The organism is Pseudomonas sp. 22490, assembly GCF_052044465.1.
Classification (GTDB): Bacteria; Pseudomonadota; Gammaproteobacteria; order Pseudomonadales; family Pseudomonadaceae; genus Pseudomonas; species Pseudomonas aeruginosa.
On sequence record NZ_JBQENS010000035.1, the window covers coordinates 1 to 54,407 of the forward strand.

Genomic DNA, 54,407 nt, shown 5'->3' on the forward strand with positions numbered 1-54,407 from the left:
AGAAGAAGCCCAGCGGGTTGATGTCGTAGCTCACCAGCAGGTTCTTGGTCTGCTGGTAGTGGTCGAGCATCATCTTGTGCGTCTCGCGACCGACGCCGGACTTCTTGTAGCCGCCGAACGCGGCGTGGGCCGGGTACAGGTGGTAGCAGTTGGTCCACACGCGACCGGCCTTGATCCCGCGGCCCATGCGGTAGGCGCGGTTGATGTCGCGGGTCCAGAGGCCGGCGCCGAGGCCGTACTCGGTGTCGTTGGCGATGGCCAGGGCCTCGGCTTCGTCCTTGAAGGTGGTGACGCCGACCACCGGGCCGAAGATTTCCTCCTGGAACACGCGCATGCCGTTGTGCCCCTTGAGCAGGGTCGGCTGGATGTAGTAGCCGCTGGCCAGGTTGCCTTCGAGCTTCTCGACGCTGCCGCCGGCGAGCAGCTCGGCGCCTTCCTGCTGGGCGATGTCGAGGTAGGAGAGGATCTTCTCGTACTGCTGCTGGGAAGCCTGGGCGCCGACCATGGTCTCGGTGTCCAGCGGGTCGCCGCGCTTGATCGCCCTGACCTTTTTCAGCACCTCTTCCATGAATGCCGGGTAGATCGACTCCTGGACCAGCGCGCGGGACGGGCAGGTGCACACCTCGCCCTGGTTGAAGAAGGCCAGCACCAGGCCCTCGGCGGCCTTCTCGATGAACGCCGGCTCGGCCTGCATGATGTCTTCGAAATAGATGTTCGGGCTCTTGCCGCCCAGCTCGACGGTGGAGGGAATGATGTTCTCCGCCGCGCACTTGAGGATGTGCGAGCCGACCGGGGTGGAACCGGTGAAGGCGATCTTGGCGATGCGCTTGCTGGTGGCCAGGGCCTCGCCGGCCTCCCTGCCGAAGCCCTGGACGACGTTGAGCACGCCCGGCGGCAGCAGGTCGCCGATGAGTTCCAGCAGCACGCAGATACCCAGCGGGGTCTGCTCGGCCGGCTTGAGCACCACGCAGTTGCCGGCGGCCAGCGCCGGGGCCAGCTTCCAGGCGGCCATCAGCAGCGGGAAGTTCCACGGGATGATCTGCCCGACCACGCCCAGCGGCTCATGGATGTGGTAGGCCACGGTCCTGTCGTTGATCTCGGCGGCGGAGCCTTCCTGGGCGCGGATGCAGCCGGCGAAGTAGCGGAAGTGGTCGGCGGCCAGGGGGATGTCGGCGTTGAGGGTCTCGCGCACGGCCTTGCCGTTGTCCCAGGTCTCGGTGACGGCGAGCAGTTCCAGGTTCTGCTCGATGCGGTCGGCGATCTTCAGCAGGATGTTCGAGCGCTCCTGCACCGAGGTGCGGCCCCAGGCGTCGGCGGCGGCGTGGGCGGCGTCGAGGGCCTTGTCGATGTCCTCGGCGGTGGAACGGGGGAACTCGGCGATCGGCTGGCCGTTCACCGGCGAGGTGTTGGTGAAGTACTGGCCCTTGACCGGAGGCACGAACTCGCCGCCGATGTAGTTGCCGTAGCGGGCCTTGAAGGAAACGATGGCGCCTTCGCTACCGGGATGGGCGTAACGCATGATGGTATCTCCTGGCTCTTGTGCTTATTAGGGGAGGACGCGCTGTCGCGCTTGTCGTAAGCCTGGAGCAAGGGCCGGGCCAGAGTGGCGAAAGGCCCGGAGTAGAGCGTCCTGGAGGTTTCGCAGGGGAGCTTGCGAACGCTCCCTGTCACGCGGGCGGGACGCTCGTGAGTGACACTCTGTACCGTTTTCGGCGCAGCGCATGACTCATCGGTCAGTCCGTCGTTGCATTGCGCCCCGGCCTGTTGGATGCTGCACCGATAGCCGTCCGGAGAGTCGCGGACCGATCCACCGCGCCCAGGCAAGAGACGGCCCGTCCCTCGCGGAGAACCATAACAATGCCTGCCAGTTCCATGAGCCGCCACGCGCGGCAAGTGCTGACCGTCGCCCAGGGCAAGATCCCGCCGGGCGGCCCTGCGACCGATCCGTCCATCGCCCGCTCCTGGCTGCGCTGCCTGGAACAGCACCATCTCGATCCCGGCCAGCCGATGGCGCCGATGGTGCTGGAGCACGCGCGCATGCTCGAACGCCGCGAGCGCCTGCAACAGGTGCTGGAGATCGCCGATGGCGAGATGCACAGCCTCTACCAGCAGCTTTCCGGCAACGACCACGCGGTACTGCTCACCGATGCCCGCGGGGTGATCCTCAATTGCGTCAACGCCGACGCCCAGCGCCAGACCTTCGAACACGCCGGCCTCTGGCTCGGCGCCGACTGGAGCGAGCCCTGCGAAGGCACCAACGGCATCGGCACCTGCGTGGTCGAGCGGCAGGCCCTGACCATCCAGCAGGAAGAGCACTTCCGTAGCCGCCATACCGGCCTGACCTGCTCGGCGAGCCCGGTGTTCGATCCGCAGGGCGAGCTGATGGCGGTGCTCGACGTGTCTTCGGCGCGCCAGGAAGTCTCGCGGCAGAGCCAGTTCCACACCATGGCGCTGGTCAACCTGTCGGCGAAGATCATCGAGGGCTGCTATTTCCTCCGTCGCTTCGAGGGCTCCTGGCTACTGCGCTTCCATGTCCAGGGCGACTATGTCGGCCTGTTCAGCGAAGGGCTGCTGGCCTTCGAGGAAGACGGGCGGATCCGCGCGGTGAACCAGAGCGCGCTGAACCTGCTCGGTTGTCCGCGCCAGCGCCTGCTCGGCCAGCCGGTGGAGACCTTCTTCGATTGCCGTCTCGACGACCTGCTCGGTCGCGCCTCGCCGCAACCCAGCGCCAGCTGGCCGCTGCGCACCCGCGAGGGACGGACCCTGTACGCCATGCTGCGCGGCGCGCCGCGGGCGATACCCCAGGCCCTGGCGGTGCCCACGGCAGCGAAGCCGGCGCCTGCCGCGCCCGGCCTGTGCCTGGGCGACGCCGAGCTGGCCGCCGATTTCCGCCGGGCGCTGAAGGTCTACGCGCGCGACGTGCCGCTGCTGCTCAACGGCGAGACCGGTTCCGGCAAGGAGGCCTTCGCCAAGGCCGTGCACCTGGCCGGCCCGCGCGCGGAACAGGCGTTCGTCGCGCTGAACTGCGCGGCGATCCCGGAAACCCTGATCGAGAGCGAACTGTTCGGTTATCGCGGCGGCAGCTTCACCGGCGCGCGCAAGGAGGGCATGCGCGGCAAGTTGCAGCAGGCCGACGGCGGCACCCTGTTCCTCGACGAGATCGGCGACATGCCGCTGGCCTTGCAGACCCGCCTGCTGCGGGTGCTGGAAGAGCGCCGGGTAGTACCGCTGGGCGGCGAGCCGGAGGATGTCGACGTGCGCCTGATCAGCGCTACCCACCGCGACCTGGCCGGGCTGGTCGCCGATGGACGCTTCCGCGAGGATCTCTACTACCGCCTCAATGGCATGGTCGTGAGCCTGCCGCCGCTGCGCGAGCGCAGCGACCGCGAGGAGTTGCTGGACTACCTGCTGGCCGAGGAAGCCAGGGGCCAGCGCATCCAGCTCGACGGCGAGGTTCGCCAGGGCCTGCTGGCCTACCGCTGGCCGGGCAACGTCCGGCAGATGCGCACGGTGCTGCGGACCCTGGTGGCACTCTGCGAGGACGGCCGGGTCGGCCTGCGCGACCTGCCCGCGGATATCCGCCAGGCCCTGGCGGCGCTGCCGCCCGCCGCAGCGGCGCCCGCCCCGGCCGCGGGCAACAGCCTGGACGACGCCGAGCGAGCCGCGTTGCTGGCGGCGCTGGACGGCCAGCGCTGGCACGTGAGCCGGGTGGCCGAGCAACTGGGGATCAGCCGCAACACCCTGTATCGCAAGCTGCGCCGGCACGGCCTGGTGCGCGGCCAGGCCTGACGGGCGGGACGGCTCCAGGCGGGCCGCCGCGAGGCCGGCGGGAACCCCGCCGACGCCGCGTCGTCTGATGCCGCGACGCCGGGCGGCCGGCGCCTCCGCTGTGCTAATCTGCCGCCCATTCACAGCGCCTTCGACGGCTTGATCTGCAGGAGTCTGCATGCACATCCACGTACTCGGCATCTGCGGGACCTTCATGGGCTCGCTGGCCGTGCTGGCCAAGGAACTGGGCCACCGGGTGACCGGTTCCGACGCCAACGTCTACCCCCCCATGAGCACCCAACTGCAAGCCCAGGGCATCGAGTTGATGCAGGGCTACGATCCGGCCCACCTGGAGCCGGCGCCGGACCTGGTAGTGATCGGCAACGCCCTGTCGCGCGGCAATCCGGCGGTGGAGCATGTCCTGAACAAGGGCCTGCCCTACGTTTCCGGCCCGCAGTGGCTGGCCGACCACGTGCTGCAAGGACGCTGGGTGCTGGCGGTGGCCGGTACCCACGGCAAGACCACCACCACCAGCATGCTCGCCTGGGTCCTGGAGCACGCCGGCATGAGCCCGGGCTTCCTGATCGGCGGGGTGCCGCAGAACTTCGGGGTTTCGGCGCGCCTGGGCGGTACGCCGTTCTTCGTGGTCGAGGCCGACGAGTACGACAGCGCTTTCTTCGACAAGCGCTCGAAGTTCGTCCATTACCGCCCGCGCACGGCGATCCTGAACAACCTGGAATTCGACCACGCGGATATCTTCCCCGACCTCGCGGCCATCGAGCGGCAGTTCCACCATCTGGTGCGCACCGTGCCGGGCGAGGGCCTGATCATTCGCCCGAGCGCCGAGAAAGCCCTGGAGCGCGTACTCGGGATGGGCTGCTGGACCCCGGTGCAGACCACCGGCGAAGGCGGCCAGTGGCAGGCGCGCCTGCTCGCCGAGGACGGCTCGCGCTTCGAGGTGCTGTTCGACGGCATCGTCCAGGGCGAGGTGGACTGGCCGCTGACCGGCCTGCACAACGTCGCCAACGCCCTCGCCAGCCTGGCGGCGGCGCGCCATGTCGGTGTGGTGCCCAGCCAGGGCGCGGCAGCGCTCAGCGAGTTCCGCAACGTCAAGCGGCGCATGGAGAAGGTCGCGGAGGTCCGGGGCGTGACCCTCTACGACGACTTCGCCCACCATCCGACCGCCATCGCCACCACCCTCGACGGCCTGCGCAAGCAGGTTGGCGCGGATACCCAGGTGATCGCCATCGTCGAGCCGCGTTCCAACTCGATGAAGCTCGGCGCTCATCGCGACGGCCTGCCGGACAGCGTGCGCCAGGCCGACCAGGTGCTCTGGTACGCGCCGCCGAACCTGGGCTGGGACCTGGCCGCCACCGCCGCGCAATGCGCGATACCGTCGCAGGTCTGCGATACCCTGGAGGCGATCATCGAGCAGGTGCGCCAGCAGGCCAGGCCCGGCGCGCAAGTGGTGATCATGAGCAACGGCGGCTTCGGCGGCTTGCACGGCAAGCTGGCCGCGGCGCTGGCCGAGTGAGGGGCGCGATGAGCGGTCCGGAACGCATTACCCTGGCGATGACCGGCGCCTCCGGCGCCCAGTACGGCCTGCGCTTGCTCGATTGCCTGGTGCAGGAAGAGCGCGAGGTGCACTTCCTGATCTCCAAGGCCGCGCAACTGGTGATGGCCACCGAGACCGACGTGGCCTTGCCGGCCAAGCCGCAGGCGATGCAGGCCTTCCTCACCGAATATTGCGGTGCCGCCGCCGGACAGATCCGCGTGTTCGGCCAGAACGACTGGATGGCGCCGCCGGCCTCCGGCTCCAGCGCGCCCAATGCCATGGTGATCTGCCCGTGTTCCACCGGCACCCTGTCGGCGGTCGCCACGGGGGCCTGCAACAACCTCATCGAGCGCGCCGCCGATGTCGCCCTGAAGGAGCGCCGGCCGCTGGTGCTGGTGCCGCGCGAGGCGCCGTTCTCCAGTATCCACCTGGAAAACATGCTCAAGCTGTCCAACCTCGGCGCGGTGATCCTGCCGGCGGCGCCGGGCTTCTACCACCAGCCGCAATCGGTGGAGGACCTGGTGGACTTCGTCGTCGCGCGAATCCTCAACACCCTGGGGATTCCCCAGGATATGCTGCCGCGCTGGGGGGAACAGCACCTTGTCAGCGACGAGTAGGGTGCTGCTGCTGGTCCTGGCGGTGCAGATGGGCGGTTGCGCCACCGTGCGCACCCTGGATGCGGCCAAGCCAGGGGCGCCGGTGGTCTACGCCGGCACCCGGCTGGACTGGTACAGCCTGCACGGCGGCTGCTGCCCGATGGAACGCTTCGGCGCGGAGGCGCCGGCCCATCCGGGGCTCGACCTGCCGGGCAGCGCGCTGCTGGACACCCTGTTGCTGCCGTTCTCGCTGGCCACCGCCATCGGCCTCAACCTCGGCGTCAGCGGCGGCATGTAGGGCGGGATCCGCCCCAGGCTCATTTCCCCAGCTTGCGCAGTTCGTCGGACTCGACGAAGCGCACGCCCTTGCCTTCCTCCAGCGCCAGGCGCCAGAGCGCGCGGGCCAGGTCGCAGGCCTCGATGCCGTGGTACTTGCCGGGAAGGATGCGGGCGATCGGCGCAGCGAGGATCTCGGCCAGGCGGAATTCCTCGCGCGGGCCGAACAGCAGCGATGGCCGGGCGATGGTCAGTTGTGGCCAGCCCTGTTCCTGCAGGGCCTGCTCCAGTTCGCCCTTGACCCGGTTGTAGAAGATCGACGACTTGGCGTCGGCGCCCAGGGCGCTGACCACCAGGTAATGCCGGGCGCCCATCTCCAGCGCGCGCTTGCCCACCGCCAGCGGCAGGTCGAAATCGACCGCGCGGAAGGCCTCCTCCGAGCCGGCTTCCTTGATCGTGGTGCCGAGGCAGCAGAAGGCGGTATCGATGCTGCCGTCGAGTTGCGGCAGCAGCTCGGCCAGCGGGCCGACCGGGTTGTCCAGCCGCGGATGCTCGGCCAGCGCCTTGCGGGCAGGGGCGATGACCTTGGCCAGGGTCGGCTCGCTCAATATCCGATCCAACAGGTGCTCGCCGGTAAGACCGGTCGCGCCGGCGAGCAGAACGCGCTTGGGCGTCGAGTGCATGTGTGTTTCTCCCCTTCCACACCAATGAGCGTAGTGCGCGGCGTATCTATTTGCCCGCCGCGCCCTCGCCGGTTTTTCCTTCCCGGGACGCGAGCGCGCGCTCGGCTTGCTGCCCCCGCAGCGTCCGCCAGTGCGCGAGCACGCGTTCCGGTAACCAGGCTTGCGGTTCCGAAGCTTCGAAACCTTCCTCCTTCTCCCTTTGACGCACTTCCTCTTTCGCCAGTTCGAACGCTTTGGACAGATCGTCGGTGCGGTTCAGCGCATTGGCCAGCAAGGCGCGGCCGAAATAGGTGAAGTCGGCGTCGTCGGAACAGCCGAACGAGACCCGGTCGGCACGCGCGGCGGTCAGGATCAGGGTACGTTCGTCTTTCAGCGGCGGGATGAAGCCCCCGCTGTAGCAGGCCGATACCACCAGCACCTTGTCGCGCTGGCGCAGCGGCGCGAGCAGTTCGGCCAGTTCCGCGGCCGGCAGGTCGCCGAGGTTCAGGCCGGGCATGTCCAGGGCCAACTGGTGGTCGCTGGAGCCGTGGCTGGTCAGGTAGATGAAGACCAGGTCTTCCGGCCCGCTGCGTTCGGCCAGGGTGCGCACGGCGCGGGACAGGCTTTCCCGGGTAGCCAGCGGGCGGTCGCCGAAGTGGTCGCGGTGGTTGACCAGGCGAATCACGCCACGAGCGGCGAAACGCTGGCCGAGCAGGTCGCCGGCGTAATCGGCCTCGCGCAGGAACACGCCCTGGCGGCCATCGCCGCCCAGGCTCAGGGCATAGAGTTCGCTGGCCGGCGTCGAGGCCGGGATCTTGCGCAGTTCTTCGTCGAGCAGGCGACCCTGGGCCAACAGGCCGATTTCCAGAGTGTCGGGCAGGGCCTTGCCGGCGGCGTCGCGGATGCGCTTGCCGTCGGCCCAGAGTCCCTGCTCACGGCTGCCGTCGGCGCGGTCCAGGGTGCCTTGGCCGGCATAGGCGCCGGCGGCGAAGCCGCCTTCGTAGCGGGTGCCGTCCAGTTGTTCGAGCAGGCCCTGGCCATGGAAGCGCCAGAACTGGAAACCGCCGCGGTAGCGGCTGCCGTCGGCGCCGAGAAGCTCGCCGGGGCCGTTCAGCGCGCCTTCGCTGAAGCGGCCGATCCAGACATCGCCGCTGGCGCTTTCGTAGCGCCCCTGGCCATGGAACTGGTTGTCCTTGAACTGGCCGACGTAGCGGTCGCCATCGGGCCCGCTCCAGCGCCCCTTGCCGTTCAGTTGCCCGTCGCGGAAGGTACCGGCGTACTGGTTGCCCTGGCTGTCGCTGAAGCTGCCTTCGCCTTCCAGGCGGCCCTGGCGGAAGCTGCCCTGGTAGCGGCTGCCATCGCTGCCGTCCAGCGTGCCCTGGCCGCTGTACAGGCCCTTGCGGAAACCGCCGCGGTAGCGAGTGCCCTGTTGTTCCAGGCTGCCTTCGCCATCGAACAGGCCCTGGCGGAAACCGCCCTGGTAGACGCTGCCATCGGCCATCGCCAGGCGTCCCTGACCGTCGAACAGGCCGGCCGCGAAGCCACCGCTGTAGCGGCTGCCGTCGGCGCCCTGCCAGGTGCCATGGCCGTGCAGCAGGCCATGCTCGAAGCGGCCGGCGTACCAGGCGCCGTTGTCGTAGTCCAGCCGGCCCTGGCCTTCCAGGCGCCCGTCCACCAGCTCGCCGCGATAGCGCGCGCCGTCAGGCAGGCGCGCATCGGCCGGGAGCAGCGGTTCGCCCTCGCCACAGGCGGCGAGCAGGATGACCAGGGCGGAGCAGAGCGAGAGAGACCTGGCGGGGCGAAGCATGCGGCGTTCCCGATGAGTGGTTCGGTCCGAGGGTGGAGGGGAGACAGTGTGGCGGAAAAATCGTTGCCTGGCAGTAGGGTATTTCCCTGCCGGCCCAGAGCGCCCCCGCGAGCGGGGGCTTTTGGAAGGGGGGAGAGGGGCGCGAAGGCGCCTGGCCGTCAAGCGAACGGCAGCGCTCGCTGGGGCGGGCTCAGACGAAGCAGAGGCTGAGGGTCTCGGCGATGTAGGCGGGTTTCTCCTGGCCTTCGATCTCCAGGGTGGCGCGCGCCTTGATCAGCCACTGGCCGGGATTCTTCTCGTTGACGTCGAGCAGGGTCAGGCCCAGGCGGACCCGCGAGCCGACCCGCACCGGCTGGATGAAGCGCACCGTATCGAGGCCGTAGTTGACCGCCATCTTCAGTCCTTCGGGAAGCACCAGCAGGCCTTCCATCAGCTTCGGGATCAGCGACAGGGACAGGAAACCGTGGGCGATGGTGCCGCCGAAGGGCGTCTTCGCCGCCTTCTCCGGATCGACGTGGATGAACTGGTGGTCGCCGGTGCATTCGGCGAACTGGTCGACCCGCTCCTGGTCGATGGTGAGCCATTCGGAATGGCCGAGATCCTTGCCGACATAGTCCTTGAGCGCTGCTACGGGTACGAATGGCATAAGTCCTCCGGGAGGATGGCTGTTGTTCTCATGGTGCAGGAAGATCAGCACGCGTTGGCGACCGGGTCAAGAAACCATCGGCCTGGCGAATATCGCGTCATGCGGTGCCGCGACTGCGACTGATGGATAGGCGAGGAGCGTGCCAATGTCCCGGCGGGCTGGGCATAATGGTCGGCCCTTGCTGGAGGTGCCCATGTTGCTTCGTGGTCTGACCTGGCTGGTGCTGTTCCAGTTGCTCGGCACAGGTCTGAACGTTCTGTTGTTGCCCATGCTGCCCGGTCCGATCATCGGCCTGGTGCTGCTGTTCGGTTATTTCCTGGCGCGTGGCGAGGTCGGCAAGCCGGTCAACGAGGCGGCCGGCTCGTTGCTGCGCTACCTGCCGCTGCTGCTGGTGCCGGCGGCGGTCGGGGTGATGGCCTATGCGCGGGAGATCGCCGCCGACTTCTGGGCCATCGTCGGCGCGCTGGTACTGTCGCTGGTGCTGTCGTTCCTGTTCGCCGGCTGGACGATGCAGAAGCTCATCGATCGCCAGCAACGTCGCCGGGAGGAGTCCTGATGGCCTGGCAGGCCGCCCTCGAGGCGGTGATCCACCATCCGCTGTTCGGCGTCGGCGTGACCCTGGGCGCCTACCAGTTGGCCCTGGCCGCCTATGAACGGACCCGCTGGGTGTTCCTGCAGCCGGTGCTGGTATCGATGCTGGTGGTGATCGGCGTGCTGCTGCTTTGCGGCATCGACTACGACGAATACAGTGCCAGCGCCAAGGTCCTGACCATTCTCCTCGGCCCCGCCACGGTGGCCCTGGCGGTGCCGCTGTTCCTCAACCTGCGGCGTATCCGCCAATTGTTCTGGCCGACCCTGCTGACCCTGGTGGTCGCCGGTACGCTGGCGACGGTGCTGGGCATCGCATTCGGCTGGTTGTTCGGTGCCGAGCCGCGGATGCTGATGAGCATGGCGCCGAAGTCGGTGACCTCGCCGATCGCCATGCTGGTGGCCAGCCAGATCGGCGGCGTGGCGGCGCTGGCCGCCGTGTTCGTACTGATCACCGGGGTACTCGGGGCGATCCTCGGGCCGGAGCTGCTGCGCGCCATCGGCGTCCGGCACCCCGCCGCGCAGGGCATGGCGCTGGGCATGACGGCCCACGCGGTAGGCACTTCGCGGGCCTTGCAGGAAGGCGAGGAGTGCGGCGCCTTCGCCGCCCTGGCGATGAGCCTGATGGGCGTTGCCACCGCAGTGCTGCTACCGTTGGCGGTAGCGCTGGTTGCCTGACGATGCCCGAGGAGTCGCGATGAAGTTGCCGTTGTTTCCCCTCAACGCCGTGCTGTTCCCCGGTTGCCGCCTGGACCTGCAGATCTTCGAGGCGCGCTACCTGGACATGATCAGCCGCTGCATGAAGCAGGGCACCGGTTTCGGCGTGGTGACCATCGGCGAAGGGCGGGAGGTCGGCGAAGCGCCGAGCCGCCTGGCGATGGTCGGCTGCGAGGCCTCGGTCCGCGACTGGCAGCAGCGCCCGAACGGCCTGCTGGGCATCCGCGTGGAGGGCGGTCGGCGTTTCCAGGTGCTGTCGGTGGAGGTCCAGGCCGACCAGCTCAGCGTTGGCGAGATCGAGTGGTTCGAAGACCTGCCGGAGCAACCCCTGACCTACGAACACAACGATCTCGCCGCGTTGCTCAGCGTGCTGGCCGAGCATCCGATGGTGGCCGCGCTGGAGATGGGCGGCGAGCCCGGCGGCCAGCAGGACCTGGCCAACCAGTTGGCCTACCTGCTGCCGTTCGATACCGAACGCAAGCTCGAACTGCTCGCCCTGCCCGACGCGCAGATGCAACTGGCGCGGATCCAGGTGCTGCTGGAGCACCTGCAGGGCGAGTTGGGTATCGACTGAGCGCCAACCCTCACAGCGGCCGGTAGCGCGCAATGGCTTCCGGCAGGGCCCAGCCGGCGGCGATCGCCAGGGTCGCCACGCAGACCGGCAACAGCAGCCACCAGACCCGTTGCGGCAGCGCCGGCAGCGACTCGCGGCGCTGGCTCAGCCACAGGCTGGCGGCGCAGACCGTAGTGGCGAGCAGGGCGCCGGCGACGATGTCCGACGGCCAGTGCACGCCAAGGTAGACCCGCGACAGGGCGATGCTCAGCGACGGGATCACCGCCAGCAGTACCCAGGTCAGGCGCCAGCGCGGCGGTTGCTGGCGGCTGGCGAGGACGCCCAGGGTGAGGAAGAAGGCGAAGGACGCCGAGCTGTGTCCGCTGGGGAAGCTGAAGCTGCTCAGCGGTTCGGCCAGCACTTCCGGGCGGGCGCGGGCGAACAGGGTCTTCAGGGTCTGGTTGGCCAGCGCGGTACCCACCAGGGTGCCGATGGCGAAGATGGCCGGACGCCATTGCCGGGTCAGCAGGAGGATACCGCCGAGCAGCGCACCGGCGATGAACTGGGTGCGGAAATCGCCGAGCCGGGTGACCACCACCATCACCGGGTTCAGGTCGGCGTTGCGATGCTCCTGGACCAGCGTCATCAGGCCCTGGTCGAGGTCCTGGAGGTACGGCCAGGCGACGGTCATCGCCAGCAGCAGGACCAGGCTCAGCGCGGCCGCCACAGCGGTTGCCCAGCGTTTGCGCCGCAGGCTGGCCTGGACTACCACGCCGACCAGCACCGCCAGGCAGGCCGCGACGATCCCGGCTTCGCTCCAGAAGCCTTCCGGCAACGGCAGGCGCAGGGCTGCGCCGGTGGCCCAGCCGGGCAACAGGTAGGCGACCGCCCAGCCGGCGGCGGCGATCAGCGAAACGCCGAGAAAACGGCCGAACGGCATGTCGAGCATGCCGGCGACCATCGGCAGCATCGGTCGCAGGGCGCCGATGAAGCGGCCGACCAGCAGGCTGGCGATACCGTAGCGTTCGAAGTACACCTCGGCGGCGGTGATCCACTGCGGATGGCTGCGCAGGCCGGGCAGGCGGCGGATGTTCTGGTGGAAGCGGCGGCCGATCCAGTACGAGCTGAGGTCGCCCAGCACCCCGCCGGCGTAGGCCAGCAGCAGGGTTTCGCCGAGGCCGAGGGCGCCGCTGCCGGCGATCACCGCGACGCCGAACAGCAGCACCACGCCGGGGAGGACGATACCGACGATGGCCGCGCATTCGAGGAAGGCGATGAGGAAGATGGCCAGCCCCAGCCACTCGGGGTTGGCGGCCATCCAGGCGTTGAAGCTGTCGAGACTCATTGCAGGTGCGGGTCCTGATGTCCGAGTAGATGATAGTCGCGCCCGGCGACCTGGCCGCGGCGCAGTGGGTTGCGGGTGCAGAAGGCGGCGAAGGTGGCATCGACGAAACGGTACGGCAGGTGTTCGTCGCGCCCCTTCGGAATGCCCAGCCGAGCGGCCTGGATCACCTGGCTGGGGCGCTCGCCGACATCGTCGACGAACAGTCGCTGCGGGTCGAAGCGCTGCGCGTCCCACTCCGGCACCTTCAGCCCCATGGCCTTGCACAGCAGGGTCTGGCCGGCGCACAGGCGGCCGATCTCGCGGGGCCGGCCCTGGCTGTCCGGGTTCAGGCTCTGCATCCGCTCCAGCGCCGTGTGGTCGCTGATGCGATCCAGCCAGGGATGGCCGGACTTGATCAGCACCGCATTGCCCGGCCCGCCGGCGCTGAAGTTCAGCGAGTCGCCGCCGCGCGCGTAATACATATAGATGTGCCCGCCGTCGAGGAACAGTGCCTTGCGCTTCTCGGTGTAGCCGAGCGAGGCATGGCTGCCTTTCTCCTCCAGGTAGTAGGCCTCGGTCTCGATGATTCGCGCCGCCAGCCAGAGATTGCCCTGGCGATGGCGGATCACCTTGCCCAGCAACTCGCGGGCGACCAGCAACGCATCGCGGTCGAAGAAGGTGTCGGGGAGCGGCCGGGCGTCGGGCCAGGGCAAACTAAGGATGGGATCGCGGGACATGGGATTGTCGCTGGGACCATGGCAGTCATAGGCTGGCGAATGATAACAACAAGAGCCTGAATCATGGTTGAACGAGAGCGTGTCGACAGTGCCCACATCACGCCCAGCGCCCATTACACCGGGTACGTCTGGTTCCGCCATCGACTCGCCGAACCGGCCTTCGCCACCGTCTTCGGCCGCTGGGTACACGGCTTCGTCGCGCCGATCAACTGGGGCGCGCAGCTCGGTTTCGGACTGAACATCGAGGATTTCCTGTTACAAAGACACCTCATGATCGACGCGCGCCTGACCCAGGCCGTCGAACGCGAGGGAGTGGTCCAGGTGGTGGAAATGGCCTGCGGGCTCTCGCCGCGTGGGCGACGCTTCCGGCAACGCTATCCACAGTTGCGCTACCTGGAGGCCGACCTGCCGCCGATGGCCGCGCGCAAGGCGGCGTTGCTCCGCGAGCAGGGGTGGCTGGGCCCGGAGCACGCGGTGGCGGCTGTGGATATCCTCGCCGAGGACGGCGAGCGCAGCCTTGCCGCGCTGTTCGCCGGGCTCGATCGCGAGCGCCCGCTGGTGGTGATCACCGAGGGGTTGGTGAACTATTTCCAGCGCCCGGTGATCGAGGCCTTCTGGAGTCGCCTGGCGACCGAACTTAAACGCTTCCCCCAGGGCACCTACCTGACCGACCTCTATCCCGATCTCCGCGAGCACCCGCGCTACCGGCAGATCCGCTGGGGAGTGGGGATCATCGGGCGGCTGACGCGGGGAAGCTATCCGTTGCATTACCGCAATGCCGCGGAAATCGAGGCGGCCTTCGCCCGCTGCGGCTTCGCCTCCACCCTGGTGCTCGACCCGCAGCGCGAAGGCGCCGCCCTGGGCTTGCCGCAGGGACGCCTGCCGAGCCTGGTGCGGGTAATCGAAAGCCGCACGGCATAGCCGCCTCTCAGGCGACCTCCGCTCGCTCCCAGGCGGCGAGGAGGTCGGCCAGTCCGGCGCTGGCCGCCGGATCGGAGTGCGGGAAGATGAAGGCGAAGCCGTCGGCGGTCGAGCGCAGGGGCAGGATGTCCAAGTCCGCCAGGCCGTCGCAGCACAACCGCCAGCCGCGTTGCGGGCGGGATTCGGGCAGCTCGGCGTGCAGCCGCCCGCCGAAATAGCCGAGTTCCATCAGTTCCGCCGCATAGACGCCGAACTGCGGATGTTCCAGCCGAGCGTGCCCTTGGGCTGGCCGATGGCGGACCTCGAAGCGTCGCTCCAGGTCGAGCAGGCGCGTGCGCGGGATCCGCGTGCTGCCCTCGGCGCGCTCCGGCAGTGCCTCGCCGCGCAGGAACGGGCCGTAGAGCCGGGCGCAGGCCTCGCGTCGTTCGAACTGGGCAAGATGGTCGGCGTCGTGGATCAGGGCGAACTCGGCGTTCCCGCAGGCATGGGCGAACACCGCATGTTCCCAGGGCTGGGTGAAATGGTCGTACTCGCCGGCGAGCACCAGGGTCGGGCAGGTCGGGTGCCGCTCGAAGCCGCCGAAGGCCAACAGGCGCCGGCTATTCTGCCGGTAGCGTTCGATCTCCGCCGCGGTCAGGCGTTGCAACTGGCGCAGCATGGCCTTGCGAAATACCGGGGAGACGCCGGTACGTTCCAGCTGTAGCGGGTTGATCAGGCCGGTCAGTACGCCGTGGGCGAAGGCGCTCTGGTCGCCCTCGTCGAGCCGGGCCAGGGCTTCTTCCAGCAGCAGCCGCGCACCGGGGCGGCCGAATGCGGTGATGCCGGCCAGTAGCAGGCGCGCGCAGCGGCGCGGATGGCGGGCGGCGAACAGCGCGGCCAGGGCCGAGCCGTAGGACAGGCCGATGGGCATCAACGGCGGCAGGCCGAGCCGTTCGGCGAAGGCCGCGATCAGGTCGGCGAGGTCTTCCAGGCTCAGTTCCGCCGCCAGTTGCAGGTTGCCGCCCTGGCTCGGCAGGTCGAGCAGGATCACCGGGTGCTCGGCGAGCAGTTCGCTGACCTCGCCGGTGAACGAGCGGAAGCTCTGGAAGGCGCCGCCCAGCAGGAGCACCGGCGGGCGCGGGTCGTCGGCGCGGGCGGCGAAGGCCTGGTAGCGCAGTTGCCAGCCGTCTAGGAAGAGGATATCCGGTTCGCTGCTCAGCGACTGCGCGCTGTAGTCGGTACGGTAGCGCATGGCGAGGCCCCGCGGTGTGTGCGTCGTTATTGTTGTTCTGCCGAGCGGGTGCCGGTGGGTGGCAGTGGCCAGGCTCGCCTCGAAGGTAAACAGAGGTAGCAATTTTGTTTACCTATCCTTCGGCCGGCGCCTGCGCCCGGGTGTCACCGTCTCGCGCACAGCCCCAGGCGCAGCAGGGCTGCCGCGTTACCGCCGGGGGCGATGGAACGCACTGTCTACCGACCGGCTGTTGCGGCTGGGCGCGCCGGGGCTGGCTCGCTATAATCGCGCATTTCCCTGACGCCAGATGCCGAGACCATGACCGAGTCCGTCCTCGACTATATGAGCCGCCTTGGCCGCGATGCCCGCGCCGCCTCGCGGTTGCTCGCGCGCGCCGCCACCGCGCAGAAGAACCGCGCCCTGCTGGCCGCGGCCGATGCGTTGGACGCCGCCCGCGCGGAGTTGTCCCACGCCAACGAGCAGGACCTCGCCGCCGGCCGCGCCAATGGCCTGGAGCCGGCGATGCTGGACCGCTTGGCGCTGACCCCGGCGCGCATCGACGACATGATCGAGGGCCTGCGCCAGGTCGCCACGCTGCCCGACCCGATCGGCGAGATCCGCGACATGCGCTATGTGCCCTCGGGCATCCAGATCGGCAAGATGCGCGTGCCGCTGGGCGTGGTCGGGATCATCTACGAGTCGCGGCCGAACGTGACCATCGACGCCGCCAGCCTGTGCCTGAAGTCCGGCAACGCGACCATCCTGCGCGGCGGCTCCGAGGCGATCCACTCCAACCAGGCGATCGCCCGCTGCATCCAGCAGGGCCTGGCCGAGGCCGGCCTGCCGGCCGCCGCCGTGCAGGTGGTGGAAACCACCGACCGCGCCGCGGTCGGCGCGCTGATCAGCATGCCCGAATACGTCGACGTGATCGTCCCGCGCGGCGGCAAGGGCCTGATCGAGCGCATCAGCCGCGAGGCCAAGGTGCCGGTGATCAAGCACCTGGACGGCATCTGCCACGTCTACATCGATGTCGCCGCCGACCTGGACAAGGCGATTCGCGTCGCCGACAACGCCAAGACCCAGCGCTATGCACCGTGCAACACCATGGAGACGCTGCTGGTGCATGCCGGTATCGCCGAGCGGGCGCTGCCGCCCCTGGCCACGATCTACCGCGAGAAGGGCGTGGAACTGCGCGGCGACGCCGCGACCCGCGCGCTGCTCGGCGCAGACGTGCTGGAGGCTACCGAGGAGGACTGGCGTACCGAGTACAACGCGCCGATCCTGTCGATCCGCATCGTCGACGGGCTGGACGCGGCGATCGAGCACATCAACACCTACGGCTCGCAGCACACCGACGCGATCATTACCGAGAACTTCAGCGATGCGCGGCGTTTCCTCGCCGAAGTGGATTCCGCTTCGGTGATGGTCAACGCCTCGACCCGCTTCGCCGACGGCTTCGAGTACGGCCTCGGCGCCGAGATCGGGATTTCCACCGACAAGCTGCACGCCCGCGGCCCGGTCGGCCTGGAAGGCCTGACCAGCGAGAAGTACGTCGTCTTCGGCGACGGTCACGTGCGCACCTGATGGGCAAACGTATCGGCCTGTTCGGCGGCACTTTCGACCCCGTGCATATCGGACATATGCGCAGCGCCGTGGAAATGGCCGAGCAGTTCGCCCTCGACGAACTGCGCCTGCTGCCCAATGCGCGGCCGCCGCACCGGGAAACCCCGCAGGTGTCGGCCGCGCAGCGGTTGGCGATGGTCGAGCGGGCGGTGGCGGGAGTCGAGCGATTGACGGTCGATCCCCGCGAACTGCAGCGCGACAAGCCGTCCTACACCATCGACACCCTGGAGTCGGTGCGGGCGGAGCTGGCGGCCGACGACCAGTTGTTCATGCTGATCGGCTGGGATGCCTTCTGCGGCTTGCCGACGTGGCACCGCTGGGAGGCGTTGCTGGATCACTGCCACATCGTCGTGTTGCAGCGTCCGGATGCCGACAGCGAGCCGCCGGAGTCGCTGCGCGACCTGCTGGCGGCGCGGAGCGTGGCCGACCCGCAGGCCCTGAAAGGGCCGGGCGGACAGATCACCTTCGTCTGGCAGACGCCGCTGGCGGTGTCCGCCACCCAGATCCGCGCGCTGCTGGGTGCCGGGCGCTCCGTGCGTTTCCTGGTGCCGGACGCGGTATTGAACTACATCGAGGCGCACCACCTGTATCGTGCGCCACACTGATAAAGAAACAGAGACCGACTCAATGCAAACCGAACAACTCGTCCAAGTGGCCATCGATGCCCTGGAAGACCTCAAGGCCCAGGACATCGTGACCCTCGATGTGCGGGACAAGACCAGCGTCACCGACTACATGGTGATCGCCTGCGGCAGTTCCAGCCGCCAGGTCAAGTCGCTGGCCGACAACGTCCTGACCAAGGCCAAGGAAAACGGCGTCAAGCCCCTGGGCAGCGAAGGCCTGGAGTCCGGCGAATGGGCGCTGCTCGACCTGGGCGACGTGGTGGTCCACGTGATGCTCCCGGCGACCCGCCAGTTCTACGACCTGGAGCGCCTGTGGCAGGGCGCCGAGCAGAGCCGCGCCCAGCACCAGCCGGAAGAGTGACGCCGGCATGCGGTTGCGCCTGATCGCGGTTGGCTCGCGCATGCCTCGCTGGGTCGAGGAAGGCTGGCAGGAATACGTCAAGCGCCTGCCGGCCGAGCTGTCCCTCGAACTGGTGGAGATCCCGCTCAACACCCGCGGCAAGAACGCCGACGTGGCGCGCCTGATCCGTCAGGAAGGCGAGGCCATGCTGGCGCGCGTCCAGCCGGGGGAACGGGTGGTGACCCTGGAGGTCGAAGGTCGGCCCTGGAGCACCGAGCAACTGGCTCGCGAACTGGATCGCTGGCGTCTCGACGCACGCACCGTGAATCTCATGGTCGGCGGCCCGGAAGGGCTGGCGCCGGAGGTCTGCGCGCGCAGCGAGCAGCGCTGGTCGCTGTCGCCGTTGACGCTGCCGCACCCGTTGGTGCGGATCCTGGTCGGCGAGCAGATCTACCGGGCCTGGACCGTATTGTCCGGGCACCCCTACCACAAATAGTCCCCAGTCCCGATGCCGCAGCCGATCCACCTGAAAGACCACGAGAAAGACGCCCGCCTGGTGCGTCGGCGCGTCATCGTCGGGGCGGTGGCGGTGGTCTTGCTGACCCTGGTGCTGGTGGCGCGCATGTACCACCTGCAGGTGACCCAGTACGAGTACCATTCGACGCTGTCGGAGAACAACCGGGTCCATGTGCAGCCGATCCCGCCGACCCGCGGGATCATCTTCGACCGCAACGGCGTGATCATCGCCGACAACCGGCCGAGCTTCAGCCTGACCATCACCCGCGAACGCACCGAGGACCTGCAGAAGACCCTCGACACGCTGGTGGAGATCCTCGGCCTGACCGAGGACGACCGGGCCATCTTCGAGAAGCGCATGAAGCAGGGGCGGCGTCCGTTCGAGCCGGTTCCCATCATGTTCGAACTCAACGAGGAACAGATCGCCCGCATCGCGGTGAACCAGTTCCGCCTGCCGGGCGTCGACGTGGCGACCCAGTTCGTCCGCCACTACCCGCTGAAGGAGCACTTCGCCCATTCGGTCGGGTACGTCGGGCGGATCAACGAGCAGGAACTGAAGAACCTCGACCCGATCAACTACAGCGGCACCCACCATATCGGCAAGACCGGCATCGAGCGCTTCTACGAGAGCGAGTTGCACGGCACGGTTGGCTACGAGGAAGTCGAGACCAACGCCCGCGGGCGGGTGCTGCGGGTGCTCAAGCGCACCGACCCGATTCCCGGCAAGGACATCGTCCTGAGCATCGACAGCCGCCTGCAGGAGGCCGCCGAGAACGCCCTGGCCGGGCGGCGGGGCGCCATCGTGGCGATCCAGCCGTCCACCGGCGACGTGCTGGCGATGGTCAGCCAGCCGAGCTACGACCCCAACCTGTTCGTCACCGGCATCAGCTTCAAGGCCTATGCCGAGCTGCGTGACTCCATCGACCGGCCGCTGTACAACCGCGTCCTGCGCGGGCTCTATCCGCCGGGCTCGACGGTGAAGCCGGCGGTGGCGCTGGCCGGCCTCGACGCCGGGGTGGTCACGCCGACCTCGCGGGTCTTCGACCCCGGCTACTACCAGTTGCCCAACTACGACCACAAGTACCGTAACTGGAACCGCTACGGCGATGGCTGGGTGAGCCTGGAGTCGGCGATCTACCGGTCCAACGACACCTATTTCTACGACCTCGCGCACAAGCTGGGGATCGACCGCCTGCACGCCTTCATGAGCCGCTTCGGCTTCGGCCAGAAAGTCGCCCTGGACATGTTCGGCGAAGCCGACGGGCTGATGCCCTCGCGCGAATGGAAGCGCAAGACCCGCCGCCAGGTCTGGTACCCGGGCGAGACCCTGATCCTCGGCATCGGCCAGGGCTACATGCAGGCGACGCCGATCCAACTGGCGCAGATGACCGCGCTGCTGGCCAACAAGGGCCACTGGATCCGCCCGCACCTGGCCAAGACCATCGACGGCCAGCCGCCGGTCGACCCCGACCCGATGCCCGACATCGTGCTGCGCGACCCGGCCAACTGGGACCGCGTCGACTACGGCATGCAGCAGGTGGTGCATGGCGCCCGCGGCACGGCGCGCAAGGTCGGCGCCACCTCGGCCTACCTGATCGCCGGCAAGAGCGGTACCGCCCAGGTGGTGGCGATCAAGCAGAACGAGCGCTACGACCGCTCCAAGCTGCTCGAGCGGCACCGCGACCACGCCCTGTTCGTCGGCTTCGCGCCGGCCAACAACCCGCAGATCGCGGTGGCGGTGATGGTGGAGAACGGCGAGTCCGGCTCCGGCGTCGCCGCCCCGGTGGTCAAGCAGGTGATGGACGCCTGGCTGCTCGACGAGCACGGCAAGCTCAAGGCCGAATACGCGGAACCCGTCGCGCCGCTCGCGGCGGCGGTGGCCAAGCCCGAACCCACGGCAGCCGAGCCGGAGGCGCCCGCCCTTGAACAGTAACTTCGACCGCACCCTGTCCAACGAAGACGTGATGCGCCGGCGCGCCAGCCTGTTGCAGCGCCTGCACATCGACGGGATTCTCCTGCTGCTGTTGCTGATCCTCGGCGCCACCGGCCTGTTCGTCCTCTATTCGGCGAGCGGCAAGAGCTGGGACATGCTGATGAAGCAGGCCACCTCGTTCGGCCTGGGACTGGGCATGATGGTGGTGATCGCCCAGATCGAGCCGCGCTTCATGGCCCGCTGGGTGCCGCTGGGCTACCTGGTGGGGGTCGCGCTGCTGGTGGTGGTCGACGTGATCGGCCACGACGCCAAGGGGGCGACGCGCTGGATCAACATCCCCGGGGTGATCCGCTTCCAGCCCTCGGAGTTCATGAAGCTGCTGATGCCGATGACGGTGGCCTGGTACCTGTCCAAGCGCAACCTGCCGCCGGGGCTCAAGCACATGGTGATCAGCCTGGCGATCATCATCACCCCGTTCGTGCTGATCCTGAAACAACCCGACCTCGGCACCGCCATGCTGATCCTCGCTTCCGGCGGCTTCGTGCTGTTCGTCGGCGGCCTGCGCTGGCGCTGGATCGTCGGCGCGGTGTCGGCGGCGGTGCCGATCGCCGTGGCGATGTGGTTCTTCATCATGCACGACTACCAGAAACAGCGGGTGCTGACCTTCCTCGACCCGGAAAGCGACCCGCTGGGCACCGGCTGGAACATCATCCAGTCTAAGGCGGCCATCGGTTCCGGCGGGGTATTCGGCAAGGGCTGGCTGCTGGGCACCCAGTCGCACCTGGATTTTTTGCCGGAAAGCCACACCGACTTTATCATTGCGGTCCTCGGCGAGGAGTTCGGCCTGGTCGGCGTCTGCCTGCTGCTGGTGCTCTACCTGCTGCTGATCAGTCGTGGCCTGGTGATCACCGCCCAGGCGCAGACGCTCTACGGCAAACTGCTGGCCGGTGGCATCACCATGACGTTTTTCGTTTATGTCTTCGTGAATATCGGTATGGTGAGCGGGTTGTTGCCGGTGGTGGGGGTACCGCTGCCTTTCATTAGTTATGGCGGAACTTCGCTGGTTACCCTGTTGTCAGGGTTCGGGGTTCTGATGTCGATCCATACCCATCGGAAGTGGATCGCCCAGGTTTGAGACCAAGAGTGAAGAACGCAATGCAAGTACTGCGTACATGGGCGGCCAGGGGCGTCCAATGGGTCGGCGTAGCCGGCGTCATTGGCCTGTCCGGGGCGGCCCAGGCGGGGGACTACGACGGCTCGCCGCAAGTGGCCGAGTTCGTCAGCGAAATGACCCGCGACTACGGCTTCGCCGGAGAGCAGCTGATGGGGCTGTTCCGCGACGTGAACCGCAAGCAGTCGATCCTCGATGCGATCTCGCGCCCGGCCGAGCGGGTCAAGCAGTGGAAGGAATACCGGCCGATCTTCATCAGCGACGCGCGCATCAGTCGTGGCGTCGACTTCTGGAACAAGCATGCCGAAGACCTGGCGCGGGCGGAGAAGGAATACGGCGTGCCGGCCGAGATCATCGTCTCGATCATCGGCGTGGAAACCTTCTTCGGCCGCAACACCGGCAGCTACCGGGTGATGGACGCGCTGTCCACCCTCGGCTTCGACTACCCGCCGCGAGCCGACTTCTTCCGCAAGGAGTTGCGCGAGTTCCTCCTGCTCGCCCGCGAACAGCAGGTCGACCCGCTCAGCCTGACCGGCTCCTACGCCGGCGCCATGGGCCTGCCGCAATTCATGCCGAGCAGCTTCCGCGCCTACGCGGTGGACTTCGACGGCGATGGCCACATCAATATCTGGAGCGACCCGACCGACGCCATCGGTAGCGTCGCCAGCTACTTCAAGCAGCACGGCTGGGTCACCGGCGAGCCGGTGGTCTCGGTGGCCGAGATCAACGACGAGAGCGCCGAGAGCGCGGTGACCAGGGGCGTCGACCCGACCATGAGCCTGGGCGAGCTGCGTGCCCGCGGCTGGCGCACCCACGATGCGCTGCGCGACGACCAGAAGGTCACGGCGATGCGTTTCGTCGGCGACAAGGGCATCGAGTATTGGGTCGGTTTGCCGAACTTCTACGTGATCACCCGCTATAATCGCAGCGCCATGTATGCCATGGCGGTTTATCAGCTGGCGGGCGAGATTGCCCGCGCGCGAGGTGCCCATTGAGCAAGCGTGTCCGCTCCTCCCTGATCCTGCCCGCCGTCTGCGGCCTCGGGCTGGCGGCCGTGCTGTTGAGCAGTTGCTCCAGCAAGGCGCCCCAGCAGCCGGCCAGGCAGGCGGGCATTTCCGGGCCGGGCGACTATTCCCGTCCGCATCGCGACGGCGCCCCCTGGTGGGACGTCGACGTGTCGCGGATCCCCGATGCGGTACCGATGCCGCACAACGGTTCGGTGAAGGCCAACCCCTACACCGTGCTGGGCAAGACCTACTACCCGATGAACGATGCGCGGGCCTACCGGATGGTCGGCACCGCGTCCTGGTACGGCACCAAGTTCCACGGCCAGGCCACCGCCAACGGCGAGACCTACGACCTCTACGGCATGACCGCCGCGCACAAGACCCTGCCGTTGCCGAGCTATGTGCGGGTGACCAACCTGGACAACGGCAAGAGCGTGATCGTCCGCGTCAACGACCGCGGCCCGTTCTATTCCGACCGGGTCATCGACCTGTCCTTCGCCGCGGCGAAGAAGCTCGGCTATGCCGAGACCGGCACCGCGCGGGTCAAGGTCGAAGGCATCGACCCGGTGCAGTGGTGGGCCCAGCGCGGCCGGCCGGCACCGATGGTCCTGGCGCAGCCCAAGCAGGCGGTGGCCCAGGCCGCTCCCGCCGCGGCGCAGACGCAGGCGGTGGCGATGGCCCAGCCGATCGAGACCTACACTCCGCCGCCGGCGCAGCACGCGGCCGCCGTGCTGCCGGTGCAGATCGACTCAAAAAAAAACGCTTCATTACCAGCCGATGGCCTGTATCTCCAGGTGGGCGCCTTCGCCAACCCGGATGCGGCGGAGCTGCTGAAGGCCAAGCTGAGCGGCGTGACGGCTGCGCCGGTGTTTATCAGCTCGGTCGTGCGCAACCAGCAGATTCTGCACCGGGTGCGGCTGGGACCGATCGGTTCGGCGGACGAGGTTAGCCGCACCCAGGACAGCATCCGCGTGGCCAACCTTGGCCAGCCGACGCTGGTACGCCCCGACTGAGCGCCTACTCACGCAGGGAATTCCCGCAAGGGATTGTTTGACCATTGGTAGAACCAGAGAGACGGATGAACATCACCACTATCGCGAAACGCTTGTCACTGCTTGTCCTGTTCATCGCCCCTACGGCTGGCTGGGCTGCTGAATCCATGGTTCCGGCGCCGCCGCAACTGGCCGCCAAGTCGTACGTCCTGATGGACGGCGAGAGCGGCCAGGTTCTGGTCGAGAACAACGGCGACCAGCGCCTGCCGCCGGCCAGCCTGACCAAACTGATGACCGCCTACATCGCCACCAAGGAGATCGAGGCCGGCCGCATCGGCGAGAACGACCTGGTCACCGTCAGCGAACATGCCTGGCGCACCGGCGGTTCGCGGATGTTCATCAAGGTCGGCAGCCAGGTATCGGTGAGCGACCTGCTGCATGGCATCATCATCCAGTCCGGCAACGACGCCAGCGTCGCCCTGGCCGAGCATATCGCCGGCAGCGAAGACGCCTTCGCCGACATGATGAACACCACCGCGCAGAAGCTGGGCCTGACCAACTCCCACTTCATGGACGCCACCGGCCTGCCCAACCCGGACCACTATTCCTCCGCCCGCGACATGGCGGTGCTGGCCCGCGCGATCATCTACGGCGAGCCGAGCCACTACGCGATCTACGCGCAGAAGGAATTCCTCTGGAACAACATCAAGCAGCCGAACCGCAACCTGCTGCTGTGGCGCGACAAGACCGTCGACGGCCTGAAGACCGGCCACACCGACGAAGCCGGCTACTGCCTGGTAGCTTCCGCGGTACGCGACGGCCAGCGCATGATCGCCGTGGTGTTCGGCACCAACAGCGAGCAGGCCCGCGCCGCCGAGACCCAGAAGCTGCTGACCTATGGCTTCCGCTTCTTCGAAAGCCGCAACTTCTACAAGAAGGGCACCGAGCTGACCAAGGGCCTGGTCTGGAAGGGTTCCGAGCATGAAGTGAAAGCCGGCCTCGCCGAAGACCTGACCATGACCCTGCCGCGCGGCCAGATGCAGAAGCTGCAGGCCAGCATGGTCCTGGAGCCGCAACTGATGGCGCCGATCCAGCAGGGCCAGGTGATCGGCAAGGTGGAAGTGAAGCTGGACGACAAGGTCATCCGCAGCGCCGACCTGGTCGCCCTCAACGCCGTCGAGGAGGGTGGTTTCTTCCGCCGCCTGTGGGATAGCATCCGCCTGTTCTTCTACGGTTTGTTCAACTGACCGACCGGCGCCCGCCCGCTCACGAGGCCAGCGGGCGCCCGTCCCCGCGGACCACGGGTCCGCCGCCGCCATGACCGATACCCCTGACGTTCAACCCCCGAAAATCGAATTCCCCTGCGAGCGTTATCCGATCAAGGTGATCGGCGACGCCGGCGAAGGTTTCTCCGACCTGGTCGTGGAAATCATCCAGCGCCACGCGCCGGATCTCGACGTCGAGACCCTGGTGGTCCGTGACAGCAGCAAGGGGCGATTCCTCTCGGTGCAGGTGCTGATCACCGCCACCGATGTCGACCAACTGCAAGCCATCCATAACGACCTGCGCGCGACCGGACGCGTGCACATGGTGCTCTGATGGGACTCGAGCTGGGCTTCCGTGAGCTCGGCGAGGTTCCCTACGAACCGACCTGGCATGCCATGCAGCGCTTCGTTGCCGAACGCGACAAATCGGTAATGGACGAAGCCTGGCTGTTGCAGCACCCTGCGGTCTTCACCCAGGGGCAGGCCGGCAAGGCGGAGCATGTGCTGTTCCCCGGCGACATCCCGGTGATCCAGGTAGATCGCGGCGGCCAGGTGACCTACCACGGCCCCGGCCAGTTGGTCACCTACCTGCTGCTCGATGTCCGCCGCCTGGGACTGGGCGTGCGCGAGCTGGTCAGCCGGATCGAGCAGAGCCTGATCGGCCTGCTGGCGTCCTATGACGTGCAGGCCGTGGCCAAGCCGGACGCGCCGGGTGTCTACGTCGACGGGGCGAAGATCGCCTCCCTCGGCCTGCGCATCCGCAACGGCTGTTCCTTCCATGGCCTGGCGCTGAACCTGGACATGGACCTGCGACCGTTCCAACGAATCAATCCCTGCGGCTACGCCGGGATGCCCATGACCCAACTGCGCGACCTGGTTGGGCCGGTGGATTTTGCCGAGGTGTGTACCCGATTGCGCGCTGAGCTCGTCTCACGCCTTGGCTACGCTGAACAGAAGACCCTTACGGGCGGGATCGAACTGACATGAGCACTGTTGTGGAGAAGTCCGGAGAAGCCAAGCCGGGCAAGGTGGAAGTCGGCGTGAAGCTGCGCGGCGCGGAAAAGGTCGCGCGGATTCCGGTGAAGATCATTCCCACCGAGGAACTGCCGAAGAAACCCGACTGGATCCGCGTGCGCATCCCGGTTTCCCCCGAGGTCGACCGCATCAAGCAACTGCTGCGCAAGCACAAGCTGCACAGCGTCTGCGAAGAGGCGTCCTGCCCGAACCTGGGCGAGTGCTTCTCCGGCGGCACCGCGACCTTCATGATCATGGGCGATATCTGCACCCGACGCTGCCCGTTCTGCGACGTCGGTCATGGCCGGCCGAAGCCGCTGGACGTCGACGAGCCGACCAACCTGGCCATCGCCATCGCCGACCTGCGGCTGAAGTACGTGGTGATCACCTCGGTGGACCGCGACGACTTGCGCGACGGCGGCGCCCAGCACTTCGCCGACTGCCTGCGCGAGATCCGCAAGCTGTCGCCGGGGATCCAGCTGGAAACCCTGGTGCCCGACTATCGCGGTCGCATGGACATCGCCCTGGAGATCACCGCCAACGAGCCGCCGGACGTGTTCAACCATAACCTGGAGACGGTACCGCGCCTGTACCGCTCCTCGCGGCCGGGCTCGGACTTCGAGTGGTCGCTGGACCTGCTGCAGAAGTTCAAGCAGATGGTTCCGCACGTACCGACCAAGTCCGGGCTGATGCTCGGCCTGGGCGAGACCGACGATGAGGTCATCGAGGTCATGCAGCGGATGCGCGAGCACGACATCGACATGCTGACCCTCGGCCAGTACCTGCAGCCGTCGCGCAACCACCTGCCGGTGCAGCGCTTCGTGCATCCGGACACCTTCGCCTGGTTCGCCGAGGAAGGCGAGAAGATGGGCTTCAAGAACGTCGCGTCCGGCCCGCTGGTGCGTTCGTCCTACCATGCCGACCAGCAGGCGCACGGCAACAAGATCGGCTGATCGACGCCGCGCCAATGCCTCCGACGCCGCGTCCCTGCACAGGGACGCGGCGTTTTTCTTTGGGCAGCCACCAAGCCTCTTCGGACGTAGGACGAACAACCGCTTGCGGTTATCCGCCGGCGCGTAGGTGAGTACCGTTTGCGCTCATCCCTGTGCGGTAACGAAGCGACTGCGCTGGCCGAGCTGCCGCACCGCCTCGATCAGTGCATCGGCCGCCAGGCTGGGTTGGCGCGAGAAGGCGTAGAAACGCGCCTCCGGCAGCGTCGGAAAACCCTGTTCCGGGCCCAGTTCGCGTAGCCCCTCGCGCATCTGGCTGCGCGCCACCACCGTCACGGCGAAACCGGCCAGCGCGGCGGACAGGCAGCCGGCCATGCTGGCGCTCTCGAACACCAGGCGCCAGGGACGCGCAGCGGCGCCGAGGGCTGTAATCGCCGCTTCGCGGTAGACGCAGGGTTCGGGGAACAGCGCCAGCGGCAGCGGTTCGCCCGCGGGCAGCTCGATCGCGGTCGCCGCGGCCCAGACCAGCGGTTCCTCCCAGAGCAGTTCGCCGTCGTCTCCTACCCGCCGGCACTGCTTGCCGAACACCACGTCGGTGCGCCCCTGGGCCTGCTGGCGGAGCAGGTCGGTGGTGATACCGACCTTGAGTTCGATGGATGCTTCGGGGTGCCAGCGGCGAAAGCGTTGCAGGACGCGTGGCAGCCAGGCGCTGGCGAAGTCCTCCGAAGCGCCGATGCGCAGGCGGTCGCGGATCGGCGTGCCGTGCAGCCTGGCGCGGGCCTCGCGCTCCAGCTCGACGATGTTGCGGGCATAGGCGTAGAGCGTCTCGCCCGCCTGGGTCAGCTCCAGGCGGCGAGTGGTGCGGCTGAGCAGGCTGACGCCGGCTGTCTGTTCCAGGCGCTTGATATGCCCGCTGACTGCGGAGGGGGTGAGCGCGAGATTGTCCGCGGCGAGGGCGAAACCGCCGCTGTCGACCACTTCGAGAAAGGTACGCAACAACACGATATCCAGGGATTGGGAGGTGGGGACGGCAAGCTCCATGAGGTCTTCCATTCATCTCGTTTCATGAATAGTAGACGCTAACTATTCATGAATCACCCTTGGCAAGCGTCCTAGGATGTCCCTTCTTTCTCTTGGAGAGGTCCGATGAGCCGCTATGCCTTCGTTTCCGCCGATGTCCTGGATATCGCCTACCTGGAGTGGAATCCGCAGGGGGCGCGCAGCGCCGTCTTGTTGCACGGTTGGCCGGACAGCCCGCATACCTGGAAAGACCTGGCGGAGTCCCTGGCGGACGCCGGCTATCGGGTGCTGGCACCAGCCCTCCGGGGATTCGCCCCGACCCGCTTCCGCGATGCGTCTACTCCGCGCAGCGGGCAACTGGCGGCTCTGGCTTGCGATCTGCTGGCATTCGTCGACAGCCTGGCATTGCAACGTCCCCTGCTGGTCGGCCATGACTGGGGGGCTCGCGCGGTGGCCAGTGCCTGCGGACTGCGCGAGGGCGTAGCCTCGCACCTGGTGATGCTCTCGGTGGGGTACGCCAGCAACGATCCGCAGCAAGTTCTTTCCCTGCCGCAGGCCCGTAGCTTCTGGTACCAGTGGTTCATGGCTACGCCACGCGGAGAGCGCGCGCTGCGCGAGGAGGGCGAGGCATTCGCCCGGCAGATGTGGGACACCTGGTCGCCGCCGGGATGGTATGCCGAGCGCGATTTCCAGGAGGCCGCCCAGGCCTTCTCCGGGCCGGACTGGGTCGCCGTGGTGCTGCACTATTACCGGCATCGCTGGGGCTTCGTCGCGGGGGAGCCGCGCTACGGGGCGGCGGAACAGCGCTTGCTCCCGGCACCGCGCCTGGCGCTGCCGACCCTGGTGCTGCACGGCGGCGCGGATGCCTGCACCCACCCCGACGGCTCCCGCGGACGCGAGCACTACTTCAGCGGGCGCTACCAGCGGCTGGTGCTGGAGGGCGTCGGCCATTTTCCGCAGCGCGAGGCGGCCACCCAGGTGGCGGACGCTATCCTGCGGTTCTGCGCGGATGACTAGGTCCTGGACGCCGCAGCGGCGGATAACGCCCGTGGCGTTATCCGCCCTACGAACCGGTGTGCCGCGAGCGGTCGCGGCGGACGTGGGGTCGTAAGCTCCGCCGGTGGCCCTATGGCGTCCGCAGGCGGTCGAGCAGCGCCGGGGTCGGATAGCCGTCCGCCGGCCAGCCGAACTCCTGCTGGCAGGCGCGGATCGCCTTGCGCGTATTGGCGCCGATGATGCCATCCACCGCGCCCGGATCGTGTCCGCGGGCGGCCAGTTGCCGTTGCAGCTCGATGCGCTGCGAGCGGCTCAGCGGAACATCCTCCAGCGGCCAGGCGCCGACTATCCGGCCGCCGCCCTTGAAGCTGTCGGCGAGCAGGCCGACGGCCAGGGCGTAGGCGCTGGAGTTGTTGTACTTGAGGATGGCGCGGAAGTTGTGCAGCACCAGGAAGGCCGGGCCGCGGTGCCCGGCCGGCAGCAGCAGCGAGGCCTGTTCGCCGGAGAGTCCGGAGGGCAGGGGGCCGCCGTTGACGCCTTGTACGCCCATCCCTTGCCATTCGCCCAGGGGCTTGCGGATGGTGAGTTCCGCCAGGGAATAGTCGAAGCCTGCCGGCAGGCGGACTTCGAAACCCCAGGGTTGTCCGGCGATCCAGCCGGAGGCTTTCAGGTAGTTGGCGGTGGAGGCCAGGGCGTCGCCGGGCGAGCCCCAGATGTCACGCTTGCCGTCGCCGTCGAAGTCCACGGCATACTGGTTGTAGGTGGTCGGGATGAACTGGGTCTGGCCCATGGCGCCGGCCCAGGAGCCGATCATGAAGGAGGCCGGAACGTCGCCGTGCTGGAGAATCTTCAGGGCGGCGAGCAACTGGGCGTGGGCGAATTCCGGGCGGCGTCCTTCATAGGCGAGGGTCGCCAGGGAGCGGATCACGTTCTTGTTGCCCATGTGCGAACCGTAGTTGCTCTCCATGCCCCAGATCGCCACCACCGCATCCGCATCCACCGCATAGCGCGCGTCGACTTCGCCGAGGATGCGCGCATGCTGCGCCAGGCGCGCCTGGCCCTGGCGAACGCGCAGCGGATCGAGGGCGCCTTCCAGGTACTTCCATACCGGTCGGGTGAATTCCGGCTGGCTGCGGTCTGCTTCGACCACGGCGGGATCGGGCTGGACGCCGGCGAAGGCGCGATCGAAGGTCTGCGCATCGATTCCACCGGCCAGCGCCTGTTGACGGAAGGCGTCGCGCCACTGTTCGAAGCTTTGCCCAGGCTGGGCCTCGTTCGGCGCGCCAGCGGGCACCGAGGCGGCCGGGCCGGCGCCGGAGAAGGGCGCCTTGGTCTGCAGGGGAGCGGCAGGCTGGTTGTATTCGACTGTCGGATTCTTCTGCGCGCAGGCGCTGGAGAGGCCAAGCCCCATGGCGACGACGGTGCTGCCCAGCAGCCCGCTCACCTTCAGCAGGGCGGATCGTTCGGGGTTACGCATTGCTCTCCTCAGCAGGGTCCTCGGGACGGGCCACCTTAGCACGCCGGCCAGGACGCGTCTGCCGTCGTTGGACGCGCCGGCGGGGCCCCGGGTTCGCCAATGTGGTTCCATCGGCGCGGTGGATATCGTTCGCCATATGTTCGGTCACTGTCGGGCGGCCAATGGTTTCGTCCGTACCGCTCCGCCGCCTGTCGAAGCCTCGCGGCGCACCCGAGTCGGGATCGGCGACGGGTCGCGCGGCATGCTCGAGGCCTTCGACTTCTTCTTCCTGGCCTTCGTTCTGCGCGACATGGCTACCCGCTTCGGCGTCGGCATCGAACGCCCGAGCCTGGTTCGTGCGCTGCAATGGCCAGAGGGTTGCCAGTCGGCCGCGCGGGATGTCGAGGCCGCGGATCATGATGAAGGAACCATTGGCTTTTCGCCCAACCCGATGGGGCCAGGGCTTGCGCGCCGACGATAGTGTGCCCATGGGCGGCAGGCTGGCGGTGGGGTTGGTCTTGTCGACGGGCTTCGGGCGGGGTAGGCGGGGCGCGTGGGTGAGGAGGGCGTTGCGGGAGGATGGACCAGCGGCTGTTTCAGGCCGCCATAACGAAAGAAGCCTCCCAGTTACGGGAGGCTTCGCGGCGGTAGCTGCCTTTGCCTTTCTTCGCCTGTTCCTGGCGGCTGCGGAACAGTGGCTGGGCGACCAGGGATTTGGCCTTGTTCGGCCGCTTGCTTTTCTTTGCCATGGCATAGGTCCTCGAAGGTGATCGGGCTGGCGCTCGCCAGCGCGCGCATCATCTGCCTGTCGCCGCGGATTGTCCAGTGCCGGTTGCGCCTTCAGGCTGCCGGCAGGCCGAGGCGCTGGCCGGCGAGGCTCAGGGCGAGAAGCGAGAGACCGCTCCAGGGGCTGCCGGGTGCCTGTCCCTTGATCTGCGCGTCGATCAACTGGGCATCCCTCAGCATCTGGTTCCAGCGGCTGCTGGAGTGGCGTTGCAGGGCACGGGTCAGCAGCGGACGGCGCTTGTCCCAGACCGGCGGACGCGCCTGGGCGAAGGCTTTCTCCAGCGGGATGCCCTGGCCGTATTGCTGGGACAGGCCAGCCAGCAGGCGGATCTCGCGGGCCAGGCCCCAGAGGATCACCGGCGGCTCGATGCCTTCGCCGCGCAGTCCTTCCAGGATGCGCAGGGCGTGGGCCGCTTCACCGCCAAGGGCAGCGTCGATCAGGCCGAAGACATCGAAGCGTGCGCTGTCGGCGACCGCGGCCTGTACGGTGGCGGCGTCGATCTGGTTGCCCTCGGCGAGCAGCTTGAGCTTTTCGATTTCCTGGGCGGCGGCGAGCAGGTTGCCTTCCACGCGCGCGGCGATCAGCTCCAGAGCTTCGGGGCTGGCGGACAGGCCGGCCTGGGACAGGCGCTGGCGAATCCACTGCGGCAACTGGTGGACGTCGACCGGCCAGACCTGGATGAACTGCGCGGCGTTGCCATCGATCAGGGCCTTGGCCCACTTGGTCTTCTGCGTGCTGCCATCGAGCTTGGGCAGACTGAGCAGGAGCACGGTGTCTTCCGGCGGCCGTTGCAGGTATTCCTGGAGAATCGCCGCGCCTTTGTCGCCGGGCTTGCCGGAGGGCAGGCGCAGTTCGATCAGGCGCTTCTCGGCGAACAGCGACAGGCTGGCGCCGGCCTCCAGCAGCAAGCCCCAATCGAAGTTGGCTTCGGCATTGAATACCTGGCGCTCGCCGAAGTCGCGCTCGCGGCAGGCCTGGCGAATGGCATCGCAGGCTTCCTGGCAGAGCAGCGGTTCATCGCCGCTGATGACATAGACGGGCGCCAGGGGGCCCTGGAGGTGCTTGGCGAGTTGCGCGGGAGTCAGCTTCATAGGAGAAGACGGGGCCGGCGAAACCGGCCCCGGGGCATCACGGGGTGGGGAACTCGATCGGCGACTGCTGCGGCTCGGCGGCGCGGCGCTGGCGCTCCGCCTCGTCGGCGGCGCGCAGGGCTTCGGCTTCCGCCTTGGCCTTGGCTTCTGCCTGGCGCTGGGCTTCGTCGAGTTGCGCCGGGGTCAGCGCCTGGAGGCGCATGGACAACTGCTGGATCAGGTCGCGCCGCATCTCGCTGCGCAGCTGCGCGGCTTCCTGGTCGGAACCGATCAGGTTGTTTTCGTCGTGCACGTAGACCTTCTGCACCTGTACCTGGTTGCTCATCAGGACCAGGTCGTTGGCGCCGACGATCTCGTAGTTGATCGTGTTGGTCAGCTCGAACTCCGCGCCGCGCGCGGAACCGGTGTAGCTGACGGTGCGCTGCTGGTTGTCCTCGCGGACCAGCACCAGGTGGTAGGGCGCGTTGCTGGTGACCTTCACGCCGCTGTTTTCCAGGGTTTCCTTCAGTTCGCGCACGGTCGGGCCGTAGGCGTTGCGCGCGGACACGTCGATTTCCTTGAGCGCGAATTGCGCATCGCCCAGGCCGCGCAGTTGGAAGCCGCAGGCGGCCAGCAGGGTGGTCATACCGATCAGCGCGGCGCTGGTCAGGATACGTTTCATCAAGCTTCCCTCACTCCTGTTGATCAGCGCCCCCGGATGGCCGGGGGCGTCCAATGGAATCGCGTATCAGTTGGCGACGATGTTGACCAGTTTGCCCGGTACCACGATGACCTTGCGGATGCTCAGGCCTTCGGTGAAACGCAGCACGTTCTCGTTGGCGCGCGCGGCGGCCTCGACATCCTCGCGGCTGGCGCTGGCGGCCACGTCGATGTGTCCGCGCAGCTTGCCGTTGACCTGCACCACCAGTTGCAGGGTGTCCTGCACCAGTGCGCTCTCGTCGACGCTCGGCCAGCGCGCATCGATCACCGCTTCGGCATGGCCGAGCTGGCCCCAGAGCACGTGGCAGATGTGCGGAGTGATGGGCGCCAGCAGCAGGACCACGGTTTCCAGGCCTTCCTGGATCAGGGCGCGGTCCTGGGCGTCCTGGTTCGGCGCCTTCTCCAGCACGTTCATCAGGGTCATCACCGCGGCGATGGCGGTGTTGAACTTGTGGTGCTGGCCGACATCCTGGCTGGCCTGCCTGATCGCCAGGTGGATGGCGCGGCGGACCTGCTTCTGCGCGTCGCTCAGGGCGGCGACGTCCAGCGCGCCGGGGAGGCCGGCGCTGACGTGGGCGTGAGCCAGGCGCCAGACGCGGCGGAGGAAGCGGTTGGCGCCCTCGACGCCGGCGTCCGACCACTCCAGGCTCATGTCCGGCGGCGAGGCGAACATCATGAACAGGCGGCAGGTATCGGCACCGTACTGGTCGATCATCGATTGCGGGTCGACGCCGTTGTTCTTCGACTTCGACATCTTCTCGGTGCCGCCGATCTCGACCGGCTGGCCGTCGCTCTTCAGGCGCGCGCCGACGACCTTGGCCTTGGCGTCACGCTCGACCTCGACGTCGGCCGGGTTGAACCAGTCCTTGCCGCCGTTGGCGGTGGTCCGGTAGTAGGTATCGGCGACCACCATGCCCTGGGTCAGCAGGTTCTTGAACGGTTCGTCGCTGCCGACCAGGCCTTCGTCGCGCATCAGCTTGTGGAAGAAGCGCGCATAGAGCAGGTGCAGGATGGCGTGCTCGATGCCGCCGATGTACTGGTCGACCGGCAGCCAGTAGTCGGCCGCCTTCCTGTCCAGCATGCCGCCTTCGAACTGCGGGCAGGCGTAGCGGGCGAAATACCAGGACGACTCGACGAAGGTGTCCATGGTGTCGGTTTCGCGCTTGGCCGGCTGGCCGCATTTCGGGCAGTTGCATTCGTAGAATTCCGGCATCTTCGCCAGCGGCGAACCGGAGCCGTCCGGTACCACGTCTTCCGGCAGCACCACCGGCAACTGGTCGGCCGGCACCGGGACGTCGCCGCAAGCCTCGCAGTGGATGATCGGGATCGGGCAGCCCCAGTAGCGCTGGCGGCTGATGCCCCAGTCGCGCAGGCGGAACTGGGTGCGCGCCTGGCCCAGGCCCTTGGCCTCGAGGTCGGCGCCGATGGCGTCGAAGGCGGCCTGGTAGCCGAGGTTGTCGTACTTGCCGGAGTTGACGGTGAGCACGGACTCGTCCTTGGCGCCGTACCACTCCTTCCAGACGCTGGACTCGAAGTCGTTGTCGCCCTTGACCTTGGCGATCACCTGGCGGATCGGCAGGCCGTACTTGTTGGCGAACTCGAAGTCGCGCTCGTCATGGCCGGGCACCGCCATCACCGCGCCTTCGCCGTAGTTCATCAGCACGTAGTTGGCGACCCATACCGGTAGCTTGTCGCCGGTCAGCGGGTGTTCGACGAACAGGGAAGTGGCCATGCCTTTCTTCTCCTGGGTGGCGATGTCGGCCTCGGCGACGCCGCCGCGCTTGCATTCGTCGATGAACGCCTGCAACTGCGGGTCGTTCTGCGCTGCCTGGGTGGCCAGCGGGTGTTCGGCGGCGACGGCGACGTAGGTGGCGCCCATCAGGGTGTCCGGACGGGTGGTGAACACCTTCAGTTGGCCGGCGTGGCCGATGGAGGCCTGGTCGTAGGGGAAGCCGATCTCCATCCCGCGCGACTTGCCGATCCAGTTGCGCTGCATGGTCTTCACCTGCTCCGGCCAGCCGGGCAGGTTGTCGAGGCTCTCCAGCAGTTCCTCGGCGTAGGCGGTGATCTTGAAGTAGTACATCGGGATCTCGCGCTTCTCGATCAGCGCGCCGGAGCGCCAGCCGCGCCCGTCGATCACCTGCTCGTTGGCGAGTACGGTCTGGTCGACCGGATCCCAATTGACCGTGCCGTTCTTGCGGTAGATCACCCCTTTTTCGAACAGGCGGGTGAACAGCCACTGCTCCCAGCGGTAGTAGTCCGGCTTGCAGGTGGTGACCTCGCGGCTCCAGTCGATCGCCAGGCCGAGGCTGTCCAGCTGCGACTTCATGTAGGCGATGTTGTCGTAGGTCCAGGCCGCCGGGGCGACGTTGTTCTTCATCGCGGCGTTTTCCGCCGGCATGCCGAACGCGTCCCAGCCCATCGGCTGCAGCACGTTGCGGCCCTGCATGCGGTGGTAGCGGCTGATCACGTCGCCGATGGTGTAGTTGCGCACGTGGCCCATGTGCAGCTTGCCGCTCGGATACGGGAACATCGACAGGCAGTAGAACTTCTCCTTGTCGGGTAGCTCCCTGACGAGGAAGGACTGGTGTTCTTTCCAGTAGTTCTGGGCCTGGGTTTCGATCTCGAGTGGCTGATATTGCTCGTGCATGGCGCTACTTAGACGTGACTGTTCGAAAGCCTCGTAGCATACATGACCCCCACTCCTGTCGATAGCCCGCGCCGTTTGTCGCCGGGGGCGGTTCAGCCGAACGGGAACGCTAAGCTTGCCCTATGGGCCGTCGATGGCTGGCTGCCCAGTGGTACCTTCAGAGGTGTTCGATGGCTGAGCTGCAACGCGCGAGTGTGACGGGAGGTGGGCTGTACGAGAGGCTGCTGCAGCGTCTCGCCCTGGCTCTGGATGAAGCGGATACGGCCGAGCGCCTGCGTGACGAGCATCCCACGGAGCTTGAGTTGCGTGGTTTGAGCGAAGCGGAGATGGGGCTGATACGCGCCTATCTCGACCAGGACCTGCACTGGTTGCGCGGCTGGCATGCGGCCGCCGAGGAGCTGGCGCTGCTCGAGCGCCAGCCCGGCAGGACACCCCGGCCGCCCCGGCCGCAACCGCCGGCGCCCCGTCGCCACGTCTCGTTGAAACAGCGGCAACTGCTCTGTGCGCTCTGCGGTGCGCCGGTGCAGTGGAGCAAGGGGCATGGCGTGTTGCCGTGCGGCCATTGCGGCTCGCAACTGTTCCGTTCGGGCAACGGCCGCTAGGGTCTCTTTCCGGGAAGTTTCGCCAGGCGTCGCGCAATCCTTTAGATTGCCTCTTCCGACAGGGAGGGGGCGATGCCGATCCGTTATTTCTTCAAGCAACTTCTGCTGCCGCCGGGCGGCCTGTTGCTGCTGCTGTTTTTCGCTTTCTGGTGGCGCACCAGCCGACCGCGGCTGGCGCGGCTGTGCGGTGTCTGCGGGTTCTTCGGTCTGTGGCTGATGAGCATGCCGCTCAGCGTGGAGTGGATGGCGCGCTGGCTCGAAAGCGAACCGGCCCTGCTGGCGGAGGATCTGCCGGGCCTGGCGCAGCGCGCCGACGCCATCGTCATCCTCGGTGCCGGCCGGCAGACCAACGACCCGGCCTGGGGCGACGATGCGCCGAGCCTGCTGGCGGCCGAGCGGCTGCGCTATGCCGCGCGGCTGGCCAAGACCTCGGCGCTGCCGGTACTGATCAGCGGCGGGTTGCATTACGGACGCCCGCCCAGCGAGGCGGCGCTGATGGCCAATGCCCTGTTGCAGGACTTCGGCGTGCCGACGCGCTGGCAGGAAGGTCTCAGCCGTACCACCTGGGAAAACGCCACCCTGAGCGCCCCGCAGTTGCGCGAGGCCGGCGTGCGCCGGGTGGTGCTGGTGACCCAGGCCTGGCACATGCAGCGGGCACGCTGGAGCTTCGAGCGCCAGGGGTTCGAGGTGATCCCGGCGCCGGTCGGCTTCCTCGGCGGGGCCAACCTGCGGCCCTTCGGCGGCTGGCTGCCGGAAGCGCAGGCCTTCTGGCAGAGCGGCATGCTGCTGAACGAGGCGATCGGCCTGGTCGGCTATCGCCTGTTCTACCGCTGAGACGCAACCGGCGCCGCAGGGGCGCCGGTCTTTCCAGGAGGGGCTGGTTTCAGCCGAACAGGCGTCGCTCCTGCGGACGCAACTGGCGGCCGAGCAGAGCCCATAGCAGCAGCACGCCGGCCAACCCGGCCAGCGGCCAGACGCGGTATTGCAGATAGGGCGTCAGGCCCTGCATGGGAATCACCTCGCCGCGCAGGATGCCCTGCTGGAACTGCGGGATCTGCCGGACGATCCGGCCATAGGGATCGATCAGGCCGGTGACGCCGTTGTTGGTCGCGCGGATCATCCAGCGACCGCTTTCCAGGGCGCGCATCTGTGCCATCTGCAGGTGCTGCAAAGGGCCTATGGAAGTGCCGAACCAGGTGTCGTTGCTCACTGTCAGCAACACCTGGCTCTGCGCCGCGAGCGCGGCGGCGAACTCCGGGTAGACCACTTCGTAGCAGATGTACGGGGCGATCTGGTAGCCCTTGGCCTTGAGCAGCGGCTGGTCGGCCGGGCCGCGAGCGAAGTCGGACATCGGCAGGTCGAAGAAGGCGATCAGGCCGCGCAGCAGGTCCTGCAGCGGCACGTACTCGCCGAACGGCACCAGCTTCTGCTTGAGGTAGGTGCCCGCGCCTTCGCCGACCACGGTGATGCCGTTGAAGTAGCGACTCTTGCCGTCGGCGAGACGTTCGCGCACCGGGACCCCGGTGATCAGCGCGGCGTTCTTCTCGTCGGCGACCTGGCCCATGGCGCCGAGGTAGCCGCTGGCCATGTCCTGGAGAATCGGCACCGCGGTTTCCGGCCAGACGATCAGGTCGACGTCCTGCTGCGGCAGGCTCAGGTCGCGGTAGAGGTCGAGTTGCGCGCGGACCTGATTCGGGTCCCATTTCAGCTCCTGGGCGATGTTGCCCTGGATCGCCACTACCCTCAGCGGTTCGCCGGCCGAATGGGTCCAGGCGTGGCCCTTGAGATAGAGGCCGGCCGCCCACGGGCCGAGCAGCAGGACCAGCCCCAGAAGCAGGCTGGCACCGTGCGGGAAGAGGCGCGGCAGGTTCACCAGCAGGGCCGCGCTGAGGGCGATGACGAAGGAGGACAGCCATACGCCGCCCACCGGTACCAGCCCGGCCAGCGGTCCCTGCAACTGGCTATAGCCGGCGTAGAGCCAGGGGAAACCGGTAAGGAACCAACTGCGGAACAGCTCCAGTGCCAGCCACAGGGCGGCGAACGCCAGGGCGTCGCCCAGCGGCGCGTTGTCGCGGCGCAGGCAGCGCGCCCACAGCCAGGCCGGCAGGGCGAAGAAGAAGGCGACGCCGGCGGTGAAGCCGAGCATGAGGAGGCTTGCCAGCGGCACCGAGGCGGCGCCGTAGTCATGGATACTGACGTAGATCCAGCTGGTGCCGGTGCCGAACGCGCCGAAACCGTACCACCAGCCGCGCCACAGGGCGGACTTGCCGGGAAGGCCGCGCAAGCCGAGATAGAGCAGGGCGATCGAGAGGATCGCCAGCGGCCAGTAGTCGAAGGGCGCCAGGGCCAGGGGTGTGAGCGCGCCTGCGGCGAGTGCCAGCAGGTGTCCGGGCCAGCCGGGACGAGAAATCCAACGCATCGAATGTCCTTAGAGCCTGTTCAATGTCCGACTGCGCAGACCGGGGCCGCCTTCGGCTGCCGGACGGCAACGTCCGCGGCGACAGGGGAGTCTGGCGCAAGGCGCAAGAGTAAAGGAGGGGCTGGCGAGACGCCAGAAGGACGGCGCGGGAAGATGCCCCCTCCGCCGCGGCGGAGGGGGCGCGCTCAGTTCTGCAGGGGAGACAGGCGCAGCAGATGGACGCGGCGGCTGTCGGCGTTGAGTACGCGGAAACGGAACTCGCCCAGCTCGACCACTTCGTTGCGCTTGGGCAGGTGGCCGAAGGCGCTCATCACCAGGCCGCCCACGGTATCGAATTCCTCGTCAGAGAATTCCGAGCCGAAGAAGTCGTTGAAGGCGTCCACGGGGGTCAGCGCCTTGACGATGAAATCGCCGCTGGGCAGCGGCTTGATGTAGCTGTCCTCCTCGACGTCGTGCTCGTCCTCGATATCACCGACGATCTGTTCCAGCACGTCCTCGATGGTCACCAGGCCGGCCACGCCGCCGTATTCGTCGATGACGATGGCCATGTGGTTGCGGTTGGCGCGGAATTCGCGGAGCAGCACGTTGAGGCGCTTGGATTCGGGGACGAAGGTAGCCGGACGCAGCAGTTCCTTGATGTCGAAGGGACGCTCGTCGTTGTGCAGGATCAGTGGCAGGAGGTCCTTGGCCAGCAGTACGCCCATGACGTCGTCGAGGCTTTCGCCGACCACCGGGTAGCGCGAGTGGGCGGCTTCGATGATGGCCGGAAGGAATTCCTTCGGCGTCTGGGTCGAGCGGATGCTCATCATCTGCGAGCGCGGCACCATGATGTCGCGCACCTGCAGGTCGGCGACCTGGATCGCCCCCTCGACGATGGACAGCGCCTCGCTGTCCAGCAGCTTGTTGTCGTGGGCATCGCGCAGCAGCTCGAGGAGCTCCTGGCGGTTTCTCGGCTCGTGGGCAAAAGCCTGGGTGATCTTGTCCAGCCAGGACTTGTGCCCGTTGCTCGATCGGTCTTCGCTCATTTTTCCTTGCTCGGTGGCTCTTCGTCGTCGCAGGCGTACGGATCGGGATGACCCAGTTCCGCCAGCAATTCACGTTCCAGTGTTTCCATTTCTTCCGCTTCGGCGTCGTCGATGTGGTCGTAGCCGAGCAGGTGCAGGCAGCCGTGGATCACCAGGTGGGCCCAGTGGGCCTGCAACGGCTTGCGCTGTTCCAGGGCTTCGCGGGCGACCACCGGGGCGCAGATCACCAGGTCGCCGAGCAGCGGGATATCGAGAAGCTCGTCCGGGACATCGGCGGGGAAGGACAGCACGTTGGTCGCGTAGTCCTTGTGCCGGTAGGTGCTGTTCAGTTCCAGGCCTTCGGCCTCGTCCACCAGGCGGATGGTCAGCTCCGACTCCGGACGCTGGCGCAGGGCCAGTTCGCACCAGGCGCGGAACTGCGCTTCGGAGGGCAGGTCCGGGGCGGCGCTGGCGACCTGCAGGTCGAGCTCAAGCGGCATCGTGACCGCCCTTGCCCGTTCCCTCGACCGGCCGCACCTGGCCTTGCTGGCGGCTCTCGTGACGCTCGTAGGCTTCGACGATACGCTGCACCAGCGGGTGGCGGACCACATCCTTGGGCTTGAAGTGGGTGAAGCTGATGCCGGGGACGTCCTGCAGGACCTCGATCACGTGCTTGAGGCCGGAGCGGGTGCCGCGGGGCAGGTCGACCTGGGTGACGTCGCCGGTGATCACCGCGGTGGAGCCGAAGCCGATCCGGGTGAGGAACATCTTCATCTGCTCGACTGTGGTGTTCTGGCTCTCGTCGAGGATGATGAAGCTGTTGTTCAGCGTGCGCCCGCGCATGTAGGCCAGCGGCGCGACCTCGATGACGTTGCGCTCGATCAGCTTGGCCACGTGTTCGAAGCCGAGCATCTCGTAGAGCGCGTCGTAGAGCGGGCGCAGGTAGGGGTCGATCTTCTGCGACAGGTCGCCGGGAAGGAAACCGAGCTTCTCGCCGGCCTCGACCGCCGGGCGCACCAGCAGGATGCGGCGGATCTGCTCGCGCTCCAGGGCGTCGACGGCGCAGGCCACGGCGAGATAGGTCTTGCCGGTGCCGGCCGGGCCGATGCCGAAGTTGATGTCGTGGTCGAGGATCGCCTTGACGTAGCGTTGCTGGTTGGCGCCGCGCGGGCGGATGTGCGCCTTGCGCGACTTCAGGGTGACCTGCGGCGCGCTCTGCAATTCCTCGAGGTCTTCCAGGCCGGACTCCTGCAGGTACAGGTGCACGGTGTCGGGAGTGAGATCGGTGCCGTTCTGCGCCTCGCGGTAGAGACGCTGCAGCAGGCGTTCGGCAACCTTGGTCCGGCGCGGTTCGCCGGCCAGTTCGAACTGGTTGCCGCGGTTGCGGATCTCGATGTCGAGGCGTTTCTCGATCTGGTGGAGATGCTCGTCGAACTGCCCGCAAAGTGTCGCGAAGCTGCGGGCGTCGAACGGCTCGAGGATAAAGCGATGAAGTTCCTGGGGGGCGTTCAAGGTGTTCTGTCGTACTCGCCAGTGGCTGATTGATAGAGAAGAGAATAACCGCTGGATATCGTCGCGCAAAGTTGCCGTATCGCGGCGGCGCTTTCCCGGTTCCCGCTGAAACGTTGGTGCACCGTGGCGGCGGGAAGGTTCAGCGAGCCCGCCGTACGGTCGTCGGCCTCAATGCAGGGTGCTGTCGATCAGGGTACCGCGCAGCGAGTGCGGCAGCGCGTCGTCGATGTGCACCTGGGCGAACTGGCCGATCAGGCGTGGATTGTCGCAGCGGAAGTTGACGATCCGGTTGTTCTCGGTGCGCCCCTGGAGCATGCCCGGGTCCTTCTTCGAGAAGTCGGTGACCAGGATCCGCTGGGTGCTGCCGACCATGCGCCGGCTGATCTCGTAGCCTTGCTGGTGGATGCGGCTCTGGAGGATCTGCAGGCGCTGTTTCTTCACTTCTTCCGGCTGGTCGTCGGCGAGGTCGGCGGCGGGCGTGCCGGGCCGCGCGCTGTAGATGAAGGAGAAGGAGAAGTCGAAGCCGACGTCCTCCACCAGCTTCATGGTCTGCTCGAAGTCCTTCTCGGTTTCGCCGGGGAAACCGACGATGAAGTCGGAGCTGATGCAGATGTCCGGTACCGCGGCCTTCAGCTTGCGGATACGCGACTTGTATTCCAGCACGGTATGGTTGCGCTTCATCGCCGCCAGCACGCGGTCGGAGCCCGACTGCACCGGCAGGTGGATGAATTTCACCAGCTCCGGCACCTCGGCGTGGGCCTGGATCAGCGCGTCGGAGAATTCCAGCGGGTGCGAGGTGGTATAGCGGATGCGCTCGATACCGTCGACGGCGGCGACCACCCGCAGCAGTTCGGCGAAGTCGGCCAGGCGGCCATCGTGGGTCAGGCCGCGGAAGCCGTTGACGTTCTGTCCCAGCAGGGTGACTTCGCGGACGCCGTTCTCGGCCAGGTGGATCACTTCGGCGATTACGTCGTCGAATGGTCGGCTGACTTCCTCGCCGCGGGTGTAGGGCACCACGCAGAAGCTGCAGTACTTGCTGCAGCCTTCCATCACCGAGACGAAGGCGGTGGGGCCATCGACCCGCGGTTCCGGCAGGCGGTCGAATTTCTCGATTTCCGGGAAGGACACGTCGACCTGCGGCTTGCGCGTGCTGCGCGCGGCGTCGATCATTTCCGGCAGGCGGTGCAGGGTCTGCGGGCCGAAGACCACGTCGACATAGGGCGCGCGCTCACGGATCGCGGCGCCTTCCTGGCTGGCCACGCAGCCGCCGACGCCGATCACCAGGTCGGGATTCTGCTGCTTCAGCTCGCGCCACATGCCGAGCTTGGAAAACACCTTTTCCTGGGCCTTCTCGCGGATCGAGCAGGTATTGAGCAGGATGACGTCGGCCTCGGCGGCGTTTTCGGTCACCTCGAGGGCTTGGTGTTCACCGAGCAGGTCCGCCATTCGCGACGAGTCGTACTCGTTCATCTGGCAGCCGTGGGTTTCGATGAAAAGCTTCTTGGCCATGCGCTTCGTCGGACAGTTCGAAAAGGACCGCGCATTATAGAGGGCGGGGCCCCCGGTTCCTAGCGTTGCTGGCCGAAAGGCTGTGCTATGATTCGCGCCCTTCATTTTCCGGCATTGCTTTCCCCGCCATGAACAAGCGCGAAAACCCCATCTACAAGGTGATTTTCCTCAACCAGGGCCAGGTCTTCGAGATGTATGCCAAGCAGATCTACCAGAGCGATCTGTGGGGCTTCCTGGAAATCGAGGAGTTCGTCTTCGGCGAGCGCACCCAGGTGGTGGTGGACCCCAGCGAGGAGAAGCTCAAGGCGCAGTTCGAAGGCGTTCTGCGCAGCTTCGTGCCGATGCACGCGATCGTCCGCATCGACGAGGTCGAGCGCCTGGGTACGCCGAAGATCAGCGAGGCCAAGGGCGCGGGCAACGTCATGCCGTTCCCCATGCCGATGCCCGGCAAGAGCGACTGATTCGCGAAAGGGACGTCAGGGCAGCGGCGCGAAGGGCGTGACGCCGCCGGCAGTCTGCAGTTCGATCAGGTAGTTGCGGAAGATCTGCCCCAGCACCCGGGTGGCGATGTCCAGTTCGTCGCGGTTCATCTGCTCGGCTACCAGGTCGGCGCTGTCCAGGGCGTCCTCGGCGCCGTTCACCGCTGCCATCTTCAGCACGATGTAGGCCTGTACGTTGTTCGCCGGAACCCCTTCGCCACGGAAGAACATGGTGCCGAGGTGGTACTGGGCCTGGGCATGGCCCTGTAGAGAAGCTTTCTCGAACCAGTTGAGGGCGGCCTGGAGGTCGCGCGGGATGCGCTCGCCGTCGTAGAAGAATTCGCCCAGTTCGTATTGCGCCTCGGCGTCGCCGCCATTGGCGACCTGCTGGCAGGCGGCGAGCGCCTGTTGCAATTCTTCGGGAACGGTGTTCAGCGCGCAGCGGCCGGTCGCTGGAATCAGCAACGAGTTGCCTCCCGCCTGCGCGAGCAGCGGCTGGAGGATCAACAGGCAACCCAGGGCGAGGGTGCGGCCGGTACGGAACATGAGGGGAAGACACCTCCTGGATCGGGGCGGGCAAGGGCTGCCCGGCCAACGAAATGCGCTGACCCTCACATTATGAAATAAGCCGACGCCTCCTTACAAAGTCTTTACTGTCTTTTCGGGAACTTTGTCGGCGCGTTTATGCATTTCGGCTAGGAAGGCGTTCCGGCGGGGAGGAGGGCGGCGCCCGGGAAGGGCGCCGCGAAGAGGATCATTTCAGCGCGGCGAAGGCTTTTTCGGCGGCGTTCAGCGTGATTTCCAGCTCCTTGTCGCCATGGGCGATGGAGGTGAAGCCGGCCTCGAAGGCGCTAGGCGCAAGGTACACGCCACCGTCGAGCATCAGGTGGAAGAAGCGCTTGAAGCGTTCGACGTCGCTGGCCATCACGTCCTCGAAGGTGACGATGGCGTCGGCGCCGCTGAAGTACAGGCCGAACATGCCGCCCGCCTGGGTGGTGACGAAGGGGATGCCGGCGGCATCCGCGCGCTGTTGCAGGCCGTCGAGCATGCGCGTGGTGTAGGCGGTCAGTTCGTCGTGGAAACCGGGGCGGCTGATCAGGCGCAGGGTGGTCAGGCCGGCGGCCATTGCCAGCGGGTTGCCCGAGAGCGTGCCGGCCTGGTAGACCGGGCCCAGCGGGGAAATCTGCTGCATGATCTCGCGCTTGCCGCCGAAGGCGCCCACCGGCATGCCGCCGCCGATGATCTTGCCGAAGGTCGACAGGTCCGGGGTGACCCCGTAGTAGGCCTGGGCGCCGCCGAGGGCGACACGGAAGCCGGTCATCACTTCGTCGAAGATCAGCACCACGCCGTGTTCGTCGCAGGCTTCGCGCAGGCCTTCGAGGAAGCCCGGCGCCGGCGGCACACAGTTCATGTTGCCGGCAACCGGCTCGACGATGATGCAGGCGACCTCCTTGCCGACTTCGCCCAGGGTCTTGCGCACCGCCTCGATGTCGTTGAACGGCAGGGTCAGGGTGTGCTTGGCGAAGGCCGCCGGAACGCCCGGGGAGTTCGGCACGCCGAAGGTCAGGGCGCCGGAGCCGGCCTTCACCAGCAGGCTGTCGGAGTGACCGTGGTAGCAGCCTTCGAACTTGATGATGCTGTCGCGCCCGGTGTAGCCGCGGGCCAGGCGGATGGCGCTCATGGTCGCCTCGGTGCCGGAGCTGACCATGCGCACCATCTCCATCGACGGCACCATGGAGCAGACCAGGTCGGCCATTTCCACTTCCAGCGCGGTCGGCGCGCCATAGGACAGGCCGTGGTCGAGTTGCCGGCGCACCGCGTCGAGCACGTCCGGATGGCTGTGGCCGAGGATCATCGGGCCCCAGGAGCCGACATAGTCCACGTAGCGCTTGTCGTCCTCGTCCAGTACATAGGCGCCTTCGGCGTGCTTGAAGAACAGCGGGGTGCCGCCGACGCTCTTGAAGGCGCGCACCGGGGAGTTGACCCCGCCGGGAATGTGTTTCTGGGCGTTGTTGAACAGCGTTTCGGAACGGGACATGGCTAGCTCTCTATCTCTCGGGCGAGGCGCGGAGGCGTCAGGCAGGTTCGAACAGGGCGCTGAAGGCGCGGGCGCGGCGTTCCACCTCGGCGGCGGACGCGGCGGCGAACAGCGCATGGATCACGGCGACCAGATCGACGCCGCGGGCGATCAGGCCGGGCGCGGTGTCGAGGCTGATGCCGCCGATGGCGGTGATCGGCAGGTGCAGGCGCGGCCGGGCCTGGTCGAGCAGTTCGACGCTGGCGGCGGGGGCGCCGGGTTTGGTGCTGGAATTGAAGAAGCGGCCGAAGGCGACGTAGCTGGCGCCCTCGGCCACCGCCTGCTCGGCCAGTTCCAGTTGGGCGTGGCAGGTGGCGCCGATGATCGCCTGGCGGCCGAGCAGGGCGCGCGCCGCCGACAGCGAACCGTCGGTCTGGCCGAGGTGCAGGCCGACGCCCAGGCGCGCGGCGAGTTCGGCGTCGTCGTTGACGATCAACTGCGCGCCGTGGCGTTCGCAGAGTTCGCGCAGGCTTTCCGCCTCGCGCAGGCGCCGCGCCTGGTCGCTGGATTTGTCGCGGTATTGCAGCAGGCGCGCGCCGCCGCGGAGCGCGGCTTCGACGTAGGGCAGCAGGCGGCCGTCGTCCAGTAGCTGGCTATCGGTGATGGCGTACAGGCCGCGCAGTTTCATCGGCTGGCTCTCAGTGACAGAAGTCGGTGGGCAGGCGGCGCGGCACGTATTGGCCGTGGCCCGGACTCTCGGCGTCGCGCAGGGTCCGCCAGGTGTAGTCGAGGGCGCTCTGCACGGCGCCGTGCAGCGCTTCGCCGAAGGCGATGCGACCGGCCAGGGCGCTGGCCAGGGTGCAGCCGGAGCCATGGTAGCTGCCGGGCAGGCGCTGGCAGGTGAAGGTGCGGCGGCTGCCGTCGCGGCTGTACAGGCGATTGTGCACTTCGCTTTCGTCGCCGTGTCCGCCGGTGATCAACAGGTGCTCGCAGTGTTCCAGCAGGCGCTCGGCGCACTGGTCGGCGCTGCCCTCGGGCAGGTCGGCGAGCAGGCGCGCTTCCGGCAGGTTCGGCGTGGCGATGGTGGCGCGCGGCAGCAGCCGCTCGCGCATGGCGAAGCCGACGTCGCCCTTGCCCAACGCACCGCCGCCGCCGGCGCGCAGCACCGGATCGCAGACCACCGGCAAGTGCGGGTGGGCGGCGAGGATCTCGGCCACCGTGTCGACCATCTCCAGCGAACCGAGCATACCCAGCTTGACCGCCGCGACGGGCAGGTCGGCGAGTACGGCGTTGGCCTGGGCCAGCACCCACTCGCGGTCGAGGACGCGGAAGTCGCTGACGTTGACGGTGTCCTGCACGGTCAGCGCGGTGACCGCCGGGGCGGCGTGGCAGCCCTGGGCGAGCAGGGCTTCGATGTCGGCTTGCAGTCCGGCGCCACCACTGGGGTCGTGACCGGACAGGCAGAGCACTACGGGGCGGGAAGTCGGTGTTTTCATGGCGCGTGAGCTTACCACTAAAAGCGCTTCGTGGCGGCTGCGCGGACGACCTTTCGGGCGCCGCGCCCGGGCCCTGCGTGACACGTCCCGGGCCTGACGTGGCGTGGCGTGTGCTAAAGTTCGGCGAATATTCATACAACGCTCGCCAAGGGCGGACCATGACGAGGGAGGTGGGGCTCCCGGTCCGTTCGAGGAGCACTGCGGGGCATCATGCGGCACTGGCTGATTCTCTTTCTTATTGCGTTGCCGTGCCTGGCGGGTGCGGTGAGCTTCAACGAGCAGGTCGAGCGCCTGCCGCTGGGGCAGTCCATCGACGTGTTCGAGGACGTGCGCGGTAGCGCCGATATCAACGACATCACCTCGCGGGCCATCGACAGCAGCTTCCGCCGCCATGACAAGGACGTGCTCAATGCCGGCTATTCGCGCTCGGTGTTCTGGTTGCGCCTGGACCTGGACTACCGGCCGGTCGCCTCCAGCGATCCGCGCACCTGGCTGCTGGAGCTGGCCTATCCGCCGCTGGACAAGCTCGACCTCTACCTGCCCGATGGCCAGGGCGGCTACCGCCTCGCCCAGCGCACCGGCGACACATTGCCGTTCGCCAGTCGGCCGATCCGGCAGAACAACTACCTGTTCGAACTCGGCCTCGAGCCGAACAAGCCGCAGCGTGTCTACCTGCGGCTGGAAAGCCAGGGGTCGATCCAGGCGCCGCTGACCCTGTGGTCGCCCAAGGCCTACCTGGAGGAGCAGCCCGAACGCATCTATGTGCTCGGCATCATCTATGGCGTGCTGCTGGTGATGCTGATCTACAACCTGTTCATCTTCCTCAGCGTCCGCGATACCAGCTATCTCTACTACATCCTCTATATCGCTTCGTTCGGGCTCTACCAGGTCTCGGTGAACGGCGCCGGCATCGAGTACTTCTGGCCCGACAGCCCCTGGTGGGCGAACGCCGCCACGCCATTCCTGATCGGTTCGGCGGCGCTGTTCGGCTGCCAGTTCGCGCGCAGCTTCCTGCATACCCGCGACCACAGCGTGTGGGTCGACCGCGGCCTGCTGGCGCTGATGGCGGTCGGCGCGCTGGTCATGCTGATGGCGCTGACCATGAGCTACGCCGTGGCCCTGCGCCTGGCCACCTACCTGGCGCTGGCCTTCACCGGCCTGATCTTCGCTGCCGGCATCCTCGCCTGGCTGCGCGGCATGCGCGTGGCGCGCTATTTCATCATCGCCTGGACCGCCTTCCTTCTCGGCGGCATCGTCAACACCCTGATGGTCCTCGGCTACCTGCCGAACATGTTCCTCACCATGTATGCCAGCCAGATCGGTTCGGCGCTGGAGGTGGGCTTGCTGTCGCTGGCACTGGCCGACCGGATCAACGCAATGAAGGAGGAGCGCGCGCGAATCCTCCAGGAGTCCAGCCGCAAGCTGGAAGCGCTGAACCAGGAACTGGCCAACAGCAACCGCCTGAAGGACGAGTTCCTCGCCACCGTCACCCACGAACTGCGCACCCCGATGAGCGGGGTGATCGGTTCGCTGGAGCTGATGCAGACGGTGCCGATGGACGTCGAACTCGCCGAGTACCAGCGCACCGCCGCCGGTTCGGCGCGGGACATGATGCGGATGGTCAACGACATCCTCGCCCTCATCGAACTGCAGGCCGGCAAGCTCTACCCGCGCCGCGAGCCGTTCAGCCTGCGCGGCCTGTTCGACAGCCTGCGCGCGCAGTACGCGCCGCGCGCCGAGGAGAAGGGCCTGCGCTTCGCCCTGCAACTGGACGACAGCCTGCCGGACACCCTCGAAGGCGATGCCGGCAAGCTGGCCCAGGCGCTGGGCTACCTGGTCGACAACGCGATCAAGTTCACCGCCAGGGGCAGCGTGACCCTGCGCGTCGCCGCCGGGCGTACCCATGACGGGGTGGCGCTGCGGGTGGAAGTGATCGACACCGGCATCGGTTTCGACATGGCCGCCGGCAGCGACCTCTACCAGCGTTTCGTCCAGGCCGACAGCTCGTTGACCCGTGGCTACGGAGGCCTCGGCATCGGCCTGGCTCTGTGCCGCAAGCTGGTGGAGCTGCTTGGCGGCGAGCTGACCCACGAGTCCCGGCCGGGACAGGGCAGCCGCTTCCTCCTGCGCCTGCAACTGACCCAGCCGGCCCAGGGCCTGGCGCCGCCGCCGCGGCGCGCCGGCGGGCAGGCGGTGCGGCGTCCCGAGGAGTGCACGGTGCTGGTGGTGGAGGACAACGCCATCAACCAGTTGGTGACTCGCGGCATGCTGCTCAAGCTCGGCTACCGGGTGCGCACCGCCGACAACGGCAGCGAGGCCCTGGAGTTGCTGGCGCGCGAGCGGCCGGACGGCGTACTGCTCGACTGCCAGATGCCGGTGATGGACGGCTTCGCCACCTGTCGGGCGATCCGCGCGCTGCCCGGCTGCGCGGAACTGCCGGTGCTGGCGTTGACCGCCCACAGCCACAGCGGCGATCGCGAGCGCTGCCTGGCGGCGGGCATGAGCGACTACATGGCCAAGCCGGTCAAGTTCGAAGAGTTGCAGACCCTGCTGCACGATTGGCTGCTGTGCCAGCCGATCGTCACCAAGTCCGCCTGAAGCCTTTCCGCGGCTGGCTGAAATGCCGGCCTGCGCGACCTGTATGTCTCTTTAGGCAAAGCCTGAAGCGTGATTCACTGGGAAAAAGTGAATCCGGATTCAGTCATGGTCTATCGTGTCACCGAACGCCGCCTGCAACGCGATTCCGCGCTGCGCGAGCGCATCCTCCAGCTAGGCCTGCGGCGTGTCGCGGAGGGCGGTTTCGCCGCGCTGACCATGCAGGCCCTGGCCGACGACGCGGGGATCGCCACCGGCAGCCTGTACCGCCACTTCCAGGGCAAGGGCGAGCTGGCGGCGGAAATCTTCCGCCGCGCCAGCCAGCGTGAGGTCGATGCCCTGGCCGTGGTCCTGCGCGGTCCCGGCGCGCCCGCCTGGCGCCTGGCCGAGGGCTTGCGGCGCTTTGCCGCGCGCGCCTGGAGCAGCCAGCGGCTGGCCTTCGCCCTGATCGCCGAGCCGGTGGATCCTGAAGTCGACGAGCAGCGCCTGCGCTATCGCGAGGCCTACGCCGCACTGTTCGTCGAACTGCTCGAGGAGGGCCGGCGCAGTGGCGCATTCCAGCTTTCCCTGGTGCCGCTTGCCGCGGCCTGCCTGGTCGGGGCCATCGCCGAGGCGCTGGTCGGCCCCTTGTCTCCCCCGGCGCGCGCCGCTCGCGACAGCGGCCAGCCGGAACCGAGTCTGGAGCCGGTGAGTACGGCTCTGGTGAACTTCTGCCTGCGCGCGGTGGGCGCGCCTGTCTGCGAGGAACCCTCATGAACCTGCACCAGTACGCCGAAACCCACGAAGTGACCAACCAGGTACCGTCGCTGGATGGTGCCAACCTCTACCGCCTCGACCTGCCTCTCCAGGAGTGGGTGCGTCGCTACCAGGGCGGCTGGGCCGAGGAGCGCCTGCAGCGCTACGGTGAGCTGGCCGGCGGCCCGCTGATGGCGGCCGGCTTCCTGGCCAACCAGCACAAGCCGGAGTTCCATAGCCACGACCGCTACGGCAACCGCGTCGACCTGGTGGAGTTCCATCCCGCCTACCACGAGCTGATGCGCGCCGCCATCGAGCACGAACTGCCCTCGCTGCCCTGGACCGACCCGCGCCCCGGCGCCCAGGTGGCGCGGGCCGGGCTGTCCTACCTGCACAGCCAGGCGGAGGCCGGCACCGGTTGCCCGTTGACCATGACCTACGCCAGCGTGCCGGCGATTCGCCTGCAGGCGGACCTGGCCGAGAAATGGCTGCCGAAGATCCTCTCCCGCGAGTACGACCCGCGCAACGTGCCGATGGAGCAGAAGGCGGGCGTCACCATCGGCATGGCGATGACCGAGAAGCAGGGCGGCACCGACGTCCGGGCCAATACCACGCGGGCCTACCCGGTGGGGATTCCCGGGCCGGGGCAGGCCTACGAACTGGTCGGGCACAAGTGGTTCTGCTCGGCGCCGATGTGCGACGCCTTCCTCACCCTGGCCTACACCGACAAGGGCCTGACCTGCTTCCTGCTGCCGCGCCACCGGCCGGACGGCAGCCGCAACCAGTTCTACATCCAGCGCCTGAAGGACAAGCTGGGCAACTGGTCGAACGCCTCCAGCGAAATCGAGTATCGCGGCGCCCTGGCCTGGATGGTCGGCGAGGAGGGCCGTGGCGTGCCGACCATCATCGAGATGGTCGCCATGACCCGCTTCGACTGCATGATCGGCTCCAGCGCACTGATGCGTCAGGCGTTGACCCAGGCCGCCCACCACTGTGCCTACCGCAAGGTCGGCGGGCGGGTGCTGGCCGAGCAACCGCTGATGCAGAACGTGCTCGCCGACCTGGCCCTGGAAAGCGAGGCGGCGCTGGCCCTGACCCTGCGCATGGGGCATGCCCTGGACCGTGCCCACGACGAGCAGGAGGAGAAGTTCGCCCGCCTGGTCACCGCGGTGGGCAAATACTGGATCTGCAAGCGTGCCCCGGCGATGATCAACGAAGCCTCCGAATGCATGGGCGGTGCCGGCTACGTCGAGGAAACCATCCTGCCGCGGCTGTACCGCGAGGCCCCGGTGAACTCGATCTGGGAAGGTTCCGGCAACGTGCAGTGCCTGGACGTGCTGCGTGCCCTGTCGAAGGAGCCGGGGGTGCTCGACGCGTTGTTCGCCGAACTGGGCGACGGCCATGGCGACGCCCGTCTCGCCGCGCACATCGGCAACCTCAAAGCGGCCTTCGCCGACACCGCCGACATCCAGTACCGCGCCCGCCAGCTCACCGAGGACGTGGCGATCGCCCTGCAGGCCAAGCTGTTGCTGGAAGCCGGCAACTCCGCGGTGTCCGACGCCTTCATCGGCAGTCGCCTGGGGGACGGCGGGCGTGTCTACGGCACCCTCCCGCGCGGCGTCGAGGTCGAGGCGCTGTTGGCTCGCGCCACCCCGCACCTGACCTGAGGCGCGTCGCGATGCAGGCGCATCCGCGCTACCGGGAGCTGGTCGAGCAGGGCTTCGCCGCGGCCAGTTTCGTCGGCGACCTCGGCATCCGTCCGCTGGACTGCGGGCCGGGTTGGGTCGAAGCGGGGCTGGACATCCTGCCCCGCCACGCCCAGCAGAACGGCTTCATCCATGCCGGGGTCCAGGCGACCCTGGCCGACCATGCCGCCGGGGCCGCCGCCGCGACCCTGGTGGAGGAGGGGCAGACGGTGCTGACCCTGGAGTTCAAGCTCAACCTGTTGCGCCCGGCGCTTTGCCAGCGCCTGTTGTGTCGCGCCGAGGTGCTCAAGGCCGGGCGCCAGGTGACGGTGGTCGAGGCCGAGGTGTTCGCCGAGCGGGACGGTCGGCGGCACCTGTTCAGCAAGGCCACCGTGACCATGGCGGTGGTGGCGCTGGCCGAATGAGGTAACGGGAGAAAAGCGCTGTGTTTTCCTGTCGGTACAGGCAAGATGTTTTCCATGCGAACCGACAGGAAGCCCACCATGAGTATCGATTCCGACGACGGGTTCGTCGTCGCCCGCACGGCCGAGGAGGCCGTCGACCGTCTTGCCGAGCTGCACCGCCAGGCCACCGCGGCGCTGAGCCAGGCGCTCAAGCGCTACATCAAGGAGCGCATCGAGCCAAGCGAGGCCGAGCGGCAGAACTTCCACTACCCGCAACTGCGCATCGGCTACCGCTGCCAGGGCGAGGTGCCGTCCACCACCCGCGCCTACGCCAAGGTCCAGGTGCCGGGCGAATACAGCGTCACCGTCACCCACCCCGACGCCTTCCGCAAGTACCTGCTGGAACAGTTGCGTCCGCTGATGGACGATTTCACCGTGCAGGTGCAGGTCGGCCCGAGCCAACAGGACATCCCCTATCCCTACGTGGTCGAGCAGGGCGACGAGCTGGCCGGCTCCGGGGTGACCGCCGCCGAGCTGGCGCGGGTGTTCCCCAGCACCGACCTGTCCGCCGCTTCCGACGACATCGCCGACGGCCTCTACGAATGGGAACGCGCCGACCAGTTGCCGCTGGCGCTGTTCGACGCCGCGCGGGTGGACTTCTCCCTGCGCCGCCTGGTGCACTACACCGGCAGCGACTGGCGCCACGTGCAGCCGTGGATCCTGCTGACCAACTACCACCGCTACGTCGACCAGTTCATCCGCCTCGGCCTGACCCGCCTGCGCGAGGACCCGCGCTTCGTGCGCATGGTCCTGCCGGGCAACGTGATCATCGAACGCGGGATGGACGAAGGCGAGGCCAACGCCATCGTCGCCGGGGTGGTCTGGCACCGCTACCAGATGCCGGCCTACCACCTGATCGCCGCCGATGGCGACGGCATCACCCTGGTCAACATCGGGGTCGGCCCGTCCAACGCGAAGAACATCACCGACCACCTGGCGGTGTTGCGTCCGCATTGCTGGCTGATGATCGGCCACTGCGGCGGCCTGCGGCAGTCGCAGACCATCGGCGACTACGTACTGGCGCACGCCTACATGCGCCGCGACGGCATCCTCGACCGCGCGCTGCCGCCGCACATCCCGATCCCGGCGCTGGCCGAAGTCCAGGTCGCCTTGCAGGAAGCCGCCGCCGAAGTCACCGGCGAGCGCGGCGAGTCGCTCAAGCGACGCTTGCGCACCGGCACCGTGCTCACCTACGACGACCGCAACTGGGAGCTGCGCTGGGCCCAGGAGCGGCCACTGATCAACCTGGCGCGGGCCATCGCGGTGGACATGGAGAGCGGCACCATCGCCGCCCAGGGCTACCGCCTGCGGGTGCCCTACGGCACGTTGCTGTGCGTCTCGGACAAGCCGCTGCACAGCGAGATCAAGCTGCCCGGCTCGGCCAACGCCTTCTACGAGCGCGCGGTGAACCAGCACCTGCGGATCGGCATCGCCGCCCTCGACCTGTTGCGCAGCCAGCTCAACTCGCTGCACTCGCGCAAGCTGCGGAGTTTCGACGAGCCGCCGTTCCGTTGATCGGACGCGNNNNCGCTTCTACGCCTTGCGGCGCCGAGGCCCTACAATGATGGCCCTTCGCCCTGCGTGGAACCGCGGCGCCCTCTGCCGGTCGGAACGACCACGCCTGCCATCGATGTGAGCCCCATGCCGTTCAGCGTCCCCACTCATCTCAGCAACCCGCTCCGTCGCTTCGCCCGCCGCCTGGTACCCGATGCCGCGCCGGAAGTGGCAGCGCCGTTGCCGATGCCGGAAAGCCTGGCCGGCGAACCGTGGTTCTCGGTCGGGCGGGCGGTCGAGGCCCTCGGCGGCGAGCGGGTCGATGGCTGGATCCTGGAAGAATGGCGTGGCTTGGCCCTGCGCGCGCGTTTCAGCGCTTGCTGGCGCGATCCGCGCGGCAACCTGTGGAATGTCCTGCCGCAGGCGGGCGCCATCGCTTTCCTGGCCGACCCGCAGCGGCGCTACGAAGGCGTGCCGCTGGCCGACCAGTACCAGGCGCTCAGCCGCGATGTCCTGCTGGAAGACTACCTCGGCCTGCGGCGCCAACTGGCCCGCGCCGGCCTGGACGACGAGGCCCGCGAGCGCCTGGCCGGGATGGCCGCGCGCCTGGAAAGCTGGCTGGCCCTGGGCGGCCGTGGCGACCAGGCTTGTCCGTGCGGCAGCGGCAAGCGCTACCGCAACTGCTGCTCCCGCCTGGTGGCCTCGGCCTCCTGAGCGACGTTGCGCGGTGCGACGCGCCACTGCTCGCCGGGTTTCGGCGTGCCGAAGGTCGCCGGGTCCACGCCTTGGCTGCGCAGTGCCGCCTGGAGCGCCTTGGGCGGGTCGTCCTGCTGTTCGTCGGTGAGATTGAAGGTACCGAAGTGGATGGCCATGCTGGTCTGCGCCTGCAGCGTGCGATGGGCC

The 54,407-nt window shown here is 67.7% G+C and carries 54 protein-coding genes (1 of these 54 running past the window's edge); 31 read left to right on the plus strand and 23 right to left on the minus strand.

Translation table 11 applies throughout. From position 1 onward, the window contains the following. Positions 1-1,519: acetaldehyde dehydrogenase ExaC (exaC, locus tag ACTJJX_RS28670; RefSeq protein WP_023082763.1), on the minus strand; the 1,519-nt coding region annotated here is incomplete at its 3' end. Positions 1,520-1,857: 338 nt separating this feature from the next. Between exaC and eatR the strand changes: the two genes are divergently transcribed. From eatR to ACTJJX_RS28690, 4 genes are all read left to right on the plus strand, one after another. Then, positions 1,858-3,789 carry a sigma-54-dependent transcriptional regulator EatR gene (gene eatR, locus ACTJJX_RS28675; protein WP_003119186.1) on the plus strand — a complete coding sequence of 644 codons (1,932 nt, stop codon included), beginning with the start codon at positions 1,858-1,860 and terminating at the stop codon, positions 3,787-3,789. A 157-nt stretch (positions 3,790-3,946) separates the two neighbouring features. After that, on the plus strand, positions 3,947-5,302 hold the full coding sequence (gene mpl / locus ACTJJX_RS28680) for a UDP-N-acetylmuramate:L-alanyl-gamma-D-glutamyl-meso-diaminopimelate ligase (protein WP_003124067.1): 1,356 nt from the start codon (positions 3,947-3,949) through the stop codon (positions 5,300-5,302). Between the two features lie 8 nt (positions 5,303-5,310). Further along, on the plus strand, positions 5,311-5,940 hold the full coding sequence (gene ubiX, locus ACTJJX_RS28685; protein WP_003093227.1) for a flavin prenyltransferase UbiX: 630 nt from the start codon (positions 5,311-5,313) through the stop codon (positions 5,938-5,940). A gap of 28 nt (positions 5,941-5,968) precedes the next feature. Beyond that, the gene (locus tag ACTJJX_RS28690) at positions 5,969-6,217 is read left to right on the plus strand and encodes a YceK/YidQ family lipoprotein (RefSeq protein ID WP_042159398.1); all 249 of its coding nucleotides are present in this window, start codon (positions 5,969-5,971) and stop codon (positions 6,215-6,217) included. A 19-nt stretch (positions 6,218-6,236) separates the two neighbouring features. On the opposite strand, the gene ACTJJX_RS28695 is transcribed toward ACTJJX_RS28690, so the two are convergent. The 3 genes from ACTJJX_RS28695 to ACTJJX_RS28705 form a co-directional block, all read right to left on the minus strand. Next, entirely contained in the window at positions 6,237-6,878 is a 642-nt protein-coding gene (locus ACTJJX_RS28695) for an oxidoreductase (RefSeq protein WP_003100290.1), read from the minus strand. 46 nt (positions 6,879-6,924) lie between these two features. Further along, positions 6,925-8,664, minus strand: coding sequence for a C13 family peptidase (locus ACTJJX_RS28700; RefSeq protein ID WP_003118249.1), 1,740 nt, complete (start codon positions 8,662-8,664; stop codon positions 6,925-6,927). A gap of 190 nt (positions 8,665-8,854) precedes the next feature. Next, the gene (locus tag ACTJJX_RS28705; RefSeq protein WP_003093220.1) at positions 8,855-9,310 is read right to left on the minus strand and encodes a MaoC family dehydratase; all 456 of its coding nucleotides are present in this window, start codon (positions 9,308-9,310) and stop codon (positions 8,855-8,857) included. A gap of 193 nt (positions 9,311-9,503) precedes the next feature. On the opposite strand from ACTJJX_RS28705, the gene ACTJJX_RS28710 reads away from it, so the two are divergent. From ACTJJX_RS28710 to ACTJJX_RS28720, 3 genes are read left to right on the plus strand one after another with little or no spacing between them, the layout of a single operon-like run. After that, positions 9,504-9,866 carry a CidA/LrgA family protein gene (locus tag ACTJJX_RS28710; RefSeq protein WP_031636980.1) on the plus strand — a complete coding sequence of 121 codons (363 nt, stop codon included), beginning with the start codon at positions 9,504-9,506 and terminating at the stop codon, positions 9,864-9,866. Beyond that, on the plus strand, positions 9,866-10,576 hold the full coding sequence (locus tag ACTJJX_RS28715; protein WP_003093214.1) for an LrgB family protein: 711 nt from the start codon (positions 9,866-9,868) through the stop codon (positions 10,574-10,576). The genes ACTJJX_RS28710 and ACTJJX_RS28715 overlap by 1 nt, the downstream gene beginning before the upstream one ends. A 19-nt stretch (positions 10,577-10,595) precedes the next feature. Then, positions 10,596-11,189, plus strand: a complete 594-nt coding sequence (locus tag ACTJJX_RS28720; RefSeq protein WP_003093212.1) for an LON peptidase substrate-binding domain-containing protein — start codon at positions 10,596-10,598, stop codon at positions 11,187-11,189. A gap of 10 nt (positions 11,190-11,199) precedes the next feature. Here the strand turns inward: ACTJJX_RS28720 and ACTJJX_RS28725 are convergent, their stop codons facing one another. After that, a complete protein-coding gene (locus ACTJJX_RS28725) occupies positions 11,200-12,513 on the minus strand; it encodes a bifunctional DedA family/phosphatase PAP2 family protein (RefSeq protein ID WP_003100297.1) in 1,314 nt (437 codons plus the stop codon). Beyond that, the gene (locus ACTJJX_RS28730; protein ID WP_003100299.1) at positions 12,510-13,229 is read right to left on the minus strand and encodes a DNA-3-methyladenine glycosylase; all 720 of its coding nucleotides are present in this window, start codon (positions 13,227-13,229) and stop codon (positions 12,510-12,512) included. The genes ACTJJX_RS28725 and ACTJJX_RS28730 overlap by 4 nt, the downstream gene beginning before the upstream one ends. A 63-nt stretch (positions 13,230-13,292) precedes the next feature. Between ACTJJX_RS28730 and ACTJJX_RS28735 the strand changes: the two genes are divergently transcribed. Beyond that, entirely contained in the window at positions 13,293-14,150 is an 858-nt protein-coding gene (locus ACTJJX_RS28735) for a class I SAM-dependent methyltransferase (RefSeq protein ID WP_003093206.1), read from the plus strand. 7 nt (positions 14,151-14,157) lie between these two features. Here the strand turns inward: ACTJJX_RS28735 and ACTJJX_RS28740 are convergent, their stop codons facing one another. After that, positions 14,158-15,381, minus strand: a complete 1,224-nt coding sequence (locus ACTJJX_RS28740) for an alpha/beta fold hydrolase (protein ID WP_003159337.1) — start codon at positions 15,379-15,381, stop codon at positions 14,158-14,160. 297 nt (positions 15,382-15,678) lie between these two features. On the opposite strand from ACTJJX_RS28740, the gene ACTJJX_RS28745 reads away from it, so the two are divergent. The 12 genes from ACTJJX_RS28745 (at position 15,679) to lipA (ending at position 26,797) form a co-directional block, all read left to right on the plus strand. Further along, complete coding sequence (locus ACTJJX_RS28745; RefSeq protein WP_003100303.1) at positions 15,679-16,944, plus strand: glutamate-5-semialdehyde dehydrogenase; 1,266 nt, start codon at positions 15,679-15,681, stop codon at positions 16,942-16,944. Then, a complete protein-coding gene (nadD, locus tag ACTJJX_RS28750; RefSeq protein ID WP_003093199.1) occupies positions 16,944-17,588 on the plus strand; it encodes a nicotinate-nucleotide adenylyltransferase in 645 nt (214 codons plus the stop codon). The genes ACTJJX_RS28745 and nadD overlap by 1 nt, the downstream gene beginning before the upstream one ends. A gap of 22 nt (positions 17,589-17,610) precedes the next feature. After that, complete coding sequence (gene rsfS / locus ACTJJX_RS28755; RefSeq protein WP_003100305.1) at positions 17,611-17,967, plus strand: ribosome silencing factor; 357 nt, start codon at positions 17,611-17,613, stop codon at positions 17,965-17,967. A gap of 7 nt (positions 17,968-17,974) precedes the next feature. Then, complete coding sequence (gene rlmH, locus ACTJJX_RS28760) at positions 17,975-18,442, plus strand: 23S rRNA (pseudouridine(1915)-N(3))-methyltransferase RlmH (protein WP_003093193.1); 468 nt, start codon at positions 17,975-17,977, stop codon at positions 18,440-18,442. Between the two features lie 12 nt (positions 18,443-18,454). Beyond that, positions 18,455-20,395, plus strand: coding sequence for a penicillin-binding protein 2 (gene mrdA / locus ACTJJX_RS28765; RefSeq protein ID WP_003093191.1), 1,941 nt, complete (start codon positions 18,455-18,457; stop codon positions 20,393-20,395). Between the two features lie 31 nt (positions 20,396-20,426). Next, on the plus strand, positions 20,427-21,530 hold the full coding sequence (gene rodA / locus ACTJJX_RS28770) for a rod shape-determining protein RodA (protein ID WP_003114090.1): 1,104 nt from the start codon (positions 20,427-20,429) through the stop codon (positions 21,528-21,530). Between the two features lie 8 nt (positions 21,531-21,538). After that, positions 21,539-22,561, plus strand: coding sequence for a lytic murein transglycosylase B (mltB, locus tag ACTJJX_RS28775; protein ID WP_003132500.1), 1,023 nt, complete (start codon positions 21,539-21,541; stop codon positions 22,559-22,561). After that, entirely contained in the window at positions 22,558-23,586 is a 1,029-nt protein-coding gene (rlpA, locus tag ACTJJX_RS28780) for a septal ring lytic transglycosylase RlpA (protein ID WP_003100310.1), read from the plus strand. The genes mltB and rlpA overlap by 4 nt, the downstream gene beginning before the upstream one ends. A 65-nt stretch (positions 23,587-23,651) precedes the next feature. Continuing rightward, complete coding sequence (locus tag ACTJJX_RS28785; RefSeq protein WP_003093182.1) at positions 23,652-24,812, plus strand: D-alanyl-D-alanine carboxypeptidase family protein; 1,161 nt, start codon at positions 23,652-23,654, stop codon at positions 24,810-24,812. A gap of 70 nt (positions 24,813-24,882) precedes the next feature. Continuing rightward, the gene (locus ACTJJX_RS28790; RefSeq protein WP_003100311.1) at positions 24,883-25,164 is read left to right on the plus strand and encodes a DUF493 domain-containing protein; all 282 of its coding nucleotides are present in this window, start codon (positions 24,883-24,885) and stop codon (positions 25,162-25,164) included. Then, positions 25,164-25,817, plus strand: a complete 654-nt coding sequence (lipB, locus tag ACTJJX_RS28795; RefSeq protein ID WP_003093177.1) for a lipoyl(octanoyl) transferase LipB — start codon at positions 25,164-25,166, stop codon at positions 25,815-25,817. Before ACTJJX_RS28790 ends, lipB begins: the two co-directional genes overlap by 1 nt. Continuing rightward, positions 25,814-26,797: a lipoyl synthase gene (gene lipA / locus ACTJJX_RS28800; protein ID WP_003119196.1), complete on the plus strand. Its 984-nt coding sequence runs from the start codon at positions 25,814-25,816 to the stop codon at positions 26,795-26,797. The genes lipB and lipA overlap by 4 nt, the downstream gene beginning before the upstream one ends. A 144-nt stretch (positions 26,798-26,941) precedes the next feature. On the opposite strand, the gene ACTJJX_RS28805 is transcribed toward lipA, so the two are convergent. Continuing rightward, on the minus strand, positions 26,942-27,835 hold the full coding sequence (locus ACTJJX_RS28805; protein WP_003119197.1) for a LysR family transcriptional regulator: 894 nt from the start codon (positions 27,833-27,835) through the stop codon (positions 26,942-26,944). A 105-nt stretch (positions 27,836-27,940) separates the two neighbouring features. Here ACTJJX_RS28805 and ACTJJX_RS28810 point away from each other — a divergent pair, with 105 nt between their 5' ends. Next, complete coding sequence (locus ACTJJX_RS28810; protein WP_003118254.1) at positions 27,941-28,831, plus strand: alpha/beta fold hydrolase; 891 nt, start codon at positions 27,941-27,943, stop codon at positions 28,829-28,831. 109 nt (positions 28,832-28,940) lie between these two features. Here ACTJJX_RS28810 and ACTJJX_RS28815 read toward each other — a convergent pair whose 3' ends face one another. Next, positions 28,941-30,287: a lytic murein transglycosylase gene (locus tag ACTJJX_RS28815; protein ID WP_003118255.1), complete on the minus strand. Its 1,347-nt coding sequence runs from the start codon at positions 30,285-30,287 to the stop codon at positions 28,941-28,943. Between the two features lie 241 nt (positions 30,288-30,528). On the opposite strand from ACTJJX_RS28815, the gene ACTJJX_RS28820 reads away from it, so the two are divergent. Beyond that, positions 30,529-30,747, plus strand: a complete 219-nt coding sequence (locus tag ACTJJX_RS28820; RefSeq protein ID WP_153604847.1) for a hypothetical protein — start codon at positions 30,529-30,531, stop codon at positions 30,745-30,747. Between the two features lie 115 nt (positions 30,748-30,862). Here ACTJJX_RS28820 and arfA read toward each other — a convergent pair whose 3' ends face one another. From arfA to leuS, 4 genes are all read right to left on the minus strand, one after another. Beyond that, entirely contained in the window at positions 30,863-31,015 is a 153-nt protein-coding gene (arfA, locus tag ACTJJX_RS28825) for an alternative ribosome-rescue factor A (protein WP_003093169.1), read from the minus strand. Between the two features lie 91 nt (positions 31,016-31,106). Further along, a complete protein-coding gene (gene holA / locus ACTJJX_RS28830) occupies positions 31,107-32,144 on the minus strand; it encodes a DNA polymerase III subunit delta (RefSeq protein ID WP_003118257.1) in 1,038 nt (345 codons plus the stop codon). A 37-nt stretch (positions 32,145-32,181) separates the two neighbouring features. Further along, the gene (locus ACTJJX_RS28835) at positions 32,182-32,805 is read right to left on the minus strand and encodes an LPS-assembly lipoprotein LptE (protein WP_003100322.1); all 624 of its coding nucleotides are present in this window, start codon (positions 32,803-32,805) and stop codon (positions 32,182-32,184) included. 66 nt (positions 32,806-32,871) lie between these two features. Beyond that, on the minus strand, positions 32,872-35,493 hold the full coding sequence (leuS, locus tag ACTJJX_RS28840) for a leucine--tRNA ligase (protein WP_016852474.1): 2,622 nt from the start codon (positions 35,491-35,493) through the stop codon (positions 32,872-32,874). 170 nt (positions 35,494-35,663) lie between these two features. On the opposite strand from leuS, the gene ACTJJX_RS28845 reads away from it, so the two are divergent. Next, positions 35,664-36,095 (plus strand): hypothetical protein, encoded by a 432-nt coding sequence (locus ACTJJX_RS28845; RefSeq protein WP_003114329.1) that lies wholly within the window; start codon positions 35,664-35,666, stop codon positions 36,093-36,095. Positions 36,096-36,167: 72 nt separating this feature from the next. Then, a complete protein-coding gene (locus ACTJJX_RS28850) occupies positions 36,168-36,929 on the plus strand; it encodes a YdcF family protein (RefSeq protein ID WP_003100328.1) in 762 nt (253 codons plus the stop codon). Positions 36,930-36,978: 49 nt separating this feature from the next. On the opposite strand, the gene lnt is transcribed toward ACTJJX_RS28850, so the two are convergent. From lnt to miaB, 5 genes are all read right to left on the minus strand, one after another. Continuing rightward, positions 36,979-38,514: an apolipoprotein N-acyltransferase gene (gene lnt, locus ACTJJX_RS28855; RefSeq protein WP_320535517.1), complete on the minus strand. Its 1,536-nt coding sequence runs from the start codon at positions 38,512-38,514 to the stop codon at positions 36,979-36,981. A 185-nt stretch (positions 38,515-38,699) separates the two neighbouring features. Further along, the gene (locus tag ACTJJX_RS28860) at positions 38,700-39,539 is read right to left on the minus strand and encodes an HlyC/CorC family transporter (protein WP_003093161.1); all 840 of its coding nucleotides are present in this window, start codon (positions 39,537-39,539) and stop codon (positions 38,700-38,702) included. After that, the gene (ybeY, locus tag ACTJJX_RS28865; protein ID WP_003093160.1) at positions 39,536-40,018 is read right to left on the minus strand and encodes an rRNA maturation RNase YbeY; all 483 of its coding nucleotides are present in this window, start codon (positions 40,016-40,018) and stop codon (positions 39,536-39,538) included. Before ybeY ends, ACTJJX_RS28860 begins: the two co-directional genes overlap by 4 nt. Then, entirely contained in the window at positions 40,008-41,030 is a 1,023-nt protein-coding gene (locus ACTJJX_RS28870) for a PhoH family protein (protein WP_003093159.1), read from the minus strand. Before ACTJJX_RS28870 ends, ybeY begins: the two co-directional genes overlap by 11 nt. Positions 41,031-41,198: 168 nt before the next feature. Beyond that, positions 41,199-42,539, minus strand: a complete 1,341-nt coding sequence (gene miaB / locus ACTJJX_RS28875) for a tRNA (N6-isopentenyl adenosine(37)-C2)-methylthiotransferase MiaB (protein ID WP_016852475.1) — start codon at positions 42,537-42,539, stop codon at positions 41,199-41,201. A 128-nt stretch (positions 42,540-42,667) separates the two neighbouring features. Here miaB and ACTJJX_RS28880 point away from each other — a divergent pair, with 128 nt between their 5' ends. Then, the gene (locus tag ACTJJX_RS28880) at positions 42,668-43,000 is read left to right on the plus strand and encodes a DUF1820 family protein (RefSeq protein WP_003093157.1); all 333 of its coding nucleotides are present in this window, start codon (positions 42,668-42,670) and stop codon (positions 42,998-43,000) included. A gap of 15 nt (positions 43,001-43,015) precedes the next feature. Here ACTJJX_RS28880 and ACTJJX_RS28885 read toward each other — a convergent pair whose 3' ends face one another. The 4 genes from ACTJJX_RS28885 to ACTJJX_RS28900 form a co-directional block, all read right to left on the minus strand. After that, entirely contained in the window at positions 43,016-43,564 is a 549-nt protein-coding gene (locus ACTJJX_RS28885) for a tetratricopeptide repeat protein (RefSeq protein WP_003093155.1), read from the minus strand. A 208-nt stretch (positions 43,565-43,772) separates the two neighbouring features. Then, the gene (gene hemL / locus ACTJJX_RS28890) at positions 43,773-45,056 is read right to left on the minus strand and encodes a glutamate-1-semialdehyde 2,1-aminomutase (RefSeq protein ID WP_003093150.1); all 1,284 of its coding nucleotides are present in this window, start codon (positions 45,054-45,056) and stop codon (positions 43,773-43,775) included. A 37-nt stretch (positions 45,057-45,093) separates the two neighbouring features. After that, positions 45,094-45,723 carry a thiamine phosphate synthase gene (gene thiE / locus ACTJJX_RS28895; protein WP_003093148.1) on the minus strand — a complete coding sequence of 210 codons (630 nt, stop codon included), beginning with the start codon at positions 45,721-45,723 and terminating at the stop codon, positions 45,094-45,096. A gap of 10 nt (positions 45,724-45,733) precedes the next feature. After that, positions 45,734-46,531 carry a hydroxymethylpyrimidine/phosphomethylpyrimidine kinase gene (locus tag ACTJJX_RS28900; RefSeq protein WP_016253014.1) on the minus strand — a complete coding sequence of 266 codons (798 nt, stop codon included), beginning with the start codon at positions 46,529-46,531 and terminating at the stop codon, positions 45,734-45,736. A 210-nt stretch (positions 46,532-46,741) separates the two neighbouring features. Between ACTJJX_RS28900 and ladS the strand changes: the two genes are divergently transcribed. The 6 genes from ladS to ACTJJX_RS28930 all read left to right on the plus strand — a co-directional run bounded on the left by ladS (position 46,742) and on the right by ACTJJX_RS28930 (position 54,218). After that, positions 46,742-49,129, plus strand: coding sequence for a hybrid sensor histidine kinase/response regulator LadS (gene ladS, locus ACTJJX_RS28905; protein WP_023082764.1), 2,388 nt, complete (start codon positions 46,742-46,744; stop codon positions 49,127-49,129). A 105-nt stretch (positions 49,130-49,234) separates the two neighbouring features. Continuing rightward, entirely contained in the window at positions 49,235-49,882 is a 648-nt protein-coding gene (locus ACTJJX_RS28910; protein ID WP_009313383.1) for a TetR/AcrR family transcriptional regulator, read from the plus strand. Further along, positions 49,879-51,528, plus strand: coding sequence for an acyl-CoA dehydrogenase family protein (locus ACTJJX_RS28915; RefSeq protein WP_003114325.1), 1,650 nt, complete (start codon positions 49,879-49,881; stop codon positions 51,526-51,528). Before ACTJJX_RS28910 ends, ACTJJX_RS28915 begins: the two co-directional genes overlap by 4 nt. A gap of 11 nt (positions 51,529-51,539) precedes the next feature. Next, positions 51,540-51,971, plus strand: a complete 432-nt coding sequence (locus ACTJJX_RS28920) for a PaaI family thioesterase (RefSeq protein WP_003093139.1) — start codon at positions 51,540-51,542, stop codon at positions 51,969-51,971. A gap of 54 nt (positions 51,972-52,025) precedes the next feature. Then, positions 52,026-53,525 carry an AMP nucleosidase gene (gene amn, locus ACTJJX_RS28925; protein ID WP_003119204.1) on the plus strand — a complete coding sequence of 500 codons (1,500 nt, stop codon included), beginning with the start codon at positions 52,026-52,028 and terminating at the stop codon, positions 53,523-53,525. A gap of 126 nt (positions 53,526-53,651) precedes the next feature. Beyond that, positions 53,652-54,218, plus strand: coding sequence for an SEC-C metal-binding domain-containing protein (locus ACTJJX_RS28930; RefSeq protein ID WP_003106057.1), 567 nt, complete (start codon positions 53,652-53,654; stop codon positions 54,216-54,218). Here ACTJJX_RS28930 and ACTJJX_RS28935 read toward each other — a convergent pair. Next, on the minus strand, positions 54,176-54,407 hold the final stretch of the coding sequence (locus ACTJJX_RS28935) for an MBL fold metallo-hydrolase (RefSeq protein WP_003106059.1). The gene runs 854 nt beyond the window's last position; only the last 232 of its 1,086 coding nucleotides appear in the window; its start codon lies off the right edge, out of view; its stop codon occupies positions 54,176-54,178. The two genes, ACTJJX_RS28930 and ACTJJX_RS28935, sit on opposite strands and share 43 nt — an antisense overlap.

What these genes read in the sequence shown, in the direction of transcription:
- eatR (WP_003119186.1), top strand. Translation starts at nt 1,858, where the DNA reads ATGCCTGCCAGTTCCATGAGCCGCCACGCGCGGCAAGTGCTGACCGTC.
- mpl (WP_003124067.1), top strand. Translation starts at nt 3,947, where the DNA reads ATGCACATCCACGTACTCGGCATCTGCGGGACCTTCATGGGCTCGCTG.
- ubiX (WP_003093227.1), top strand. Translation starts at nt 5,311, where the DNA reads ATGAGCGGTCCGGAACGCATTACCCTGGCGATGACCGGCGCCTCCGGC.
- ACTJJX_RS28690 (WP_042159398.1), top strand. Translation starts at nt 5,969, where the DNA reads ATGGGCGGTTGCGCCACCGTGCGCACCCTGGATGCGGCCAAGCCAGGG.
- ACTJJX_RS28695 (WP_003100290.1), bottom strand. Translation starts at nt 6,878, where the DNA reads ATGCACTCGACGCCCAAGCGCGTTCTGCTCGCCGGCGCGACCGGTCTT.
- ACTJJX_RS28700 (WP_003118249.1), bottom strand. Translation starts at nt 8,664, where the DNA reads ATGCTTCGCCCCGCCAGGTCTCTCTCGCTCTGCTCCGCCCTGGTCATC.
- ACTJJX_RS28705 (WP_003093220.1), bottom strand. Translation starts at nt 9,310, where the DNA reads ATGCCATTCGTACCCGTAGCAGCGCTCAAGGACTATGTCGGCAAGGAT.
- ACTJJX_RS28710 (WP_031636980.1), top strand. Translation starts at nt 9,504, where the DNA reads ATGTTGCTTCGTGGTCTGACCTGGCTGGTGCTGTTCCAGTTGCTCGGC.
- ACTJJX_RS28715 (WP_003093214.1), top strand. Translation starts at nt 9,866, where the DNA reads ATGGCCTGGCAGGCCGCCCTCGAGGCGGTGATCCACCATCCGCTGTTC.
- ACTJJX_RS28720 (WP_003093212.1), top strand. Translation starts at nt 10,596, where the DNA reads ATGAAGTTGCCGTTGTTTCCCCTCAACGCCGTGCTGTTCCCCGGTTGC.
- ACTJJX_RS28725 (WP_003100297.1), bottom strand. Translation starts at nt 12,513, where the DNA reads ATGAGTCTCGACAGCTTCAACGCCTGGATGGCCGCCAACCCCGAGTGG.
- ACTJJX_RS28730 (WP_003100299.1), bottom strand. Translation starts at nt 13,229, where the DNA reads ATGTCCCGCGATCCCATCCTTAGTTTGCCCTGGCCCGACGCCCGGCCG.
- ACTJJX_RS28735 (WP_003093206.1), top strand. Translation starts at nt 13,293, where the DNA reads ATGGTTGAACGAGAGCGTGTCGACAGTGCCCACATCACGCCCAGCGCC.
- ACTJJX_RS28740 (WP_003159337.1), bottom strand. Translation starts at nt 15,381, where the DNA reads ATGCGCTACCGTACCGACTACAGCGCGCAGTCGCTGAGCAGCGAACCG.
- ACTJJX_RS28745 (WP_003100303.1), top strand. Translation starts at nt 15,679, where the DNA reads ATGACCGAGTCCGTCCTCGACTATATGAGCCGCCTTGGCCGCGATGCC.
- nadD (WP_003093199.1), top strand. Translation starts at nt 16,944, where the DNA reads ATGGGCAAACGTATCGGCCTGTTCGGCGGCACTTTCGACCCCGTGCAT.
- rsfS (WP_003100305.1), top strand. Translation starts at nt 17,611, where the DNA reads ATGCAAACCGAACAACTCGTCCAAGTGGCCATCGATGCCCTGGAAGAC.
- rlmH (WP_003093193.1), top strand. Translation starts at nt 17,975, where the DNA reads ATGCGGTTGCGCCTGATCGCGGTTGGCTCGCGCATGCCTCGCTGGGTC.
- mrdA (WP_003093191.1), top strand. Translation starts at nt 18,455, where the DNA reads ATGCCGCAGCCGATCCACCTGAAAGACCACGAGAAAGACGCCCGCCTG.
- rodA (WP_003114090.1), top strand. Translation starts at nt 20,427, where the DNA reads ATGCGCCGGCGCGCCAGCCTGTTGCAGCGCCTGCACATCGACGGGATT.
- ACTJJX_RS28785 (WP_003093182.1), top strand. Translation starts at nt 23,652, where the DNA reads ATGAACATCACCACTATCGCGAAACGCTTGTCACTGCTTGTCCTGTTC.
- ACTJJX_RS28790 (WP_003100311.1), top strand. Translation starts at nt 24,883, where the DNA reads ATGACCGATACCCCTGACGTTCAACCCCCGAAAATCGAATTCCCCTGC.
- lipB (WP_003093177.1), top strand. Translation starts at nt 25,164, where the DNA reads ATGGGACTCGAGCTGGGCTTCCGTGAGCTCGGCGAGGTTCCCTACGAA.
- lipA (WP_003119196.1), top strand. Translation starts at nt 25,814, where the DNA reads ATGAGCACTGTTGTGGAGAAGTCCGGAGAAGCCAAGCCGGGCAAGGTG.
- ACTJJX_RS28805 (WP_003119197.1), bottom strand. Translation starts at nt 27,835, where the DNA reads ATGGAGCTTGCCGTCCCCACCTCCCAATCCCTGGATATCGTGTTGTTG.
- ACTJJX_RS28810 (WP_003118254.1), top strand. Translation starts at nt 27,941, where the DNA reads ATGAGCCGCTATGCCTTCGTTTCCGCCGATGTCCTGGATATCGCCTAC.
- ACTJJX_RS28815 (WP_003118255.1), bottom strand. Translation starts at nt 30,287, where the DNA reads ATGCGTAACCCCGAACGATCCGCCCTGCTGAAGGTGAGCGGGCTGCTG.
- ACTJJX_RS28820 (WP_153604847.1), top strand. Translation starts at nt 30,529, where the DNA reads ATGCTCGAGGCCTTCGACTTCTTCTTCCTGGCCTTCGTTCTGCGCGAC.
- arfA (WP_003093169.1), bottom strand. Translation starts at nt 31,015, where the DNA reads ATGGCAAAGAAAAGCAAGCGGCCGAACAAGGCCAAATCCCTGGTCGCC.
- holA (WP_003118257.1), bottom strand. Translation starts at nt 32,144, where the DNA reads ATGAAGCTGACTCCCGCGCAACTCGCCAAGCACCTCCAGGGCCCCCTG.
- ACTJJX_RS28835 (WP_003100322.1), bottom strand. Translation starts at nt 32,805, where the DNA reads ATGAAACGTATCCTGACCAGCGCCGCGCTGATCGGTATGACCACCCTG.
- leuS (WP_016852474.1), bottom strand. Translation starts at nt 35,493, where the DNA reads ATGCACGAGCAATATCAGCCACTCGAGATCGAAACCCAGGCCCAGAAC.
- ACTJJX_RS28845 (WP_003114329.1), top strand. Translation starts at nt 35,664, where the DNA reads ATGGCTGAGCTGCAACGCGCGAGTGTGACGGGAGGTGGGCTGTACGAG.
- ACTJJX_RS28850 (WP_003100328.1), top strand. Translation starts at nt 36,168, where the DNA reads ATGCCGATCCGTTATTTCTTCAAGCAACTTCTGCTGCCGCCGGGCGGC.
- lnt (WP_320535517.1), bottom strand. Translation starts at nt 38,514, where the DNA reads ATGCGTTGGATTTCTCGTCCCGGCTGGCCCGGACACCTGCTGGCACTC.
- ACTJJX_RS28860 (WP_003093161.1), bottom strand. Translation starts at nt 39,539, where the DNA reads ATGAGCGAAGACCGATCGAGCAACGGGCACAAGTCCTGGCTGGACAAG.
- ybeY (WP_003093160.1), bottom strand. Translation starts at nt 40,018, where the DNA reads ATGCCGCTTGAGCTCGACCTGCAGGTCGCCAGCGCCGCCCCGGACCTG.
- miaB (WP_016852475.1), bottom strand. Translation starts at nt 42,539, where the DNA reads ATGGCCAAGAAGCTTTTCATCGAAACCCACGGCTGCCAGATGAACGAG.
- ACTJJX_RS28880 (WP_003093157.1), top strand. Translation starts at nt 42,668, where the DNA reads ATGAACAAGCGCGAAAACCCCATCTACAAGGTGATTTTCCTCAACCAG.
- ACTJJX_RS28885 (WP_003093155.1), bottom strand. Translation starts at nt 43,564, where the DNA reads ATGTTCCGTACCGGCCGCACCCTCGCCCTGGGTTGCCTGTTGATCCTC.
- hemL (WP_003093150.1), bottom strand. Translation starts at nt 45,056, where the DNA reads ATGTCCCGTTCCGAAACGCTGTTCAACAACGCCCAGAAACACATTCCC.
- thiE (WP_003093148.1), bottom strand. Translation starts at nt 45,723, where the DNA reads ATGAAACTGCGCGGCCTGTACGCCATCACCGATAGCCAGCTACTGGAC.
- ACTJJX_RS28900 (WP_016253014.1), bottom strand. Translation starts at nt 46,531, where the DNA reads ATGAAAACACCGACTTCCCGCCCCGTAGTGCTCTGCCTGTCCGGTCAC.
- ladS (WP_023082764.1), top strand. Translation starts at nt 46,742, where the DNA reads ATGCGGCACTGGCTGATTCTCTTTCTTATTGCGTTGCCGTGCCTGGCG.
- ACTJJX_RS28910 (WP_009313383.1), top strand. Translation starts at nt 49,235, where the DNA reads ATGGTCTATCGTGTCACCGAACGCCGCCTGCAACGCGATTCCGCGCTG.
- ACTJJX_RS28915 (WP_003114325.1), top strand. Translation starts at nt 49,879, where the DNA reads ATGAACCTGCACCAGTACGCCGAAACCCACGAAGTGACCAACCAGGTA.
- ACTJJX_RS28920 (WP_003093139.1), top strand. Translation starts at nt 51,540, where the DNA reads ATGCAGGCGCATCCGCGCTACCGGGAGCTGGTCGAGCAGGGCTTCGCC.
- amn (WP_003119204.1), top strand. Translation starts at nt 52,026, where the DNA reads ATGCGAACCGACAGGAAGCCCACCATGAGTATCGATTCCGACGACGGG.
- ACTJJX_RS28930 (WP_003106057.1), top strand. Translation starts at nt 53,652, where the DNA reads ATGCCGTTCAGCGTCCCCACTCATCTCAGCAACCCGCTCCGTCGCTTC.